This window comes from Cupriavidus sp. UBA2010, assembly GCF_002335265.1.
GTDB classification, from domain to species: domain Bacteria; phylum Pseudomonadota; class Gammaproteobacteria; order Burkholderiales; family Burkholderiaceae; genus Cupriavidus; species Cupriavidus metallidurans.
In genome coordinates this window covers 111072-153318 of sequence record NZ_DDCI01000005.1, presented here as the reverse complement: position 1 = coordinate 153318, position 42247 = coordinate 111072, and the positions used below count along the sequence as shown (strand labels likewise).

Annotated in this window: 48 protein-coding genes; 38 read left to right on the top strand and 10 right to left on the bottom strand. The window is 65.9% G+C overall.

Annotated features, from left to right (window positions below; all coding sequences use genetic code 11):
- The 14 genes from B2246_RS02240 to B2246_RS02175 form a co-directional block, all read left to right on the top strand.
- The coding region (locus B2246_RS02240; protein ID WP_286962355.1) for a DUF3577 domain-containing protein at positions 1 to 678 on the top strand (678 nt) is incomplete at its 5' end.
- 56 nt (positions 679 to 734) lie between these two features.
- Positions 735 to 1424 (top strand): DUF3275 family protein, encoded by a 690-nt coding sequence (locus tag B2246_RS02235; protein ID WP_020207131.1) that lies wholly within the window; start codon positions 735 to 737, stop codon positions 1422 to 1424.
- Positions 1425 to 1518: 94 nt separating this feature from the next.
- Positions 1519 to 1860 (top strand): hypothetical protein, encoded by a 342-nt coding sequence (locus tag B2246_RS02230; RefSeq protein ID WP_020207130.1) that lies wholly within the window; start codon positions 1519 to 1521, stop codon positions 1858 to 1860.
- Between the two features lie 104 nt (positions 1861 to 1964).
- Positions 1965 to 2372: a hypothetical protein gene (locus B2246_RS02225; RefSeq protein ID WP_020207129.1), complete on the top strand. Its 408-nt coding sequence runs from the start codon at positions 1965 to 1967 to the stop codon at positions 2370 to 2372.
- A 16-nt stretch (positions 2373 to 2388) separates the two neighbouring features.
- Positions 2389 to 2649 carry a hypothetical protein gene (locus B2246_RS02220; RefSeq protein WP_041106326.1) on the top strand — a complete coding sequence of 87 codons (261 nt, stop codon included), beginning with the start codon at positions 2389 to 2391 and terminating at the stop codon, positions 2647 to 2649.
- Between the two features lie 76 nt (positions 2650 to 2725).
- Positions 2726 to 3376, top strand: coding sequence for a hypothetical protein (locus B2246_RS02215; RefSeq protein ID WP_041106327.1), 651 nt, complete (start codon positions 2726 to 2728; stop codon positions 3374 to 3376).
- Between the two features lie 40 nt (positions 3377 to 3416).
- The gene (locus tag B2246_RS02210; protein WP_277914973.1) at positions 3417 to 4550 is read left to right on the top strand and encodes a DUF6094 domain-containing protein; all 1134 of its coding nucleotides are present in this window, start codon (positions 3417 to 3419) and stop codon (positions 4548 to 4550) included.
- A gap of 51 nt (positions 4551 to 4601) precedes the next feature.
- Positions 4602 to 4922, top strand: a complete 321-nt coding sequence (locus B2246_RS02205) for a hypothetical protein (RefSeq protein ID WP_020207192.1) — start codon at positions 4602 to 4604, stop codon at positions 4920 to 4922.
- A gap of 89 nt (positions 4923 to 5011) precedes the next feature.
- Complete coding sequence (locus B2246_RS02200; RefSeq protein WP_020207191.1) at positions 5012 to 5332, top strand: hypothetical protein; 321 nt, start codon at positions 5012 to 5014, stop codon at positions 5330 to 5332.
- A 99-nt stretch (positions 5333 to 5431) separates the two neighbouring features.
- On the top strand, positions 5432 to 7711 hold the full coding sequence (locus B2246_RS02195; protein ID WP_041106332.1) for a helicase-related protein: 2280 nt from the start codon (positions 5432 to 5434) through the stop codon (positions 7709 to 7711).
- A 112-nt stretch (positions 7712 to 7823) separates the two neighbouring features.
- Positions 7824 to 8252, top strand: coding sequence for a hypothetical protein (locus B2246_RS02190; protein ID WP_020206722.1), 429 nt, complete (start codon positions 7824 to 7826; stop codon positions 8250 to 8252).
- A 306-nt stretch (positions 8253 to 8558) separates the two neighbouring features.
- Complete coding sequence (locus B2246_RS02185) at positions 8559 to 10778, top strand: c-type cytochrome (protein WP_079388664.1); 2220 nt, start codon at positions 8559 to 8561, stop codon at positions 10776 to 10778.
- A gap of 214 nt (positions 10779 to 10992) precedes the next feature.
- Positions 10993 to 11610: a TetR/AcrR family transcriptional regulator gene (locus B2246_RS02180; protein ID WP_286964016.1), complete on the top strand. Its 618-nt coding sequence runs from the start codon at positions 10993 to 10995 to the stop codon at positions 11608 to 11610.
- Between the two features lie 83 nt (positions 11611 to 11693).
- The gene (locus tag B2246_RS02175; RefSeq protein WP_020424017.1) at positions 11694 to 12599 is read left to right on the top strand and encodes a DMT family transporter; all 906 of its coding nucleotides are present in this window, start codon (positions 11694 to 11696) and stop codon (positions 12597 to 12599) included.
- A gap of 13 nt (positions 12600 to 12612) precedes the next feature.
- Here the strand turns inward: B2246_RS02175 and B2246_RS02170 are convergent, their stop codons facing one another.
- The 6 genes from B2246_RS02170 to B2246_RS02145 all read right to left on the bottom strand — a co-directional run bounded on the left by B2246_RS02170 (position 12613) and on the right by B2246_RS02145 (position 16493).
- A complete protein-coding gene (locus tag B2246_RS02170) occupies positions 12613 to 13497 on the bottom strand; it encodes a DMT family transporter (RefSeq protein WP_199861596.1) in 885 nt (294 codons plus the stop codon).
- A 39-nt stretch (positions 13498 to 13536) separates the two neighbouring features.
- On the bottom strand, positions 13537 to 14220 hold the full coding sequence (locus B2246_RS02165) for a DsbA family oxidoreductase (RefSeq protein ID WP_020206717.1): 684 nt from the start codon (positions 14218 to 14220) through the stop codon (positions 13537 to 13539).
- A 96-nt stretch (positions 14221 to 14316) separates the two neighbouring features.
- The gene (locus B2246_RS02160) at positions 14317 to 14874 is read right to left on the bottom strand and encodes an OsmC family protein (RefSeq protein WP_020206716.1); all 558 of its coding nucleotides are present in this window, start codon (positions 14872 to 14874) and stop codon (positions 14317 to 14319) included.
- Between the two features lie 290 nt (positions 14875 to 15164).
- Positions 15165 to 15986, bottom strand: coding sequence for a TlpA family protein disulfide reductase (locus B2246_RS02155; protein ID WP_029044396.1), 822 nt, complete (start codon positions 15984 to 15986; stop codon positions 15165 to 15167).
- A gap of 2 nt (positions 15987 to 15988) precedes the next feature.
- Complete coding sequence (locus tag B2246_RS02150; RefSeq protein WP_139047971.1) at positions 15989 to 16318, bottom strand: hypothetical protein; 330 nt, start codon at positions 16316 to 16318, stop codon at positions 15989 to 15991.
- A 37-nt stretch (positions 16319 to 16355) separates the two neighbouring features.
- The gene (locus B2246_RS02145) at positions 16356 to 16493 is read right to left on the bottom strand and encodes a hypothetical protein (RefSeq protein WP_155888385.1); all 138 of its coding nucleotides are present in this window, start codon (positions 16491 to 16493) and stop codon (positions 16356 to 16358) included.
- A gap of 179 nt (positions 16494 to 16672) precedes the next feature.
- On the opposite strand from B2246_RS02145, the gene B2246_RS02140 reads away from it, so the two are divergent.
- The 23 genes from B2246_RS02140 to B2246_RS02030 all read left to right on the top strand — a co-directional run bounded on the left by B2246_RS02140 (position 16673) and on the right by B2246_RS02030 (position 36849).
- On the top strand, positions 16673 to 17251 hold the full coding sequence (locus B2246_RS02140; RefSeq protein WP_029044395.1) for a PilL N-terminal domain-containing protein: 579 nt from the start codon (positions 16673 to 16675) through the stop codon (positions 17249 to 17251).
- A complete protein-coding gene (locus B2246_RS02135; protein WP_029044394.1) occupies positions 17248 to 17892 on the top strand; it encodes a hypothetical protein in 645 nt (214 codons plus the stop codon). The genes B2246_RS02140 and B2246_RS02135 overlap by 4 nt, the downstream gene beginning before the upstream one ends.
- A 14-nt stretch (positions 17893 to 17906) precedes the next feature.
- A complete protein-coding gene (locus B2246_RS02130; protein WP_020206710.1) occupies positions 17907 to 18629 on the top strand; it encodes a TIGR03759 family integrating conjugative element protein in 723 nt (240 codons plus the stop codon).
- A complete protein-coding gene (locus B2246_RS02125; RefSeq protein ID WP_029044393.1) occupies positions 18611 to 19201 on the top strand; it encodes a transglycosylase SLT domain-containing protein in 591 nt (196 codons plus the stop codon). Before B2246_RS02130 ends, B2246_RS02125 begins: the two co-directional genes overlap by 19 nt.
- Positions 19198 to 19746 (top strand): integrating conjugative element protein, encoded by a 549-nt coding sequence (locus B2246_RS02120; protein ID WP_041106336.1) that lies wholly within the window; start codon positions 19198 to 19200, stop codon positions 19744 to 19746. Before B2246_RS02125 ends, B2246_RS02120 begins: the two co-directional genes overlap by 4 nt.
- Positions 19747 to 19750: 4 nt before the next feature.
- The gene (gene traD / locus B2246_RS02115; RefSeq protein WP_029044392.1) at positions 19751 to 21940 is read left to right on the top strand and encodes a type IV conjugative transfer system coupling protein TraD; all 2190 of its coding nucleotides are present in this window, start codon (positions 19751 to 19753) and stop codon (positions 21938 to 21940) included.
- A complete protein-coding gene (locus tag B2246_RS02110; protein WP_041106338.1) occupies positions 21937 to 22686 on the top strand; it encodes a TIGR03747 family integrating conjugative element membrane protein in 750 nt (249 codons plus the stop codon). The genes traD and B2246_RS02110 overlap by 4 nt, the downstream gene beginning before the upstream one ends.
- 98 nt (positions 22687 to 22784) lie before the next feature.
- Positions 22785 to 23168 carry an RAQPRD family integrative conjugative element protein gene (locus B2246_RS02105; RefSeq protein ID WP_041106340.1) on the top strand — a complete coding sequence of 128 codons (384 nt, stop codon included), beginning with the start codon at positions 22785 to 22787 and terminating at the stop codon, positions 23166 to 23168.
- Positions 23165 to 23398: a TIGR03758 family integrating conjugative element protein gene (locus B2246_RS02100; RefSeq protein WP_003821106.1), complete on the top strand. Its 234-nt coding sequence runs from the start codon at positions 23165 to 23167 to the stop codon at positions 23396 to 23398. The genes B2246_RS02105 and B2246_RS02100 overlap by 4 nt, the downstream gene beginning before the upstream one ends.
- A gap of 16 nt (positions 23399 to 23414) precedes the next feature.
- Entirely contained in the window at positions 23415 to 23774 is a 360-nt protein-coding gene (locus B2246_RS02095) for a TIGR03745 family integrating conjugative element membrane protein (RefSeq protein ID WP_021195311.1), read from the top strand.
- 11 nt (positions 23775 to 23785) lie between these two features.
- Positions 23786 to 24196 carry a TIGR03750 family conjugal transfer protein gene (locus B2246_RS02090; RefSeq protein WP_021195312.1) on the top strand — a complete coding sequence of 137 codons (411 nt, stop codon included), beginning with the start codon at positions 23786 to 23788 and terminating at the stop codon, positions 24194 to 24196.
- Positions 24193 to 24885, top strand: coding sequence for a PFL_4703 family integrating conjugative element protein (locus B2246_RS02085; RefSeq protein ID WP_020207103.1), 693 nt, complete (start codon positions 24193 to 24195; stop codon positions 24883 to 24885). The genes B2246_RS02090 and B2246_RS02085 overlap by 4 nt, the downstream gene beginning before the upstream one ends.
- Entirely contained in the window at positions 24882 to 25796 is a 915-nt protein-coding gene (locus B2246_RS02080; protein ID WP_020207102.1) for a TIGR03749 family integrating conjugative element protein, read from the top strand. Before B2246_RS02085 ends, B2246_RS02080 begins: the two co-directional genes overlap by 4 nt.
- Positions 25786 to 27204, top strand: coding sequence for a TIGR03752 family integrating conjugative element protein (locus B2246_RS02075; protein WP_021195313.1), 1419 nt, complete (start codon positions 25786 to 25788; stop codon positions 27202 to 27204). Before B2246_RS02080 ends, B2246_RS02075 begins: the two co-directional genes overlap by 11 nt.
- Positions 27185 to 27634 carry a TIGR03751 family conjugal transfer lipoprotein gene (locus B2246_RS02070; protein ID WP_031329484.1) on the top strand — a complete coding sequence of 150 codons (450 nt, stop codon included), beginning with the start codon at positions 27185 to 27187 and terminating at the stop codon, positions 27632 to 27634. Before B2246_RS02075 ends, B2246_RS02070 begins: the two co-directional genes overlap by 20 nt.
- Entirely contained in the window at positions 27634 to 30522 is a 2889-nt protein-coding gene (locus tag B2246_RS02065; protein WP_021195315.1) for a conjugative transfer ATPase, read from the top strand. Before B2246_RS02070 ends, B2246_RS02065 begins: the two co-directional genes overlap by 1 nt.
- Positions 30523 to 30535: 13 nt before the next feature.
- Positions 30536 to 31300, top strand: a complete 765-nt coding sequence (locus B2246_RS02060; RefSeq protein WP_021195316.1) for a DsbA family protein — start codon at positions 30536 to 30538, stop codon at positions 31298 to 31300.
- A gap of 175 nt (positions 31301 to 31475) precedes the next feature.
- Positions 31476 to 31970: a JAB domain-containing protein gene (locus B2246_RS02055; protein ID WP_020204513.1), complete on the top strand. Its 495-nt coding sequence runs from the start codon at positions 31476 to 31478 to the stop codon at positions 31968 to 31970.
- 163 nt (positions 31971 to 32133) lie between these two features.
- Positions 32134 to 32580 carry a TIGR03757 family integrating conjugative element protein gene (locus tag B2246_RS02050; RefSeq protein ID WP_029043922.1) on the top strand — a complete coding sequence of 149 codons (447 nt, stop codon included), beginning with the start codon at positions 32134 to 32136 and terminating at the stop codon, positions 32578 to 32580.
- Positions 32577 to 33527 (top strand): TIGR03756 family integrating conjugative element protein, encoded by a 951-nt coding sequence (locus B2246_RS02045; protein WP_020204511.1) that lies wholly within the window; start codon positions 32577 to 32579, stop codon positions 33525 to 33527. Before B2246_RS02050 ends, B2246_RS02045 begins: the two co-directional genes overlap by 4 nt.
- Positions 33528 to 33536: 9 nt before the next feature.
- Complete coding sequence (locus tag B2246_RS02040) at positions 33537 to 34931, top strand: integrating conjugative element protein (protein ID WP_029043921.1); 1395 nt, start codon at positions 33537 to 33539, stop codon at positions 34929 to 34931.
- Positions 34928 to 35287 carry a hypothetical protein gene (locus B2246_RS02035; RefSeq protein WP_020204509.1) on the top strand — a complete coding sequence of 120 codons (360 nt, stop codon included), beginning with the start codon at positions 34928 to 34930 and terminating at the stop codon, positions 35285 to 35287. The genes B2246_RS02040 and B2246_RS02035 overlap by 4 nt, the downstream gene beginning before the upstream one ends.
- 14 nt (positions 35288 to 35301) lie before the next feature.
- Positions 35302 to 36849, top strand: a complete 1548-nt coding sequence (locus B2246_RS02030; protein ID WP_286881748.1) for a conjugal transfer protein TraG N-terminal domain-containing protein — start codon at positions 35302 to 35304, stop codon at positions 36847 to 36849.
- Positions 36850 to 36864: 15 nt separating this feature from the next.
- On the opposite strand, the gene B2246_RS02025 is transcribed toward B2246_RS02030, so the two are convergent.
- The 3 genes from B2246_RS02025 to B2246_RS02015 all read right to left on the bottom strand — a co-directional run bounded on the left by B2246_RS02025 (position 36865) and on the right by B2246_RS02015 (position 38569).
- The gene (locus B2246_RS02025; RefSeq protein WP_020204507.1) at positions 36865 to 37224 is read right to left on the bottom strand and encodes a DUF3742 family protein; all 360 of its coding nucleotides are present in this window, start codon (positions 37222 to 37224) and stop codon (positions 36865 to 36867) included.
- Positions 37225 to 37297: 73 nt separating this feature from the next.
- Positions 37298 to 37930, bottom strand: a complete 633-nt coding sequence (locus B2246_RS02020) for an RES family NAD+ phosphorylase (protein ID WP_020204506.1) — start codon at positions 37928 to 37930, stop codon at positions 37298 to 37300.
- A gap of 12 nt (positions 37931 to 37942) precedes the next feature.
- Complete coding sequence (locus B2246_RS02015) at positions 37943 to 38569, bottom strand: hypothetical protein (RefSeq protein ID WP_029043920.1); 627 nt, start codon at positions 38567 to 38569, stop codon at positions 37943 to 37945.
- A gap of 315 nt (positions 38570 to 38884) precedes the next feature.
- Between B2246_RS02015 and mobH the strand changes: the two genes are divergently transcribed.
- Positions 38885 to 40807, top strand: a complete 1923-nt coding sequence (gene mobH / locus B2246_RS02010) for a MobH family relaxase (RefSeq protein WP_043366971.1) — start codon at positions 38885 to 38887, stop codon at positions 40805 to 40807.
- A 46-nt stretch (positions 40808 to 40853) separates the two neighbouring features.
- Here mobH and B2246_RS02005 read toward each other — a convergent pair whose 3' ends face one another.
- Positions 40854 to 41996 (bottom strand): AraC family transcriptional regulator, encoded by a 1143-nt coding sequence (locus B2246_RS02005; RefSeq protein ID WP_254604651.1) that lies wholly within the window; start codon positions 41994 to 41996, stop codon positions 40854 to 40856.
- Between the last annotated feature and the right edge of the window lie 251 nt (positions 41997 to 42247).

Sequence of the window (42247 nt, the reverse complement as noted above, 5' to 3'; positions counted from 1 at the left end):
CAGCGCCCGCTGGTGCGCTTTCGCGTCGGTGACTTGTGGGGCGATGCGTACATCCGCGACAAGGGCGAGCAAAAAGGTCAGGCCGCCGCGTCCCTCAAGGCGCGACTGCTCAAGACCGAGCTGGCCGAACTGGCTTCGATCGAGCAGCACGAGCTGATCACCCGCGGCATCGGCTATCTCAATCGTGTGAAGGACGTCACCCCAAAGGCTGGCGACTCGTTCCTCTCTTGCACCGTCGCGGCACTGGCCGGGCCTGTCGATGAACCGGAGTATCGGTACTTCGACACCATCGTCGCCACCCCGGAAGCCGAGCACCTGGTTCGCCGGTGCGTTCAGGCCATCGAGGGTGACCGCAAGGTCCTGATCGCCTTCCGTCTGAACGACATGAAGATCGATCCGTACATCCGCACCAAGGGCGAGCACGCCGGGGAACCGGCCGCAAGCCTGGAATCGACGCTGGTCCACATCGGTCTGATCAAGATCGACGGCACCCAGGTCTATCCGACGAGCCAGGCGCAAGCCGAGGCGCCGCCGGCCAAAGACGCATCCGCGCCCGAAGCCGACGACGCCATCGACACGGCCACCGACCCCGCTGCCGACCAGCCTGCCGAGCCCGCCGAGCGCGAGCCCGAGGCGCAAGTCGAGGAGCAGGAGCCGGCATTGGCTGCTTCGTTCTGATCCGGCATGGCCCCTCACGGGGCCTTGCTTTTTCCCATTCGTCAAGGAGAACCATCATGGCAGCCACATCGGCATCCGAGAAATCGGTTGCGCCCATCGTCGTCCCCGGCCAGCTCACGCTGCGCACCATCCGCGGCAGGAACGGCCCGTTCACCGTCGGCCGCCTCGCCACGCACCTCGGTACGTTCGAGGTCAAAGACCCGGAACTGGAGCAGTACCCCGAAGGCAAGTACGACGGGGAATTCATCATCAGGTACATCTTCCCGAAGTCCTACCCGGTCGGCGGTGGCATGCGGTTCGAGATCCGGGCCAGCCTCGACGGCATGACGCTCAACGGCATCGACAAACTGAGCCGCGACGAAGCACGCAGCTTCGCCACCCAGGACGTCGATCCGCTCGACGAAGAGCAAGGGACGCAGCCTGCGGCAACGCCGGCCAAACCCGCCAAAGCGTCCAGGCCTGCCAAGCCCGCGCCCATGCAATCGTCCGCGGACCCGCTGGTCGATACCACGCCCTTCGGCGTGGATGCGCCGCCACCTGCTGCGGCCGCTGCCCCCGGCAGCACCGAAGACGGTGACTCCGCGCTGTTCGGCCTGCTGTGGCCGCTGGGCGAATCCGTGAAACTAGATTCGACCATCGACCGCCGCGCTTTGCGTGCGCAGATCGCCCGCCTGGGTGAACTGGGCTACGCGCTGGACTTCAAGACGCAGGAGTGGAGCCGCGAGGCCGAGCTGCAACCTGCGTGATCGCAGACACCGCATCCGCGGTGTTCTCCATCCACCCGCCGGGGCTCCTTCGCCATGCGGGGGAGGCCTCGGCTTTCTTCTGGAGGTCTCCATCATGTCCACCATCGCTTGCGATACACCCCGTTCCGCGCTGGACGAAACCGCGTGGCGCGCCGTGTGCAAGACGGCCGCCGAGCATGCCCAGCGTGGTTGCGGCCTGTCCTGGGATCACTGGGTCACGCTTTTCAGTTCGGAGATCGACGCGCAAGCCAGTCGGTTGCCGCATGACCAGCGCACTCACGCGCTGGAAATCGCCACCCAGGAATGGGACTACGCAACGCCTGCCGAACGGCAGGAAACCCAGGACTGGAATGCGGAGCACGGCTATTGCTCGCACGGGATCGAGTTCGGCTACTGCCCGGCCGGTTGTGATCGCGACGATGACGACTGGGACTGAGGACAAGGCATAGGCTCCTTCGCCGCACCTGCGACATTCCATCACCCGCTGGGGGTTCTTCCCCACGGGGAGGCCTCCGGCCCCACTTCTTCAGGAGGCCTCTCATGGGCTGGTATTTCTCTCACCAATCGCGATCCGAATTGATCGCGGAACTGATCGAACCGCGGGAAACCGAGCGCGTCAGCACAAAGGTCATCGCCCATGCGATGCGCGGCAACGTGCTGTGGTCCGTGGTCGAAATGACCGCCAAGGTCGAAGGTGTGCATCGTGATCTGGCGCCGGGCCAGTCCCTGCGCTTCATCCGCTGCGATCTGCTTGAACGCAGCGGCGGCCAGTGGGGCTACAAGCCGCTGGAAGAGTCCATGCACCCGTACTACTACTCGTGCCCGCTGTCCTATCTGGACCTCGCACCGGAGCAGTCCGCCGACTGGCGTGCAGGCGTTCGCGCTTACCACGCACGACGGCGCACACCCACGGCTGTCACGGCTCCCGCCGCGACACTGATGGTCTGAGCCAGGAGGAACCGACATGGACCCGATCCTGGCTGCGCTCTCCGCCTCGCTGTTGAAGCTCGTTGAAGGCAGTTTGTCCAACGACGAAGTTTCTTCCGACGAGGAAATGCTGGCGTACTTCATTGACAACGGCCTCACCGAGGAGCAGGCACGGCAGGCGCTGACCTACCGCGACCAGTACCTCAACAACATCTACCTGGACGGCTTCACGCCGATCACCGCGGTGGACGAGGCGCTTCACTTCAACCCGCACACCCGGCAGTTCGAGCCGGACTGAGCGGCTTTCTTCCACCCCCTGGGGCAGTACTTGCCCCAGCGGGCGGTGCTGTTCCCGTTCATCCGAGGACACCACCATGCCCGCACACACTTCTTCCACCACGCTGCACCGCATCGACGAATGCCCCGACGTGATGGCCGACGCTTGCGTCGGCGACGACCAGGGCAACCTGATCTTCCTGTCGATCTGGGCGCGCGACACCGCCGTCCAGCAGTTCCTCGCTCGCCTGACCCTCGGGCGCGACGAGCAGGGACTGGACCAGTTCCACGTCATCACCGGCCAGGGCGGCAGCGTCCCGGTGTTCATCGGCAATGTCGATCGCCTGGAAAAGCGCATGACCCGCGCTTACCGGCGAACGCTGTTCGGTTCGCTGTCCAACGTGTGGCTGTTCGACCGGCGCTGCGTCAAGCCCGACAAGGCCAACGCCAGCGCTTTGGCACTGCTGCCGCGCGACAGCGCCCACCGGCTTGACCGCCTGTGGATGCTGGTGCGGGACACCTGCCCGTTGCCGCTGCTCGACCACTGGCGCGAGACCGTGCTGGAACTGCTGCAAAGCCGCGAAATGCTGGCCCGCCTTCCGTTCGCCCTCGGGCCGCTGGAAGGCCATCGGCTCGCCATCGACGTGCCGGCGCTGACCCTGGCGCTGGGCTCCCTGATCCGCAGTGACGCGCTCACCGCCTATCCGTATCCGGCCAAGATCTGGACGCCGGAAGTGGTAGCGGCCTGACCCACCCACGGAGGCACGCCTTGGCGTACCTCCGTCTTTCATCCCCGCCAACCAGGAGACTTCCATGGCCCTCATGTTCCCGCGGCTCGCCCGCAATTTCGTAAAGAACGGGTACTTCCCCACGGATGAACCCACGCTCGAAAGAGCCCTCAATGCACTGATGCCCAGCGACGGGCCGATGTGCATCCTCGATCCCTGCGCCGGCGAAGGCGTGGCGATCGCCGAAGCCGCCCATGCCCTCGGGCGCGAGCAGGCCAAGGCGTTCGCCGTCGAGTTCGACCCGGAGCGGGCACGTCATGCCCGTGGCCTGGTCGATCACTGCCTGCACGCGGACCTGATGGACACGATGGTCTCCAAGCAATCCTTCGGGTTGCTCTGGCTCAACCCGCCGTATGGCGACCTGTCCAAGGACGTCAACGGCAACATCGGCTACCAAGGCCAGGGCCGTGCCCGCCTCGAAAAGCTGTTCTATCAGCGTTCGCTGTCGCTGTTGCAGTACGGCGGCGTGCTGGTCTTCATCGTCCCCGGCTACGTGCTCGACGCGGAGTTGGTCGGTTGGCTGACACGCCACTACACGGACCTGCGCATCTACCGAGCGGTGGAAACGCAGTTCAAGCAGGTGGTGATCTTCGGCCGAAGGGTGCGACAGCGTGAACAGGCTCCCGATGGCGTCAAGGCCGTGCGCAATCTGCTGCTGCAGGTTGGGCTTGGCGAAGTCGAAGCCGAGGAGCTACCGAGCGATTGGCCGTTCCTGCCGTACATCGTCCCCGCCAGTCCGGCCGAGCCGGAGCATTTCTTCCGCGTGACGATGGAGCCCGAGCAGTTCGCCGACGAGGTTGGCAGGCTGCAAGGCCTCTGGCCGTCGCTGGACACGCACCTGGGGGCCGCGCAGCAGTCGCTGCGTCCACCGGCGCGGGCTTTGTCCCACTGGCATCTCGCCCTGGCTCTGGCCGCGGGCGCGATCTCGGGGGTTGTGCGCTCCAAGACCGGGCGCGTGCTCGTCGTCAAAGGTGACACCCACAAGGACAAGACGCTCCAGCGTGAATTCACCGAACGCGAAGACGGCTCGATCGCCGAGACCCGCATCCTCACCGACAAGTTTGTGCCCGTCATCCGCGCGTGGGACATGACGCCTGGCTCCGCGACACGGGGCGAGGTGTTGACCATCCGCTGACTCACCGGACGCGCTGCCGTCCTGCTATTCCCACATCGAAGGAGAAACACCATGTTCGCAAACCCGTTCAAGCGGCCCGCGCCGCAGAAGCAACCGTTGTTCGCACCGGGTACGCTGAAGTTGAGCGAGAAGGTGCATTGGTTGGCACGCAAAGGCCTGATCGACCCCTTGGCCTATGTCCAGCGCCACGTGCGCGGTGACTGGGGCGAGATCGACGAGGCCACCCGCCAAGCCAACAACGTCGCAATCCAACAGGACAACCTGATGATCTCGCAGTTCAGGATCACGCCGGACCTGGCACTGATCGTCAAGACCAGCGAGGACCATGAAACCACGGTGGTCCAGCTATCCGAAGAGCACGACATGCTCTGAAGACGCTGCATCGCCATCTTCATCTACCCACCCACCGGGGCCGTCTCCCCGCTGGGGTGCCGCGGCCCCTTCATCCAGAAGGAAACGTCATGGCATCCAGCGTGTCTTGCGCTCTCGCATCTGCCTCAACGTCTGCCCCCGAGCTTTTCTCTACAGGGGAGATCGTCCTAACACCCGGGGTCAAGGCCCTGGTCCGTCGCCGCTACATCGATGCTGGCACCTGTCTCAACCGCCATAGGCGCGGAGATTGGGGCGATGTCGATGAAGCCGAGCGGCACATCAACGAGAACTATGGGCTGCAAGGCCGAGAAAAACTGTTCTCGCGTTACCCGATTGCGAACGGCGTCTGGTTGGAAGTCTGGACCATGTACGACCGCAGCATGACGGTTCTTCTGCTGCCTTACGAGTAATCGCATCCAGCGGCCGCGCGCCGCATCTTCTTCCCACCACGGGGCATGCCATCGCCCCGCTGGGGGTGGTGCATGCCCCATTTTCTTTGGAGCATCACCATGTCCCTCGATCTCGAAACCACCACCGCCGAAGCCACGTCCGTACAGGGCGAACTGCTCGACGCGGAATCTTCCCCTCTGACCCTGAGCCTTCAGGATTTCGTCGGCGAGTTCGGCGACGAACTGCTCGACGCCCTCAACAGCGCCAACCCGCCGGTCTATACCGGCCAGCCGCAGGCGCACCGGCAACTCGTCGTCGCCAGCCTCAAGCGCAAGCTGTTCCCGGCCCAGGCCGAAGTCGTCCATGCCGCCGCCGAGCTGCTGATCGACCGTGGCGAACGCGCCGCGATCGTCAACGGCGAAATGGGTTGCGGCAAGACGACCGTCGGCATTGCCACGGCCGCCGTGCTCAACGCCGAAGGGTATCGCCGCACCCTGGTGCTTTCGCCACCGCACCTTGTTTACAAGTGGCGGCGCGAGATCCAGGAGACGGTAGCGGGCGCCAAAGTGTGGGTGCTCAACGGGCCGGATACGCTCGTCAAGCTCATCAAGCTGCGTGAGCAGTTGGGTGTCCAGCCCACGGGTCAGGAGTTCTTCGTCCTGGGCCGCGTGAGGATGCGGATGGGCTTTCACTGGAAGCCTGTCTTCACCCAGCGGCGCACCCGTCACGGCGACGTGGCGGCCTGCCCGGACTGCGGCACGGTCATCACCGACCTCGACGGCGAGCCGGTCAACCCTGCCGCGCTCGAAGCCGAGGAATACCGCAGGAAGTGCAGCCACTGCGCCGCGCCCCTGTGGACGCTGATTCGTCCGCGAAGCATGGCCGGTAGCGACCAGTCCTCGGCCGTCCTCAAAGCCTTGAAGCGCATCCCCACCATCGGGGAAGTCACCGCGCAGAAGCTGATGCAGAAGTTCGGCGACGGCTTCCTGGCCTCGATGCTCGGCGACAACATCCATGAGTTCATCAACCTCATGGACGGCAACGGCGAGCTGGTGTTTTCCGACCGTCAGGCCACGCGCATGGAGCGTGCGATGGCCAATATGGAGTTCGGCTTCGGCGAGGGCGGCTATCAGCCGTCCGAGTTCATCAAGAGGTACCTGCCGCAAGGCACGTTCGATCTGCTCATCGCTGATGAAGCGCATGAGTACAAGAACGGCGGTTCCGCACAGGGTCAGGCCATGGGTGTGCTGGCAGCGAAGGCTCGCAGAACCTTGCTGCTGACTGGCACGTTGATGGGCGGCTACGGCGACGATCTGTTCTACCTGCTGTTCCGAGCACTGCCTGGACGGATGATCGAAGACGGCTACCGCCCGACCACGAGCGGCAGCATGACCTCCGCCGCCATGGCCTTCATGCGCGACCACGGCGTACTGCGCGATATCTATTCCGAGAGCACCGGCACGGCGCACAAGACGGCCAGGGGCACCAAGGTATCGGTGCGCACGGTCAAGGCTCCCGGCTTCGGGCCGAAAGGAGTCTTGCGGTGCATTCTGCCGTTCACGATCTTCCTCAAACTCAAGGACATCGGCGGCAATGTGCTGCCGCCGTATGACGAGGAGTTTCGTGAAGTCCAGATGGACGTGGCGCAAGCCGCGGCCTACCGCGACCTGGCGGGTCGGCTGACCGCGGAGCTGAAACAGGCTCTGGCGCGACGCGATACGACGCTGCTGGGTGTGGTGCTCAACGTGCTGCTCGCCTGGCCGGATTGCTGCTTCCGATCGGAAACCGTGGTGCATCCGCGCACGCGCAACACCTTGGCGTTTGTCCCGGCTCAGTTCAACGAGTTCGAGATCAGCCCCAAGGAGCGTGAGCTGATCGACATCTGCAAAGAGGAGAGGGCCCAGGGCCGCAAGGTCCTGGCCTATACGGTCTATACCGGCACGCGCGACACCACGTCGCGCCTGAAGGTGTTGCTGGAGCAGGAAGGCTTCAAGGTGGCGGTGCTGCGCGCGAGCGTGGACGCCAGCCGCCGCGAGGACTGGATCGCCGAACAACTGGACCGTGGCATCGACGTGCTCATCACCAATCCCGAGCTGGTCAAGACGGGATTGGACTTGCTGGAGTTTCCGACGATCGTGTTCATGCAGTCGGGCTACAACGTGTACTCGCTCCAGCAGGCGGCACGCCGCTCCTGGCGCATCGGGCAGAAGTTGCCGGTGCGCGTGATCTACCTCGGCTACGCCGGTTCCTCGCAGATGACCTGCCTGGAACTGATGGCCAAGAAGATCATGGTCTCGCAGTCCACCTCGGGCGACGTGCCCGAATCGGGGCTGGATGTGCTCAACCAGGACGGTGATTCCGTCGAGGTCGCCCTGGCCCGGCAACTGGTCGCCGCCTGATCCCCACGCCAACGCCGGCCTAGCGCCGCCGGCTTTCTGTTGTTCCTACCTCGTAGCCATGCCCGCGTTCTTCGCGGGTATGGCTACGCATTTTCATTTCAAGGAGATTTCCATGAACACCAACACCCCTCCGATCGAACCCGCCGACGGCGGCGAGATCGAGATGCAAGTCGCTGTCGCCTGCGTCGATGCCTCCGGCACCCCCGACATGCCGGTCTTCAAGGTCAGGACCACCCAGGAGGAATACGACCAGGGTGCCCACTACTACAAAGCCAAGGATCTGGCCGAAGAAGCCCGGTACGAAGGGCCGTTCGTCTGCTTCGACGCTGCCGAATATGGCCCCATCCTGTCGGCCGCCCGCGAACTGGGTCTTGTCCCGCAAGCCGTCGTGGTCGATATGACCGACGGCCAGATCCACTCCATCCGCTGCGACACCGGCGAGATCAAGGTCGTCTGCTACGACACCAGCGACACCGACGAGTACTCGGCGGCGATGGCGGACCGGCCGCTCAGCGGGAACGGCCAGCTCGTGCGCTGCTAGGCGCATGCTCAGTTGGCGGATCGATGCTGGTCTGAAGCGGACTCGGGAATGATGTGGCGCGTACAACTCTATTGATGGTCCTGACTGGGAATCTCTTCGGGGCTTTGCATTGCGAACGGGACTGTTTGGACAGTCCCGTTCGCAAGCAAAGTCGGACTTCTTAATTTTCACTTAATCGTAGAACAATATAATCCAGTGGGAATATTTTTTTCATATAAATCAAATGCTTAGTGATTGATTTCAATCAATTAGACAAATCCCAACAAGGCGGAAAATCTACTGTGCGAACGTCAATGGATTTTCACAATGCCTACGATCCTTCATCCTAAGCCCGAGCCCCCCTCCCGCGCCACGCAGCGACTGTTTCGAGCGCTTCTAGCCCGCCGTTCGCAGCTTGCGGTCACGTTTGCGGCATGCGTCTCCCTGGTATGGCTGGCTGCTTTGGCGCAGGACACGCCTGCCACGGCGCATGCACAGATTCCCCAGATCATCGACGATCTGCCCGCCGACTATGCAGCCGACCTCACGCCGCAGCAGCGCGAGCAGGTCGATCTCGGCCGCTATGTCGCGCGTCTGGGCGACTGCGTAGCCTGCCACACCGGGGACAAGTCCAAGCCCATGGCAGGCGGCCTCGCGCTGGAGACGCCGTTCGGCAAGCTCTACTCCACCAACATCACACCGGACAAGACCACGGGCATCGGCGGCTACAGCTTCGAGCAGTTCGAGCGCGCCATGCGCAAGGGTGTGGCGGCCGACGGCCACAACCTGTACCCCGCCATGCCGTATCCGTCCTACGCCAAGATGACGGCGGAGGACATGAAGGCGCTCTATGCCTACCTGATGCAAGGCGTCAAACCCATCGAGCAGGCCAACCGGCCTTCCGACATGGGTTTCCCGTTCAACCAGCGCTGGGGCCTGTCGCTGTGGAACTGGATGTTCCTGGACGATGAACCCTTCAAGCCCCTGGAAGACAAGGGGCAGGTGTGGAACCGCGGCGCCTATCTGGTTCAGGGCTTGGGCCATTGCGGCGCCTGTCATACGCCGCGCGGCATCGCCTTCCAGGAAAAGACCATGACCAGCGAGGGCGGCAATGACCATCTGTTCCTGGCTGGAGAAACCGTGGAAGGCTGGCGCGCACTGAGCCTGCGCAACCTCTGGACGCCGGAGGAAACCGCCGAGATGCTAAAGACCGGGCGCAATCGGCACGGCACCGTCTCGGGCAACATGGTCGACGTGGTGCAGCACTCCACGCAGTACATGACCGATGCCGACCTGCTGGCCATCGGCACCTATCTGAAATCGCTGCCGCCCGGCAAGGATGACCTGCCCATGCAGGTCGTCCAAGGCCCCGGGCCAGTCATCACCCCGCGCCAAAGCGGGGGGGCGGCCAAGCCCGGTGACATGCCCATCGACATCTTCACCTCGCGCGGCGGGCTGGGCTACCTGCAGTTCTGTGCCGACTGCCATCGCTCCAATGGTGACGGTGTGCCCAACGCGTTCCCGTCTCTGGCGGGCAACAACACCCTGCAGTCGCAGGACCCGTCCACGCTGATCCATATCATGCTCACCGGCTGGCGGGCTCCCGTCACGCAAAGCCATGCTCGACCTTTGACAATGCCCTCATTCGCGCAACTGAGCGATCAGGAAATCGCCGAGATCCTGAACTTCACGCGCCGCGCCTGGGGCCGCGTCGATGCGCGCGACATCAAGGTCAGTGACGTGACCAGCGCCCGCAGGCAACTCGATGCCAAGGCCGACAGCCATCGTCCCTTCGAGACCCCGCGCCTGGCTGAGATGCTCAAGGAAAAGAACGGCGAGCAACTGGTGCTGGGCGCGCGCTTGAACATCGACACGGCGCGCATGCTGCCCAACAACGTGGGCAACAAGCTCAACTGCGCCAGTTGTCACCTGAACGCAGGTACCGTGGCCGATGGTTCTCCCTATGTCGGTGTCTCTGCCTTCTTCCCCAGCTACGCTCCGCGCGCGGGCCGTGTCATCACCCTGGAGGACCGCATCAACGGCTGCTTCCTGCGCTCGATGAACGGCAAGCCGTTGCCCATCACCAGCGACGAGATGAAAGCCATGGTCGCCTACTTCGACTGGATGAAACGCGAGACCAAGCCCGAAGACAAGGTGGAAGGGCGCGGCGTGGGCAAGATCGACCAGCGGCTCATTCCCAACACCGAGAACGGCAAGCGGATCTATGCGGCCCAGTGTGCACTGTGCCACGGAGACAACGGCGAAGGCGTCAAGAACGCCAAGGGGGAGATGGTGTATCCGCCGCTGTGGGGCGACGAGTCCTTCAATATCGGCGCCGGTATGGCCCGCACCTACACGGCGGCCGCCTTCGTCAAACGCAACATGCCCATTGCTTTCGGCACGCACTTCCCCTTGGGCCAAGGCGGGCTGAGCGATCAGGAGGCGGTCGACGTGGCCGAATACTTCAGCCATATGCCACGCCCGGACTTCCCGGCCAAGGTCAAGGACTGGCCCCAGGACAAGAAGCCCGCGGATGCCCGCTATTGACCGAATCGTTCGATGCTCGCCGATTGATCGCCGGCGTGGCGTCCCCGCGCCGGGGACATCACGGTCGTGATCAGACCCCCTCGGCCCTCGGCCGCCCGCCCATGGAAGGCTGCCAAGGTCGCAGTCCAGAGGGCGTCTCGGCCCGGTTGGGCGTCGGCTCGTGGTAATCTACCTTCTAGTAGAGAGCAACTGCGAGTGGAGTGCGTCACCGGCCATGAACCAAACCATGCCTTCGAGTACTCGGGCATCCCTGATGCAAACAGCCGAGTCTCTTTTGTGCACCCGGGGCTATGCCGGCTTCAGCTACGCCGACTTGGCGGAGGCAGTCGGCATCCGCAAGGCCAGCATCCACCACCACTTCCCCGCCAAGGAAGACCTGGGGGTGGCTGTGGTGGAGGCCTATGTGGAGCGCGTCGCACGGGGCCTTGAGGGCATCGAGCACGAGTGCCCCACCGTCGATGACCGCCTGGCCGCTTTTTCGCAATGGTTCACGCAGAGCATGGGGCGTCGCCAGTTGCCCTTGTGCGGCGCGCTGGCCGCCGAAATGACCGTGTTGCCCGAGCGCCTTCAGACGTTGACCCGGCAATTCTTCCGCCTCCAGCTCCAGTGGCTGCAAAAAGTGCTCGACGAAGGCAAGGCGGCCGGGCAGTTGCCACAGGACGCAGACACCGCGGCCCGTGCCCGCCAGGTCCTGGGCTTGCTGGAAGGCGTCAGCTTCATCGATTGGGCCTTGAACGAGAACCCGCCATCGCTTGCCAGCGATGTCCTGTACCGGATTGCCGGGGTGGTCCGGTCACAGGCTGCTGCGCAGCGCAAGCACGATGTTTCTTGATTTGACCTTCTCTGCCGGCCTCCCCAGGCGGGCCGTTCGCGCATGCGCGATCGAACGCCCACAGCCCGCCGAATGAGCGCCGGATGACGATGCCTGGCACCCACGACCCCACCGCTGCGGCGAGGCGGCGACTCCAGGGGACGGCCTATCTGCTGGTCACCGCTGTCGGCTGGGCCGTCAATTGGCCCGCCATGAAGCTCCTCCTGCAAGCCTGGCCGCCGATGTTCTCTCGCGGCCTTGCGGGGGTGGCCGCCGCGATCGGGCTGGCGGTGCTGGCCGCCATGCAGGGCCATCGCCTGATGCCGCCGCGCAAGGTGATGCCGCGCCTGGCGCTGGCCGCCTTCACCAACGTCTTTGCCTGGATGGGCTTCTCGACGCTGGCGTTGAACTGGGTGAACGTGGCCGAAGGCGTGCTGCTGGTCTACACGATGCCGATCTGGGTCACTTTGCTGGTCTGGCCCTTGCGGGGTGTGCGCCCCACGGCGAGCGGCTTTGCCGCTCTGCTGCTGGGTCTGGCCGGTGTCATGGTGTTGCTGGGTGCCCAGGGTTTCTCCGTCACTGGCGGGCAGGCGCTGGGCATCGGCTTCGCGCTGGCTGCCGCAGTGCTGTTCGCCCTGGGCACGATCCTCAACGGCGCGCCGCTTCCCTTGCAGCCCCTCGTCTCGACGGCGTGGCAGGTGGGGCTGGGCTGCCTGCCCATGCTGGTATTCGGTATCGTGTTCGAGCATCCCCGGCTGGATGCTTTGAACCCTTGGCAGTTCGCCAGCCTGATCTACATGGCCCTCATCCCCATGGCGATCTGCTATCTGACCTGGTTCGCGGCGCTGCAGCGCCTGCCGGCATCGGTGGCGGCAACCGGCATGCTGCTGGTGCCCTTGCTGGGGGTCCTGTCCGCCGCCGTCATGCTGGGCGAGCCCATCGGCGCCAGGGAAGTCATCTCGATGCTGCTGACGCTCAGTGGCGTGGCGCTGGTGCTGAGACGGCCCTGATCGCGCCGCGCCTTCAGCGCTGCGGCTGCGCCTGGCGAAGCGAACTCGATCGGGTGGTGATCACGACGCCGAGCAGCACCACGGCACCGGCCAGCCAGCTGCGCAGAGCGAGATGTTCGCCCAGGACCAGCATGCCCAGCAAGGCGCTGAGCACGGGCACGGACAGTTGCAGCGAGCCGGCGGCGATCGCCGTCATACGTACGCGCACCCAGTACCAGATGGCGTAGCCCAGCGCAGAAGCCAATGCGCCGGAGAGCGCGGCGTAGCCTAGTCCAGCCCCATCCGCCCGGAGGCCGCCTGGCGAGGCGAACAGCAGGACACCCGCCAGCGGCACGGCCCAGATGAAGCTGCTGGCGGTGCTTCCCACGGGTGCGTTGCTGCCGCGCCCCAGAAGGGAGAACCCACCCCAGGCGATACCGGCGAGCGCCATCAGCAGCGCGGGCAGCAGCGGCGGAGCCGATGCGCCGGGCGCAAGAAAGGCGATCAGGCCGCCGGTGGCCAGCAGCAGCCCCAGCACGTTCGTGCGCTCGCCCCGCGCCACGCCGTAGAGGATCATGGTCAGTTGTGCGCAGGCGAACAGCACCAGGGCGCCCGCCCCGGTGTCGATGCCGCGATAGGCGAACGAGAAGGCTGCGGCATACACGAACAGCAGCACCGCGGACGCCCAGGACGCCTTGAACCCCGGACGCCGGCCATGCGGACCTGCCAGGACCAGCAACCACAACACGCCGGCGCCGCAGGCCAGCCGCACAAAGGTGAACGTGGCCGGGTCGATGATGGTGGTCTGAAACGCCAGCCTGGCCAGCAGGGAGTTGGCGGCGAACGCCAGCATGGCGCAGACCGCCAGCGCGACCGCGAGTGGGCCCTGGCCGGCCGGTTGCCCAGTTTCCTGGGGCATGTGGGGATCGCCCATACTGGCTTCAAACGCCTCTTGTCTTCAGATCTGGCAGGCATCGGGACCGCAAGCGGCGCCGTCCGCCGCCGCGGCCACCGGCTCGGGGGATGAGGCGCCCGCCTGCGTCAGCGCCGCCACGAACGTTTCGGTCGGTTGCGCGCCTGACAGGTACAGTTTGTCGTTGAAGACAAACAGCGGCACGCCATTGGCGATGGCATTGGCCTGCATCTCGTCGTGCTCGACCTCGCGCACGCGCTCGAAGTCCAGGTCGGCCCATTCCGCGTCGGACAGACCGGCTTGCGCCGCGATGGCCCGCAGCTCGTCGCGGTTGAAGATGTCTTTGCCATCGGTGATGCTGGCTTTGGAGAGAGCTTCGATCAGACGTTGGCGCGACGCCTGTGTGGGCAGGCTCTTGACCAGCGCGTGGGCGTCCGCGGTATCGCCGAAGCGCATGGTGCCGAAGTTGTAGGCCAGGCCCTCCCTGGCGCCGTGGGCGGTGACCGCCGCCATCATCTGGCGTGCTCCGCTTTCGCTGCCGAACTTCATCCTGAGCGCCGAGGCGAAGTCCATGGGTGCCATGCCCCGCGCGATCCGGTATGCGCGGCTGCTCACTTCCACCTGGATCTGCCCGGCCAGTTGCTCCACGGCCTGGTCGAAGCGGCGCTTGGCGATCCAGCACCAGGGGCAAACGAAGTCGGACCAGATGTCCACTTTGACGATTTTCATTGAGCACTCTTTCGTTGAGGACTGTCAGGCACGAGCGAAAGGACTGGCGGGTTCAACCTCGCAGTCCCGTCGCAAGCGATGTGATCGCCATGGACCTTATGGTTTCTCCACGAGGACTAGCTCGGGCACCATGCGCACGGCCTTGGCGAAGTTCGAGAAGTTCGGCGAGGTATCGATGACGGCGCGGTGGATCTCCTCCATCTGCTCGGGCGTGCCATCGGCGTCGATGCGCACGATGTACTTGACCTCGTCGTAGCCGGGGTTGACGTTCGCATCCAGCCCCAGGAAGCCACGTAGATCCAGTTCGCCGACCGTCTGGATCTCCAGCGACCGCACCGTCACACCCTTGGCGGCGGCATTGGCGACGTAGCCCACGGTCATGCACGCATTGAGGGCCGCCATGAGCAGCTCCTGCGGGTTGGGCGAGGTATTGGTGCCCAGCAGTTCGGCGGGTTCGTCGGCCGTGATGGTGAAGTCGCGCGCATGGGTCTTACCGCACAGGTCGTAGGACTTGACGGTCGTGGCGGAACGGGTCTGGCCGTCCCAGCGCGTGTTGACCTCGAACCTGGCAATTGCGTTGTCGGGGTTCTGGCGGATGCCTTCGGCGAACTGCCGGAAGCCGTCGACGTCGATGCCGTTGAGAGAGGTGGTCATGGGATCTCCTTGGGTGGGAAATTGAGGCCGGAAGCCCTGCGAAAACGGATACCGCCCCGTAATCTACCATCTAGCAGGTAGTTTTGCACAGCGGCGTTTTATCCAGGCCCTTTCAGATGGTGGATATCGGGGGCGCTCGCGCATTGCCGCACGCACCGCAGCTCCAGTTCCGATCACCTCGTCGGCAACCCCCAGTTCGCATTCCTGGCTGACCTCATGCTTCCAGCTCACGCCGCGATCCGGCGGAGAAATCCGCCCGAGCGCACGCGCACGCAGGCACAGCAAGCGTTTCAGCGCTCAATCCCGATTCCAGCCAGGCCTTGCGCCAGGGTTTCGTGGGAAAGCTCGCCGATGTACCGCGAGATCAGGCGACCCTGAGCGTCGAAGAAGAGCGTCGTGGGCAATGCCGCCTGCCCGCCGACACTGGCGGTAGCCTGGCCCTTCGGGTCGAGCAGCACATGGTGCAGCGTAAGCTTCATCCCGACGAGAAAGCTCTGCACCCTCTCGGCGGCCTCGCCCTGGTTCAAAAAGACGAAGTATGCGTGCGGGTAGTCCGCCTGTGCCTGTTGCAGCAACGGCATCTCGCGCCGGCATGGCGGGCACCAGGTGGCCCATAGGTTGACGACCATTGGCTTTCCCGCGAAGGATTGCAGTTCGACGCTCGTGCCCTCCAGGGTAAGTGCCGCCCCCGCGGGGATGCGGATGTCGCTGTGCATGTTCCACTGAAGGCTCACGGAGCCGATCACCCATGCGACGGTAGCAACGCCCAGGCCGGCCAGCAGCGGCTTGCGCGACTGCGAATGCCTGTCGCGATCCAGCGTCGTGGCGTAGAACCAGCCCGCAATCACACCGATCTGGCCGTTCCACCCACCGTCGCGGATGTCGAGGATATCCAGCGGCGCCTGCAGGTAGGCATCGCGGTACGAGTAAACGAAGGCCAGCCGGGAGACCACGATCGTGACCAACAACACCCGCCAGGCCAATGCCGCCACCTCAACACCTTGGCGTCGGCCCCAGGACACACCAACGACCATGCCGAGCGCCGCGGCCGCCACCGCCATCAGCAAGGACCACGGAAGCGCGATCGGGCCAACGTACAGCGCCGTCCCCATGGTCATGCTCCGGTGAAGGGTGATTCGCCGACCGGCATAGGGACCTCTGCGATCAGGCCTCCTCCCTGCCGGGATGCCAGCAGCAGCCTGCCGCCGTACAACAGTCCCATGCCGTCGCGATCGCGCAGGCCGATATCGAGCACACCGTGCCCTTGCGACCTGACAACGATCCCCGCGCCACTTCGTTCGTTATCCTCAACCAACAGCATGCACATCTGAGCTTCGTCTAGCCTGAACCTGGCGGCCATGCTAGGGGAGAAGTTCGCTGCATGCCGGTTGTGACGCCCGATCCTGCGGGATTTTAGTTTCGCTTCATCGGTTGGAATCAGCATCCCGGGCCAGTTTGGTCACCGACATGCTGAGGGTCGGCTACGGCTGGCGGTACAGCGCCTTGCGCAGCACCTCGGGGCTCGTGTGGGGCAGCTCGGGGCGCAGGTCTGTGCCACGCACATTCAGCGTGCCCATGCCTTCGCATCCGTTCAGAACCTCCGAGAGGTGTCGGGGCATGGTTTCGCCGCAAATCTGCGATCGCAACAACGGCTGCACTTCCTGTACTACCTGGACGATACGCGGACGGCATCCGGCCCACCTCCCTAAAAAACGGGCAACCCCCAGTTCGCATTCCTGGCTGACCGCGCAACCGCGCGCCGCCAAGGTATCGGCATCACCACAGAAGAGCCGATGCCATGCCCGCAATTCCTGTATCCCGGCACCTGGCCGGCGCCGGTCTCCTGGCCGCAGTGCTGGCCAGCGGCTGCGCGACTACTCCGGTGCCGCAAGCGCCCGAAGCCGTCGAAGAGGTTTCGCACGCGCCCAGGCCGGCAATGCCCGAGTTCGTGCCCGTCGCGCGTTATGGCCGCTACACCCTCGTAGAACTGGCGCCGATGGCGGCGCAGCGCGACCTGCTGCTGCAGACCATCGATGTCGCCATGCCCGAGGACGCCCGCGCCACGGTGGGCGACGGGCTGCGGCATGTGCTCAAGCGCAGCGGCTACGGCCTTTGCCAGACCATCCATGCCGTGATCGAGCTGTACGCGTTGCCGCTGCCGGCGGCACATCTGCATCTAGGCCCCATGACCTTACGCGATGCGCTGCTCACCCTGGCCGGCCCGGCCTGGGAGCTGCACGCGGATGACCGGGCGCGGCAGGTCTGCTTCGAGCGGCCTGGCCGCGACGCAGGCGGCGAGCCGATTTCCGAGTCGCCCACTGCGGAAACGGTGCAGACGGTCCCGCTGGCGCCTTCGGTTTCAGGAGGCCAGCCATGAACACGCCGCAATCTCCCCGGCGTCCAACTGCCGCAGTGGTGATGCAGAGCCTGGTGTGGCTATGGCTGATCTGCCTCAGCGTGCTGGTGGTCCTGGGCCACCAGACGATGAGCAACCCGGCGGAGCAGGAGAGACTCGATGCCCGCCTGCAACGCCTTGAAGCGCAGACGACCGGACTGGCCGAGACCACTCAGGACCTGCAGCAGCGGCCCGCGGCCGCCACCGCCGCAGGCCTGCAGGACACCCGCCATGCCCTGGAGGCGCGCATCGCCCAGGTCGAGCAGGGGCTGAGCGGCCATGCTGCGGCAGACGACCTCCAGGCGCTGCGCGCGGACGTCGAGCAGATCAAGGCGCGCCAGACGGCGACGCGAACCGCTGCATCGGCCCGGCCGCGTCCACAGAACCAACCCACTGCGGCCAGGCCCGAACCACCGCCGCTGCCGTTCCACGTCGCTGGCGCTGAACTGCGGGCCGGTCAGCGCAGCGTGTCCGTCGCACCGAATGACGGGGACTTCGCGCCCGACCAGCTTCAGGTGCTGCTGCCGGGCGATTCGGTCGGCCCATGGCGCTTGCAGGCGGTCGAAGGCAACACCGCGGTGTTTCAGGCCGGCGACCAGACCCGCCGCGTGGCAATTCCCTGACAGGAGCCGGCACCATGAAGCCATCGATCATCGTTTCCGCGCTCCTGCTGGCGACGCATTTGCCCGCCTCGGCGCAGCAGCCCGCTACGGTGCCCGCCCGCAACGCGCAGAGCCAGGAGCGGCCAACGGTCGCCCGCTCCCTGGACGATCGGGCGGCCAGCGAATGGGGTCTGCAACCGCAGGAATGGGCGCGCTACCGCGAGCTGATGGACGGGCGACTGGGCATCCAGTCGCCCAACCTGGACCCGCTGTCCGCCCTGGGCATCGAGGCGCGCACCGACGAAGAACGGCGGCGCTACGCGGAGCTGCAGGTGCAGGTCGAGGCGCGCCGCGTCGAGAAGCTGCTCGCCTACCAGCGCGCCTACGACGAGGCCTGGCAGCGCCTGAACCCTGGCATGCAGCGCGTGAACCTGCCCGACGACAAGCCAAGCGCCGTCGCCACGGGCGGCAGCGGGCGCATGGCCGTGTTCGTCAAGGACGGTTGCGCGGCTTGCGGGCAGCTCGTGCAGCGCCTGCAATCCTCAGGCACCGCGTTCGATGTGTACATGGTCGGCAGCCGCCAGGATGACGCGCGCATCCGCGACTGGGCCAAGCGCGCGCAGATTGACCCGGCGCGCGTGCGCGCCGGCAGCATCACGCTGAACCACGACGGCGGCCGCTGGCTGTCGCTGGGCCTGCCCGGCGATCTGCCCGCCGCCGTGCGCGAAGTGAACGGCCAATGGCAGCGCCAGCCGTAGCCATGCCCCTGCGCGCACTGGTGCTCGCTGCCGGCCTGTATGCCGGTGCCGCCCTGGCCCAGGAGGTTCCGCCACCGGCATACCAGCTTGCCGCCCAGCGCGCAGGCATCCCCTCGACCGTGCTCTACGCCGTGGCCTTGCAGGAGAGCGGCATCCGGCGCAACGGGCGCCTGGTGCCGTGGCCGTGGTCCCTCAACGTCGCCGGCCAGTCGCGCCGCTTCGCCACGCGCGCCGACGCCTGCGCTGGCCTGCAGCAGGCGATGCGCGCCACGCCGCACACGCGCATTGACGCGGGCCTGGGCCAGATCAACCTCGGCTACCACAAGCACCGCTTTACCGGCGCGTGCGACTTGCTGGACCCGTATCGCAACCTGGCCGTTGCCGCCGAGATCCTGAAGGAGCAACACACCCCCGGCGAGGAATGGCTGCTGGCGATCGGCCGCTACCACCGCCCCGCAGGCGGCGAGCCCGCCGCCCGCTATCGGCGCAGCGTGTCGCGCCACCTCGCGCGTGTGCAGGGCCCGCGCTCAACCGCCGCGGTACTCGCCGCGCGCCAGGAGACCTCCCCATGACGACAACCCATCGGACCAACATCACGTTGACGAGCCTTCTCGTACTGCTGGCAGGCCTGCCGCTGGCCTCGCGTGCCGGCGAGCCGCTGATCGTGGTCGAAGACCGCGGCGGCACGTCGGCATTGCCGTACTACGAAGCCCTGAACCTCCAGCCGCGCGCCAACGCGCCGGCCCGCCCACCCATCCCGACGCCCCGGGTTCCCGCCACGCCAGCGGACGAAGCCGCGATGCTGCCGGTGCGCAGCAGCAAGCTCACGCCCGGCACCGTCGCGCGGCGCGTGATCGAAGCGCCCGGCCTGCGGCCGTTCGCGGTCATCGGCGACGACGAGGCTTCCCGGGTCTGGTTGCAGCGCCGCGCCGCCGCTTTGCGTGAACGCAGCGCGGTCGGCTTGGTGGTCAACGTCGAGACCGCGCAGGGCCTGGCACGGCTGCGCGCTCTGGTGCCTGGCGTACCGCTCGCGCCCGTGGCCGGCGACGACCTGGCCGATCGCCTGGGCCTGCGGCACTACCCGGCGCTGATCACGGCCACCGGCATCGAGCAATGAAGCCATGTCAGGCAAACAGCCGGTCGAGGTTCTGCTACGCCCAGCGGTGGAGCTATACACCGTCGCGGCGTGTGCAGGCGCCGCGTTTCTGTGCCTGGTGGCCCCATGGTCGCTCGCGCTGAGCCCGGCCATGGGCATCGGCAGCGCCTTGGCGTTCGGCGCCTACGGCGCGATCCGCTACCGCGATGCCCGCATCATCCTGCGCTACCGGCGCAACATCCGCCGTCTGCCGCGGTACGTGATGACCAGCAAGGACGTGCCGGTCAGCCAGCAGCGCCTATTCGTGGGGCGCGGCTTTCTCTGGGAGCAGAAGCACACGCATCGGCTGATGCAGACGTACCGGCCCGAGTTCCGCCGCTACGTCGAGCATACGCCGGCCTACCGGCTGACCAGGCGCCTGGAGGAACGGCTGGAGTTCGCGCCGTTGCCGCTCTCGCGCCTGCCGAAGCTCACCGGCTGGGACGTGCCTTTCAACCCCGTGCGCCCGTTGCCGCCTGTGGGAGGCCTGCCAAGGCTGCACGGCATCGAACCCGACGAAGTGGACGTCAGCCTGCCGCTGGGCGAGCGCGTCGGGCACTCGCTGGTGCTGGGCACCACGCGGGTGGGCAAGACGCGTCTGGCCGAGTTGTTCGTTACCCAGGACATCCGGCGTAAGAACGCCGCGGGCGAGCATGAGGTCGTCATCGTCATCGATCCCAAGGGGGATGCCGATCTCTTGAAGCGGATGTACGTCGAAGCCCAGCGCGCTGGCCGCGAAGGCGAGTTCTACATCTTCCACTTGGGCTGGCCGGAAATCAGCGCCCGCTACAACGCCGTGGGCCGCTTCGGTCGGATCTCGGAAGTGGCGACACGCATCGCGGGGCAGCTCTCCGGCGAAGGCAACAGCGCGGCGTTCCGCGAGTTCGCATGGCGCTTCGTGAACATCATCGCTCGCGCCCTGGTGGAACTGGGGCAGCGCCCGGACTACATGCTGATCCAGCGCCACGTCATCAACATCGACGCGCTGTTCATCGAGTACGCCCAGCACTACTTTGCCAAGACGGAGCCCAAGGCCTGGGAGGTGATCGTCCAGATCGAGGCCAAGCTCAACGAGAAGAACATACCCAGGAACATGATCGGGCGCGAGAAGCGCGTCGTGGCGCTGGAGCAGTACCTGAGCCAGGCCCGCAACTACGACCCGGTACTCGACGGACTGCGCTCAGCGGTCCGCTACGACAAGACCTACTTCGACAAGATCGTCGCCAGCCTCCTGCCTCTGCTGGAAAAGCTCACCAGCGGCAAGATCGCCCAGCTCCTGGCGCCGAACTACTCCGACCTGGCCGACCCACGGCCGATCTTCGACTGGATGCAGGTGATCAGGAAGCGCGCCGTCGTCTATGTCGGCCTGGATGCGCTGTCTGATGCCGAGGTCGCCGCAGCGGTCGGCAACTCGATGTTCAGCGATCTCGTCTCGGTCGCCGGCCACATCTACAAGCACGGAATCGACGACGGCCTGCCGGGCGCATCGGCTGGTGCTCGCGTGCCGATCAATGTCCATGCGGACGAATTCAATGAACTCATGGGTGACGAATTCGTGCCGCTGATCAACAAAGGCGGCGGTGCCGGGCTGCAGGTCACGGCGTACACGCAGACCCTCTCGGACATCGAGGCCCGCATCGGCAACCGTGCGAAGGCCGGCCAGGTGATCGGCAACTTCAACAACCTGTTCATGCTGCGCGTGCGCGAGACGGCCACCGCCGAACTGCTGACGAGGCAGTTGCCGAATGTCGAGGTCTATACCACCACCATCGTCTCCGGCGCGACCGACAGCTCGGACATCCGTGGCGCGACGGATTTCACATCGAACACTCAGGACCGCATCAGCATGTCCAGCGTGCCGATGATCGAGCCGTCGCACGTCGTCGGCCTGCCCAAGGGCCAGTGCTTCGCGCTGCTGCAGGGCGGTCAGCTTTGGAAGGTGCGCATGCCGCTGCCGGCGCCGGACCCGGATGAGGTGATGCCGGCGGACTTGCAGCAACTGGCCGGGTACATGCGCCAGAGCTACAGCGAGGCCACTCAGTGGTGGGAGTTCACCAGTTCCCCGAACCTGCAGGATGCAGCCTTGCCCGATGACCTGCTGGATGATGCTGCTCCGGTCGAGCCTGGCGCGGTATCCACCGATACCGACCAGCGCACCGACGAGGCCGCGCCATGAAGGACGCCGCCTCGACCGCGCAACGGGAGCAGAACCAGCGCCAAGGCCTGATCGTCGGCACCATCACCTTGCCGTTCCGGCTGCTCGGCGTACTGATCGGCTCGCTGCTGTTCTCCATCCTGGTCGAGTGCGTCGGCATGCACCTGTTCTGGAAGGATCAGGGCTGGCGCCACTCCCAGCAGATGTTGCAGTACGAGCTGGGACACCTCTCCAACCACTTTACGCGCAGTGTGGTCGTACAGGAGCCGGGGCGCACGGCGCACGAGCTGGTGGATACCGGCTACGAATGGGTGTTCGTGCGCTCGGGGTTGCTGGAGCGCATGAGCCGGACCGCCGAGCGCGCCCGTGCGCCCAGCCACGAGCAGACGCACAACTTCCGCTACTACATCAGCCAGGCCTATGTCTGGGCCGAGAGCTACCTGGTCGCCGCGGCCTTCACGACGCTGACTTTCCTTGTGCGCCTGCTGGTCCTGGTGCTCACGCTGCCGCTGATCCTCACTGCGGCATTCGTCGGCCTGATCGACGGCCTGGTGCGACGGGATGTGCGCCGGTTCGGCGCGGGCCGCGAATCCGGCTTCATCTACCACCGCGCGAAGGCCAGCCTGATGCCCCTGGCCGTGCTGCCCTGGGTCACCTACCTGGCGCTGCCGATCTCGGTGCATCCGCTGGTGATCCTGCTGCCCAGCGCAGCCTTGCTGGGACTGGCCGTGAGCCTGACCGCGGGCAGCTTCAAAAAGTACCTCTAGACCATCAATCCGGTCGTGCGCGGGTTCCTATTGTTTGCGGCCTAAAACAGCCCTGATCTCCACGATCAACCCATTGCTGATCACACAGGAATGGCGCGATGGTGGCTTCGATCTGGCTGCGCGCCGCGCATCGCGGCGTGCCCACTTTTCTCGTGATGGCCCTCGTGCTGGGCCAGTCCCCGATGGCGTTGGCCGAGTCCCCGGCGCAGCGCCAGGAGTTGGTCGCCGCGCTGCGCCAGCTCGACGCGCTGGAACGCACCGTCGCGGACAGCGCCGCGCATACCCCCATCACGCCGGGCGAGCGCTACCACTTCGACTACCCGCGGCTGCTGGCTGACTTGGCGCGCGTGCGCGCCGGCATCCAGTTCCACCTGACGCCATCACGCGCTCAGCCGCGCGACCCCTCCGAACTGGCCGGCGACTACCGCACCGAGCGGGCCGCTTCGCCATCGCCGAAGACGACTGCGGAGGGCGAGCAATGAACGGCGCCCAGGTCTCGGCATTTCAAGCCAACAGCGGCATCGCGCCTTCGGCGATGGCGACCGTCCTGGTCGGCGCCGTGTTCGCGGTCCTGCTCGTGTGGGGCGTCTGGGCCATCCGAACGGCCTACGTGGGGTGGTCCGAGAGCCGCCTCAACCAGCGCCAGTTCCTCGGCGTCTGCATCCGCTTCGTCGCGATGTACCTCGTCCTGAGTTTCTTCCTCCTGTCCTGACCTGAAAGGCCCGACCATGCACAACCGCATCCTCACCTCCCGCTTTGCTCAGCGCGCCGCCGTGGCCCTGGGCGCCGCCGCTCTGCCGGCGCTGTCGTTCGCACAAGGTCTGCCGCAGTTGGAGAACCCGACGCGCGGCACCGGCAACGGCATCATGGAGACCATCCGCAACTACGGCTACGACATCATCATGCTCGTGGCCCTGCTGGTGGTGGCATCGATGTTCATCGGCGTCTGCTACCACGCCTACGGCACTTACGCGGAAATCCACACTGGCCGCAAGACGTGGGGCCAGTTCGGCCTCACGGTCGCCATCGGCGCCGTCCTGCTCGTGATCGGCATCTGGCTGCTCACCGAAGCCACCGGCATCCTGTAAGCGAGGCCGCTATGTCCGAGCAGCAGCACGTCCGCGCGGACGGGACGGTCACGTTCCTTCCGAACCGGCTCAATCGCCATCCCGTGGTTGTGCGGGGCCTCACCGCCGACGAACTGTGGATCTGCTGCGGCCTGTCCGGTGCCGCCGGCCTGCTGGTCGGCACGCCGCTGTCCTGGGTGTTCCGCACGATCGCGCTGGCACCGACGTTCGTCGTCCTGGGCGTGGCGCTGGGCGTGTTCATCGGCGGCGGCATCCTGCGCCGCCTCAAGCGCGGGCGCCCCGACACCTGGCTGTATCGGCAATTGCAATGGCGCATCGCCACGCGCCATCCGCTGATGGCGGGCTGGGTCGGTGGCCATGTGCTGATCTCGCGCTCCGGCTTCTGGACCACCCGGCGGTCTGCTTCAAGGAGCGCACGATGAGCCGCTTCAAGAACGAGATCACCCACCTGCAGGCGCACATCAGGACGCTTCGCCTGGGTGCCGGTGCCCTGGTCATCGTCGCCCTGGTCATGGGTGGCGGCTGGTGGAGCGCGCCGCGCGACCTGACCATCCACGTCCCGCCTGACCTGCGCTCGGGCAGCACCCGCAAGTGGTGGGAGGTGCCGCCCGAATCGGTCTATGCGTTCACGTTCTACGTGTTCCAGACCCTCAACCGATGGCCGACCAATGGCGAAGAGGACTACCCGCGCAACCTTCACACGCTCTCGCCGTACCTCACCCCGTCCTGCCAGGCCTTCCTGCGCGCGGACTACGACTACCGCCGCAGCACGGGCGAGCTGCGCCAGCGCGTGCGCGGCATCTACGAAATCCCTGGCCGCGGCTACGGCGACGACCCTACGGCGCGCGTGCGCACGATCTCCGATCGCGACTGGGTGGTGACGCTGGACATCACCGCGGACGAGTACTACGGCGCGGAACAAGTCAAGCGCGCCCTGGTGCGCTACCCCGTGAAAGTCACCAAGGTGGACATCGACCCCGCGCGCAACCCCTTCGGCCTGGCACTCGACTGCTACGACGGCACGCCCCAGCGCATCAACGCCCCGGAACCGACGCGCTCGGCGCCAAGTGGCCTGTCTCCGCAAGCTCCTCAAGGAGGAACCACCCCATGAAGCACCCTGTACTCGCGCTGCTGGGGCTGCTGGCCGTGGCCGCGGCACCCGTTGCCCAGGCGGTGGAAATCCTGCGCTGGGAACGCATGCCGCTGGCGGTGCCGCTGAAGGTCGGCCAGGAGCGCATCGTGTTCATCGACCGGAACGTGCGTGTGGGCGTGCCCGCGGGCCTCGGCGAACGCCTGCGCGTACAGAGTGCGGGCGGCGCGGTGTACCTGCGCGCCAACGAGCCGATTGAGCCCACGCGGCTGCAATTGCAGGACGCCGACACCGGCGCGCTGATTTTGCTGGACATCGCGGCCGAGTCGCCCAAGGACGGGGAAGCCGAACTGGAGCCAGTGCGCATCGTCGAGGGCAACAGTACCCCCCCGCGCTATGGCGAGCAGCTTGACGGTGCGGAGCCTCCCGCGCGTGGCCAAGACCAGCCGGGTGTGCGGCCGGTGCGGCGCGAAACCCCGGTTCCGGTTGTCCTGACACGCTTCGCCGCGCAGAACCTTTACGCGCCGCTGCGCACCGTGGAGCCACTGCCGGGCGTCATGCGCGTCAATCTGCGGCGCGACATGGACCTCGGCACGTTGATGCCGACATTGCCCGCTCGCGCGGTGGCGCTCGCGTCGTGGCGTCTGGAAGACCAATGGGTGACGGCCGTGCGCCTCACCAACACCAGCTCCGGCTGGGTCAACCTTGATCCGCGTGTGCTGCAAGGCGACTTCCTCACCGCGACCTTCCAGCACGAGGCGCTGGGTCCGCGCGGAACGCCCGAGGACACGACCGTCCTGTACCTGGTGACGCGCGGGCGCGGCCTGGCGCAGTCGCTGCTGCCGGCCATTCATCGTTTCGATCCAGCCGTGCATCTGCCGCAACCAGAAGCCGAAGCCACCGAAAGCAAGGAGGCCGACCATGCGCAGTAACGGCCTGCTCAAGTGGCTGATGATCCCGGTCGCGCTGCTGGTGCTGTTCGTCGGCATCCGGCTGTTCTCGGGCGGCAGCACGTCGGCGCCACCCGCTGGCGATGCCAGCGCCCGGCTCACGCCCGAAGAAATGAAAGCACTGGGCATCGAGGGCGATACCCCGCGCGACACCGTGGCGACCCTGGTGGCGCAGGTGAAGCAGTTGCGCACCGAGCTTCAGACGGCGCTCTCGGACAACAAGTCCCAGCGTGAGGAGAACCAGCGGCTGCGTCAGCGCGAGAACTCGATCGACCAGCGCATCAACTCTGCGCTGGAGTCCGAACGCTCCAACCTGCGGCGCGACCAGCAGCAGGCGGCCAGCGAGCGCCAGCAGACCGAGGGGCTGCTCGCCGATCTGCAGCGGCGCCTGGACAGCATTGGCGGGCGTGGCGGCAGCCATGCCGATCTGCCCGTGGGCCTGGGGCTGCAGGGGGGGGACGAGGTCGGGATGGAAGGCGGCATGCGCTGGGTTGAACCGGATGACGCGAAGCCTGCCGAGGGACGCAACGGGGGCCGCGGCACGGCTGGCGGCATGAGCTTCCCGACGAGCTTCGGCCCCGCGCAACGCACGCTGGAAACCACGGCTGAGATCGTGGCGAACGCGGACGCGCGCGCCGCCGGGGTCAAAGCCGCGAAGCCCGTCTATACCGTCCCCACGAACTCCACGCTCATGGGCTCGGTCGCGATGACCGCGCTGATCGGGCGTGTGCCGATCGACGGCACGGTCAACGATCCGTATCCGTTCAAAGTGCTGGTCGGGCCGGACAACCTGACCGCCAATGGCATCGAGGTTCCCGACGTGGCCGGCGCCGTGTTCAGCGGCACCGCATCGGGCGACTGGACGCTTTCGTGCGTGCGCGGCCAGGTGCGCAGCATCACGTTCGTCTTCAACGACGGCACGATCCGCACGATTCCCGAAGACCGCGAAGGAAACCAGCAGAACAACCAGCAGCGCGATGGCTTGGGCTGGATCAGCGATCCCTACGGCATTCCCTGCGTCAGCGGCGAGCGGCGCAGCAACGCCCAGCAATACCTCGGCTCGCAAGCCCTGATCACCGCGGCCGGTGCCGGCGTGGCCTCGCTCATCGAGAGCGACAGCGGGCGCATGTCCTATGTCGGCTCGGACGGCTCCATCGGCACCGTGGGTATCAGCGGCCAGGAAGCGGTCGGCCAAATTCTCGCGGGCGGCGTGCGGGACATGTCGGCTTGGGTCAACAAGCTCTACGGCCAAGCGTTCGCCGCCGTCTATGTCCAGCCCGGCGCGAAGGTCGCCGTTCACCTCGAAAAGCCGCTCGCCATCGACTTCGATCCCGAAGGCCGCAAGGTCGATCACCGCGCAGGAGAAAGCCATGCACTCGAACTTGAATAGCTTGGCCCGTGGCCTGGCGCTGGTCCTCGCCGTCGCGGCGCTCGGCGGCTGCGCCACCAGCAAGGAAAAGCTGCTGACCCACGGTGACCGCACGATGATGGACATCTGGCAGCAGGAGGCCGGCGACGGCGGTGGCGCAGCCGGACGGAATGCCGGCCGCCAACTGCTCGATGCGCGCCAGAGCCTGCGTCGGCCGCTGACCGACGCCGACATGCAGGCCGCGCCTGCCGAGCAGATGCGCTATACGCGCACCGCGCGCAACGAGGTCCATCACCAGTTCCAGCGCCTGCCCAATCCCGATCTCGTCATGTACGTGTATCCGCACCTGGCGGGCACGGACCCGGTGCCGGTTCCGGGCTACACCACGGTCTTCCCCCTGTACCAGCGCATCCAGTACGCCATGCCAGGCGAGCGCGTGGAGGCCTACTGATGCGGTGGAAACTTCCCTGGCCGAAGCTGGCGGGCGCCGGCATCAGCGGCCCGGCCGGCGATGAGCAGCCGGACGGCTGGCAGCGCCACGTCGAAGCCTTGCAGCAGGCCGGCATCCCCGAACCCGGCGCCCCGGTGCAGGGCCGCAGGCCGGCGACCGTGGCCGAGGAGCAGGCGCTGTACGGCGTCGCCCCGTCCTTCGTGGAACTGCTGCCCTGGGTGGAATTCTTGCCCGAGTCGAAGGCCATGCTGTTGGAGGACGGTCAATCCGTAGCCGCCTTCTTCGAGCTGGTGCCGCTGGGCACCGAGGGCCGGGAGCCTGGCTGGCTCGCGCATGCCCGCGACGCCCTGGAAAACGCGCTCCAGGACAGCTTCGATGAACTGGACGAGAACCCCTGGGTGCTCCAGCTATACGCACAGGACGAACCGAGCTTTGACCAATACATGCAGACCCTGTGCGACTACGTGCAGCCACGCGCCCGCGGCACGGCATTCACCGAGTTCTACCTGCGCTTCTTCCGTCACCACCTGCGCGCGGTAGCCAAGCCGGGCGGCCTGTTCGAGGACACGGTGGTTACCCGTCTGCGCTGGCGCGGGCAGACGCGGCGCGTGCGCATGGTGGTCTATCGCCGTGCCACCGGGCAGGCAAGCCGCCGCGGCCAGACGCCCGAACAGATGCTGAACATCGTCTGCGACCGCCTGTGCGGCGGGCTGGCGAACGCCGGCATCCAGGCACGGCGCATGGTCGCGGCGGACGTTCACGACTGGCTGCTGCGGTGGTTCAATCCGCGCCCCGCGATGCTCGGGCCCAGTACAGAGGACCGGGAGCGCTTCTACGCACTGGCGCGCTACCCCGACGAGACCGAGGCCGGCGAGATCGAGTTGGCGAGTGGGCAGGATTTCAGCCAGCGGCTGTTCTTCGGCCAGCCACGCTCTGACGTGGAGCACGGCACCTGGTACTTCGACGGCATGCCGCACCGTGTGCTGATCACCGACCGGCTGCGCATGCCGCCCGGCACGGGACACCTGACCGGCGAGACCCGCAAGGGCGATGCGATCAACACGCTGTTCGACCAGATGCCGGAAGACACCTTGCTTTGTCTCACGATGGTCGCCACGCCCCAGGACGTCCTTGAATCGGATCTGAACCACCTGGCGAAGAAGGCCGTGGGCGAGACGCTGGCGTCGGAGCAGACGCTCAAGGACGTGAACGAGGCCCGCTCCCTGATCGGCAGCGCGCACAAGCTCTACCGGGGCACGCTGGCGTTCTACCTGCGCGGGCGCGACGAGGCGGAACTGGACCGGCGCGGCCTGGACCTCACGAACGTGATGCTCAACGCCGGCTTGCAACCAGTGCGAGAGGACGACGAGGTGGCGCCGCTCAACAGCTACCTGCGCTGGCTGCCGTGCTGCTACAACCCCGGCAAGGATCGGCGCCGGTGGTACACGCAACTGATGTTCGCCCAGCACGCGGCGAACCTGTCGCCGGTATGGGGCCGTGCCCAGGGTACGGGGCATCCCGGCATCACGATGTTCAACCGTGGCGGCGGACCGATCACCTTCGATCCGCTCAACAGGTTGGACAGGCAGATGAATGCCCACCTGTTCCTGTTCGGCCCGACGGGCTCGGGCAAGAGCGCCACGCTCAACAACCTGCTGAACCAGGTCACGGCCATTTATCGGCCGCGCCTCTTTATCGTGGAAGCCGGCAACAGCTTCGGCTTGTTCAGCGACTTCGCCAGGCGCCTGGGCCTGACCGTGAACCGGGTCAAGCTGGCCCCGGGCTCGGGCGTGACCCTGGCGCCATTCGCTGACGCACGCCGGCTGATCGAGACGCCCAGCGACGTGCAGACACTCGATGCCGACGCGCTGGACGAAGACTTGCCACCGGATGCCTCGGCCATGGAGGCGGACGAGCAGCGCGACGTCTTGGGCGAACTGGAGATCACGGCGCGCCTGATGATCACGGGCGGTGAGGACAAGGAAGAAGCGCGGATGACGCGGGCCGATCGCTCGCTGATCCGCCAGTGCATTCTCGACGCCGCCGAGCACTGCCACGGTGGAGGTGGTAGCGAGAAGCGCACCGTGCTCACGCGCGACGTGCGCAACGCGCTACGCACGCGCGGCCAGGCCCCGACGCTGCCCGAGATGCGGCGCGTGCGGCTGCTGGAGATGGCGGACGCGATGGACATGTTCTGCCAAGGCACGGACGGCGAGATGTTCGACCGCGACGGCACGCCGTGGCCCGAGGCCGACATCACCCTGGTGGATCTCGCGACCTATGCGCGCGAAGGCTACAACGCGCAGCTCTCCATCGCCTACATCAGCCTGATCAGCACGGTGAACAACATCGCCGAGCGCGACCAGTACCTGGGCCGTCCGATCATCAACGTGACCGACGAAGGTCACATCATCACCAAGAACCCGCTGCTTGCACCCTACGTAGTAAAAATCACAAAAATGTGGCGCAAGCTAGGGGCCTGGTACTGGTTGGCTACACAAAATATCGACGACCTGCCGCGCGCCGCGGAGCCCATGCTCAACATGATTGAGTGGTGGTTGTGCCTGTCGATGCCGCCGGACGAAGTGGAAAAGATCGCTCGGTTCCGCGAACTCTCGCCCGCGCAGAAGGCATTGATGCTCTCGGCGCGCAAAGAGGCAGGCAAGTTCACCGAGGGTGTCATCCTCTCCAAAAGCATGGAGGTGTTGTTCCGCGCCGTGCCGCCGAGCCTTTACCTCGCGCTCGCGCAGACCGAGCCCGAGGAGAAGGCCGAGCGCTACCAGCTCATGCAGCAATACGGTTGCACCGAGCTGGAAGCCGCCTTCAAGGTGGCCGAGAAGATCGACCAGGCACGCGGCATCGAGTCGCCCGCCTTGGAACTTTCGTAAGCCGGAGAACGCCATGGAACAGAAACGTCCTTCCATTCCGATGCAGGTCCAGGCGTTCCGCCGTCGGCGCTGGCGGCCCCGCTGGCCCTGGGCGTTGGCCGCCGCGCTGCTTTCGCTGATGCTGATCTGGATCGTGTCCCGCTTGCCTGGCGAGTCCACGCCTCAGACTTCAGCGCCGGCCAGCGAGACGCAGGTGGCTGGGCCTCCGTGGCAGATGGGCAACCCGGCAGGCCGTTTCACGCTGACGCTCTACGCGGACCTCGAATGCCCGTTCTGCCGGTCCTATCTCCCAGTAATCAAGCGTTGGGTGGCCGGCAATGCGGACGTGGCCTTGCAATGGCATCACCTGCCGTTGGCCGCGCATGAGCCGGCCGCGTCCGCGGAAGCGCGCCTGGCGGAATGCGCGGGCGAAGCCAACGGCCATGCCGCCTTCTGGCAGGTCGTCGAGTGGGTCTATGCCCATACACGCAGCGACGGCCAGGGCGTGCCCGAGGACCTGCGCTACCCCGACCTTACGCCAGCCATCGAGCAGTGCATCGCGAGCGAGCGGCCCGACGCGGCGATTCGCACCCAAACTGCGGAAGCCACGAACAGCGGCGTGACCGCCACGCCGTCGCTGCGGCTGCACGATCGCGAAACCGGCAAGGCGATTCTGCTGCAGGGTCCGATCGAGGGCGATGCCTTGCTGTCGGCCATGGACATGCTCGCGGCCGGCGATCCCGCCGCCACACCCACATCGGAAATGCCTGCCGACGTCGTCGGCGACATGCCCAGGTAGCCCCGGTCTTCAAGGCTACGGCGCAGTCCGCTGCGCTGACCGCACCCCGTTCGCCTCGCATCCTGGTCGCGAACGATCACCGCTGCCGCGGTGATGGATGCAGTTTTTTCGTTCCCCAGGAGGGCTTGCCCTCCCAGGGCGCGCGCCCTCCGATCTCACCGTCTGGAGGTTCGCCATGTCTTTCGTCGTCAATGACTCCTGCCTGGATTCGCTTTCCGCCATCGCTGCCCAACACGAGGACTGGATCATCCAGCACGCCATCGTGCTGCTGGAGAGACGGATCTTCAAAGCTGGACCGTGCCTCAGCCGACCGGCCGCCGTGCGGGAGTACCTGCGCCTGAAACTGGTCGCCGAGCCCAATGAGATATTCGCCGCTGTGTTCCTGGACAGCATGCACCAGGTGCTGGCCTACGAGCCGTTGTTCAGGGGCACGATCAACTCGACTTCGGTCTATCCGCGTGTCGTCGTGCAGCGTGTGCTGGAGTTGAATGCCGCCGCGGTGGTCTTCGCCCACCAGCATCCCTCGGGTGTCTCCGAGCCGTCCAGCGCGGATCGCATGCTGACCCAGCAACTGCAAGCTGCGCTGGCACTCATCGATGTGCGGGTACTGGACCACATCATCGTCGGCCAGGGCGCCCCGTTCTCCTTTGCGGAGTCCGGCCTGCTGTAAGGGTTGCACTGCTTCGTTGATCAGCGCGGAGGCTTCGGCCTCCGATTTTTCTTCGCGGCGACACAAGCAGGTATGCGGGGAGGCCGCAATGCGCATTGTTTGTTGGGGCCGCATGGGGTTCGGCGTTTGACTATGGCCCTGATCAACTTCCGGGGTGCAAGACATGCCAGGAGCTTTTACCCGGTTCGCACCAGGCTGGCGAACCCTTGGCCTGGCCGTGGCGCTGCCGGCGTCTCTGGCGGTGTTCAGCCCGGCCACCTTCGCTGCCGACGTGGTGGTCGTCACCGACAGTCGCCACCCGGTCAAGACCATGGGCGGCGAACGGCTGATCGAGTTGGACCAGGCATCCCGACTCGAAGCTGAGCTTTCCGCGGATCTGCCAGCCGATTCCGAGCGGGCGGTAGCCGTCGTCCGGCAACGGCTGAACCATGGGGGCACCGACCTTCAGCGCCGCATCGGCACCGCCTACCAAGGCATCACCGACGCATGGAGCCTGGGCGTCGCCACCATCCCGGCCGTCGTGGTGGATCAACGCTATGTGGTCTATGGCGAGCCTGACATGGCCCGGGCCGTGTCCCGCATCGAGCAGCACCGGAGGACGCAGCCGTGACCCATCGCCCATTCGACCTGCTGCGCCGCCTGCGCGTCGCCGTGGCCTCGCTGCTGCTGGTCAGTGCCACGGGCAGCTACGCCCTGAACACCGCCACCATCGTGTCCTCCGTCATGTCGCCGGACTGCCTGGAGTACCGGGTGGTGGGCATCTGCTACTGGCTGTATTGCACCTGGACGGGCTGCACGGTGCGCACATCCACCAAGGTCCGGCACTACGTGCCCGATGCGGTCGTCTCCAGTTACAGCAACACCGGAGAGAACCCCTGGGTCGAAGTGCGGGCGATGAGCATGCCGAACGCCTCGGCCCAGGCGGGCGGCGACGGCACCACCAACGAAGACCACGAAAACAACCTCGCCAAATTCAAAAACAGTGACGTCATCGGACACCCCGGCGGCGAGGTGTTCAACCAGTTCGCCTCGTCCTCCGGCTACTTCTGCCAAGGCGCGGGCACGGCCTTCATGCCGTATCTGCTCAGCACCCTGGATACGCTGGCCTGGCGCTACAACGTGCCCGAGTCCGTCTATCCCGAGGCCCTGATTCCGGGAATGCGTGAGGTGGGCGCTCGTACCACCGTGAACCTCTGGGGCAATGTGTACCCCCGCGGTGGTTTCCTGCACCAGACCGACGACCACAAATCCGGGGCCGTGGTCGCCCAGCGTGCGGGCGATGTCGTCACGCGCCGCGGGCAGTTGCACGTGTACCAGCCGCTGCTCGCCAGCGCGCGCGATGGCTACTGGCCAGCCGGCGCGCTGGTCGAAGGCGATGCCTCCACCGGGAAGTGGCAAGAACTGACGCCTCGGCTGTCGAACACCTGCGTGGTTTTCCCCCACAGCGGCACGCTGACCCAGGCCCAGCAAGGCGATTACGCCTGGGCGCTGTGGCGGCCCTATGCCTGCTGCGAACGCCGTGGCCAGGTGTTTCTGGGCAGCGTCGATTTCCTCTGAGGTGCCACGATGAAGCGTCCTGAACCGATGAACCTCTCCACCAGGGCGTGCCGCCTGTTGCGCCCGACACCGCTGGCTGGCGCGCTCGCCCTGGTCTGCAGCCTGGCGTGGGCGCAGGTTGGATACCAGAACAGCGGCCCCGTCATCGGCGATGACGTCATGTACTCGATCGGTGGCGGCAGCGCCGTGTCCATGGGCCGCGCGGCCGGCATGCGCTCCATCGGCGTCGGTGTGGGCTGGAACAGCAACCTGATCTGCGGCGACATGAGCATCCAGACCACGCTGCGCAATCAGCTCAATGGGATCACGAATGGATTCCAGCAGATCATGAGCAACGTGATCCAGAGCGCGACCAGCGCGGTCGCATCGCTGCCTGCGCTGATCATCCAGCGGGCCGATCCGGGCTTGTATAACCTGTTGACCAACGGCGTGCTGCAGGCAAGGCTGGATTTCGACCGCTCGAAGCTGACGTGTCGCGCCATGGCCGAGAAGATGGCTGAGACGGCGGGCGGGCAGCTTGGCTGGAGTCAGATGGCCGAAGGCATGGCACTGCGCGATGCCGTGAGCAGCAACGATGCCGTGTCGGCCGTCGAGCAGGCCGAGACGCGCCGCGGCAACGACGGCGTGCCATGGGTGGGTGGCAGCAATGCCGGTGGCGCAGGCCAGTCCGCCATCCGGGTGGTCGGCGACGTCACCCGCGCGGGCTACAACCTGGTCAACGGTCGTGGCGTGACGGACACGTCCTCCATCGCGTCCGCCAGTTGTGCGAGCCTGTCCTGCCAGACCTGGACGTCGCCGCAGCAGGCGACCGAATGGGCCACGCGGGTCCTCGGAGAGCAGGTGCAGCGCACCTGCGACTCCTGCACCAAGACCGAGACGGTGCCCGGCGTCGGGCTGACGCCGCTGATCCAGGAAGAGTACGAGGCGAAGCTGGAGGTCCTTCAGGAGCTGGTTTCCGGCACGCGCAATACCACCTTTGAGAACCTGCGCGAGGCCGGCAGTACGTCGCTGCCAATCACGCGCGGCGTGATCGAGGCGCTGCGCGACGAGCCGGACCAGGACCTTCTGGCGCGGCGCCTCGCGTCGGAGGTGGCGCTGTCGTCGGTGCTGGAAAAAGCGCTGCTGCTCCAGCGCACGCTGCTCACGGGCAAGAAGGAGCCCAACGTCGCAGCCAACGAACTCGCGGTCGAAGCCGTGAACCACGAGAGCGACACGCTCGACCAGGAGATCCGCAACCTGAAGACGGAGCTGGAGCTGCGCCGCGAGCTGGCAAACAACTCACCGATGGCCATCATCCAGCGGCACGGCACGCGCGCGGCAGGCTCGCGCGGCATCTACGAGGGTGATCCGGTACCCGACCGCCTCGACCAGTTGCAGAAGGGCAATCCAGGAGCCAGGCCATGAGCGCGGCGCGCATGACTTGGCCCCCCTTGCGCTGGCTGTTCAGCCGGCGCGCGGCGAAGGCGCTGCTGTGGACGGTGCTGATCGTTGCCGCCGCGGTCGCGGCCAACATCGCCGGCATCTACCTGGTCGGCAGCGTTGCCGGATGGGAGCGGTGGCTCGCCGCCGCTGCGGGTTACTTCTTCGTGTGGCGGCTGTGTCTGTACGGGGCGACGGTGTACGGGTGGATCTGGATGCGCCGCCGGCTGCTGGAACGTGAGGACGACGCCCAGGCGCGGCGCCGCCTGGTGCGCACCGAGATCGCGGGCGTCATCGCCATCGTGGCGCTGGAAGCCAGCCTGCTGATGCAGGCGGGTTGAGGGGAGATGGCGCCATGACCCTGTTCACGACCGACTACCTAGAGTACTACCTGACGCTGGTGTCCTGGATCGTCAACAACGGCATCTGGGCCGTGCTGGTATCCAGCGGCGTCTTCGCGCTGCCTTTCGTGGCGATCATCGTGCAGGAGTGGTTGAAGGCCCGTGCAGAAGGCGCCGACGAGGGCAATAAAGGCGTGCTGAGCGCCGCCCGCATCGAGAACCGGGTCTTCGTCGCCATCGTGGTGGTGATGTTCGCGGGCATCCCGTTCATCGACGTGGACCTGAACACCATCCAGTACGACAGCTCGCGCTCGGCGCAATGTCAGGTCAGTGTGCCGCAGCCCTCGAATACCGGCTGGTCGCAATCTTTCAGCACGCTCAACAACCAGTCGGCGAAGGTGCCGGTGTGGTGGGCGTTCATCCACGCGCTCTCGCGCGCCGTCACCGGCGCTTCGGTGGCGGCAATCCCGTGCGGCACGGACCTGCGGCAGATGCGCATGGAGATCGACGCCACGCGCATCGACGACCCGGTACTGGCTCAGGAAGTGGCGGATTTCTCGCGGGATTGCTATGGGGCTGCACGGGCGAAATTATTCATGCAGCGCCCTCAGCTCGATGAGCAGCAGATGCACGACGTGACCTGGATCGGCTCGCGCTTCTTCACGGACACGAACGGCTATTACGACACGTATCGTTCCAGCACGCCGCGCGATGACTGGCCTTACGACAGCAACCGAGATGCAGGGCTCGCGCAGGTAGCAAGCGGCGGCGGCTACCCGACCTGCAGGCAATGGTGGGCCGACGGCAGCAATGGCCTGCGGGCGCGGCTTCTGGGCCAGGTGGACCCGAGCCTGCTCAATCGCTTGGCGGGCTGGGCTGGCTTCCTGAGCCGGGCCGACGTGGACGATTCGGTGATCCGCGCGATCGCGTCACCGCGGCAGCAGAAGCTGAACCAAGGCAGCGTCTATACGGACTACGGTGGCCAGATCGAAATGACCGACCCGAACATCATCACCCGGGCGGCAGCCGACGTAGGACTGGCGGTGGGCTCGTTGGGCTACTTCCCCTCCATGGATGCAATGCGCCAGGCCCTTCCGATGGTGCTGGCGCTCTTGAAGATGGCGCTGGTTATCTGCATTCCGGTGGTGCTCATGGTTAGCACCTACAACCTGAAAACACTCGTGACGGTCAGCGTGGTGCAGTTTGCGCTGTTCTTCGTGGATTTCTGGTTTCAACTCGCGCGCTGGATCGACAGCACCATTCTGGACGCGCTCTACGGATGGGGCTGGGGATGGAACCGGCCGCATACGAATTTCGATCTGGTCATGGGCCTCAACAATGCCTTCGGAGACATGCTGTTGAATTTCGTCATGGCGACGATGTTCATCGTGCTGCCCTTGTTCTGGGTAACCGCCTTGGGATGGGCGGGCTACGCCGTGGGGGGCATGTTGCAAGGGCTTGCTGCCGGTACGGCAGGCGCCAAAGCGGCCGGCGGCAAGGCCGCCGACATGGCCTTTGGCGGCGCTATGAAGTGGGCATCGACACCTAGCAAGAAGAAATAGTGCCATGCTTCTTCGCTAGGTCTCATCAGATGGATCATGTGGATCTATCCGATACTCATCGTGGGTATAGAGGCCAAAACCGGCGTGGCCGTGCCGCCACTCTGGTTCGGGCGGCTCCCATTCGACGGTATCGTGCCCCTGGGCCACAAACACCAGCGCGACCAGCAGCAAGGCCAGCCAGAAAGCAACGTAGAGCAGCAGCCCCAGGACAGCCAGTTTGCCGGCCCACAGCAGCGCAGCAGCGCCGGCCAACGGCACACCCTTGGACACCAACCAGTTTGACGCCCGACGTTCGCTGCGCGCGTAGGCGCGCCACCCGCGGCCAAGGGCGCGGCCGAGGCGTTCTGCAGTGCTGATGCGGGTCGTGATGCTCATGGTCGTCTCCTGCTACTGAGGGATGCCTATTCGAGTTTGGTCCATTTCATTCTGCTGCGGGCTTCAAAGTGCTTCATGACGCTTCGTCATCCGGTTCCACCGGGCCGGGGTCAGGCTCCACGCCGACGCGATACGTGGCAACGAAGTGCGGCCAGTCCACATGGTCCACCAGGTCGATGTCATCGACAACGCCAACCTTTGCTGCCGCACGCTCGAACAGGGCGATGCTCTTGGCGGGATAGTTGTTGCGCGACGGATAGAGCACCCCATCGAACAGCGGCTGGCCATCGCCGCTGAACATCGCATGCACCTGGGCAGACACCTGCTGCGTGTGCGTGTAGTCGCGGCTGGCCAACTGCTCTAGGTTCAGGCCGAAGTAGCCCGCCATGACGCCCGACGCCGTGAGGTCGGCCAGGAGCACGTCGTCCATCACGCCCACCGCGCGCACCATCCGGGCCTGGACTTCTTTCAGCGCGATCGAGCGTTGCGTGTCCGCAAGCCACTGATGCTTGTGAAACACCGACTCCATCAGCGCCGTGGGCAGGTCGCGCCCCAAATAGAGCACGCCATAGGCCCGTGCCGGATCATCGTAGCGATTGGTGCTACCGCGGCCATAGTACAGCCTGCTGCCTCGATAGACGACACGGCTCACATGCTGGAGCAGTTCGCCGGCATCGATCAGGAACGAAGGCAGCTCGCGGCTCACGGCGGTCTTGCCTCAATGCACCTGAACGCCCAGCACGTTGAACACGGCCTCGGCCACGTCGTCGATCGTGCCATGCGTCACCGCATCCACCGGCGAGCGACCGCCCAAGCCTTCGAGCGGTTCGGTCAGCGCTCGGTAGATCGTCCAGGGGTCGATGCCCTCGACCTCCTGAAGCACGGTTTGGGTCAACTGCTGCTTCACCGGGTCGAGCTGCCAGTCGGGCAGCTTCTGGCCGCGCGGTCCCACGTTCAGCGCCAGCAGCCGACGGGCGAGGATGTCCTTGTAGATCTGCTGGCGCGACTTGTCCGCCAGCTTGGCGAACTCCGCGGGCGGCAGGTTGTGCGGCTGGTTGAAGGCCTCCAGCAGCACGGCGCGGCCACGCTGGACGTCGGTTTCAGTCGGTGCCCAACTCGTGTCGGCACGCAGCGCGGCCGCTTTGCGCTCCAGGGCATGCTCCACCGTTTCGCCTGCGAGGTTAGCGGGCAGTTTCACCGCTTCCACGCGCTCGTGAACGAACGCCTGCAACTCGGCCGCGAATGCCGTGGCGTCCCGGATTTCAACGGTATCCGCGAAACGGCGCACGTCCTCCACGGTGACGCGCGGAAGACGATCGGCAATGAATTCAATGGCGGTGGGCATGGTCATCTCCCAAGCAGGTTTGAGACAAGATTCACTCTAGTCGCGTTTGTCGCGTTTGTCAACTTGGACGCCTAGGGGCAACCTACCTGGCGGAAGCAGCATCTCCGCAGCATAGGCCGAGGCCATCACCTGGTCGCCGTCCAATCCATTCGAGCAGATTCCACATTGGCGCTGGAGCCGCAACCCAGGCCCCGCTATACCGAAACGGTTAAAGGCCAAAGGGCCGAAACGGCAAGGGAATGGGGTGCAAGGGGAAAGGCCCTACCTCGAAAAGGCGAAAAGGCCTCCCGGTCGGCCCGTCATCAGGACATCGACATGCTCTCCCTGTTCCAGCGAAAACGGCCCCCGGTCGCTGCCGCGCCCACGCCACCACCCGCCACCGTCCTCCCGAAAGGGCTGCTGCGGCCCGAGTCTGCCGCATCGATGCTGGCCACCCCGCGCCGGCAGAAACTGCTGGAGCACATCTGGCAGCGCACCTCGCTCTCACGCAGGCAATTCGCCACCCTGTACCGCGCGCCCCTGGAACGCTACGCCGAGTTGGTCCAGGCCTTCCCGGCCTCCGAGGCGCATCACCATGCCTATCCGGGCGGCATGCTGGACCACGGCCTCGAAATCGTTGCTTATGCGCTCAAGCTGCGCCAGTCCCATCTGCTGCCCATCGGCGCCAGTCCCGAGGACCAGGCCGCACAGTCCGAGGCCTGGACCGCCGCCGTTGCCTATGCCGCGCTGCTCCATGACATCGGCAAGATCGCCGTCGATCTGCACGTCGAGCTTGCCGACGGCAGCACTTGGCACCCGTGGCATGGCCCGTTGCACCAGCCGTACCGCTTCCGCTACCGCGACGACCGCGAATACCGCCTGCACAGTGCCGCGACAAGTTTGCTCTACCGCCAACTGCTCGACCGTGATGCCCTGGACTGGCTCAGTGGCTATCCCGACCTGTGGGCACCGCTACTCTATGTCCTGGCCGGCCAGTACGAGCACGCGGGTGTGCTGGGCGAACTTGTCGTGCAGGCCGACCGCGCCTCGGTGGCCCAGGAACTGGGCGGTGACCCGGCGCGCGCCATGGCCGCACCGAAGCACGCGCTGCAACGCAAACTGCTCGACGGATTGCGTTACCTGCTCAAGGAAGAGTTGAAGCTGAACCAGCCCGAGGCCTCAGACGGCTGGCTCACCGAGGATGCCTTGTGGCTGGTGAGCAAGACGGTCTCGGACAAGCTGCGTGCGCACCTGCTGTCCCAGGGCATCGACGGCATCCCGGCCAACAACACCGCCGTCTTCAATGTGCTGCAGGACCACGGCATATTGCAGCCGTCATACGACGGCAAGGCAGTCTGGCGCGCAACCGTGACCAGCGCCACCGGCTGGTCCCACTCGTTCACCCTGTTGCGCCTCGCACCCGCGCTGATCTGGGAGCCGGGGCAGCGGCCGGTACCATTTACCGGCACAGTGGCGATCGACGCAGCGTCCACGGGTAAGGAGGCCGATGTTTCCGCCACCCGCACGACGGAGGGGCCGCAGTCCAACTCGGACGGCCCGTCGGTTCCGCCATGGGAAAGCGGTGGCCCCCTCTCGGCGCCTCCATTGAAGGCCCAGGTCGTGCCCGACGTCATGGAGGACATGCTGTCGATGGTGGGTATGGGAGGCTCGCCCGAGACCCGGCAGGATGCGGAAGCGCTCCCCAAAGAGACGTCTACCGTGCGCCCCGAAGCACCAAGCTTGGCCGCGCCTTCGCCTTCGCCTTCGCCTTCGCCTTCGCCTTCGTCACCGGCGCCAGTGCCAGTGCCAGTGCCAGTGCCAACATCCTCGGCAGCGCCGCCATCAGGCGAGCACTTCATGGCGTGGCTGAAACAGGGCATCGCTTCCCGCCGGCTCATCATCAACGACGCAAAGGCGCTGGTGCACTCCGTGGACGACACCGCGTACCTGGTCAGTCCCGGCGTGTTCCAGCGTTACGCTCAAGAGCATCCGCAGTTGGCAGCCATTGCTCGCCAGGAAAAACTGGAGCCGTGGCAGTGGGTACAAAAACGCTTCGAGAAGCTGGCCGTGCACCGTAAGCAGGCCAGCGGCCTGAACATCTGGACTTGCCACGTCACAGGGCCGCGCAAATCGCGGCAGTTGCACGGCTACCTGCTAACGCAGCCCGGTGCGTTGTTCGAGCGAGTGCCGCCCAACAACCCCTACTTGTGCCTCGCCAACGAGGAGGCCGGGCGTGAGGCCTCGCTGGCTGCGAAATGAGGATATCCAGTGGCGAGGTCCGGATGCCCGCTTTTCGGTGCACAGGTCAGAGCGTAACCACTTGGGAAATGCCTTGCTGCGCCGCTCGGTATCGTCCGGGGGTCATACCTGTCCAGTGGCGGAACGCGCGATGGAAGACGGCGGGGGCACTGAAGCCCAAAGCATCGGATATCTCCTCCAGTGAGCCGTCGTTGCGCACAAGGTGGAGAATGGCCAGATCCCTGCGCAACTCATCCTTGATGCCCTGGAACGACAGCCCTTCCTGCTGCAGCTTGCGTATCAGTGTCCGCGAGGACATGTGCAGCCGGCTGGAAACATCATCCAGCGTCCGTCCGAGATCCATATGCAGCAACTCGCGCACCTTCAGCCGCAGGGCGTGCTCGTGGTAGGAGGTGAAAATCCAGTCGCGCGGCGCCTGCTCCAGGAAGCTGCGCGCGTCGGACGCGCTGCGTTCCGGCTGGACCTTTCCGAGTTCGGCGTGAAAGGTGACCTGAGAGTAAGGTTCGCAGAAATCGATCGGGGCCGGGAACAGGATCGAGTAGTCGGCAGCAAAGGACGGGCGTGGAAAAGCGAAGCCCACAGTGCGCACCGAGACCTCTCGGCCGGCGAGCCATGACACGATGCCGTGCGTCAGCTTCAGCATCAGTGCGTGCCCGAATCGGTTCACCCCCGTGTTGGAAGACCGCGGGACAAGGTCCAAGCGCAAGGAGGCGTCTGCCTTCGTGAGACTCAGCCTGTAGTCGTCCAGCAGCAGGTTCCAGACCTGCGTGAAGCGATACAGCGCTACCTCGATGCTTGGCGCGTCCATGACCGCTCGGACGATGTACTTCAAAGCGCCGGTCCGTATGGGCCGGCTCCACAGCCCCATCATTTCATCGCCGGTGGCGGCGGCGCTTCGCCGGTACAGCCCGACCAGTTGATCGTGCGTGAGACGCGAGCCGGGGTGGTTGATAAATGCCTTCACGATGCCGGCCTGCTGCAGGCAGCGATCCAGGGCCTGGTCCGAGCACAGCGAGCGCAGGCTGCGCAGCAGATCCTCCACCAGGTCGCATGAGACCGTGGCCGCCGCGACAGCCTTTGGGCTCGCAGGAAGCCCTCTTGGCGGCCGGACGAGATTGTCAGTTTTTGCAAACTTCACGACGCTATTGGCAATTGAGCCCAGCATCCCTGGTGGGTAATCTACGGGCATGGAAAAGATAAACGCCCCTTAATAGTATCGACTGTGAGGCTTGACCGCGACTCCAGGGGTCTATCCGCCATTTCGCGCCCAGGCCAAGCTCAATGCCCATGAATGGCGACATTGGCATGGAGCCTCGGCCTTGAACGGCATGGCCCGCTTCGGCGCGGGCCATGCCGTCACAGCGGCGGCCGATGCCCGCCGGACCGAGCACGTCGACCTGCCCGCCACAGCCCACCATGTTCATGACCCAGTGCCAGGAA

Coding starts and splice junctions, on each gene's coding strand:
- B2246_RS02085 (WP_020207103.1), top strand. CDS start 24,193: ATGAGCCGCTTCAAGAACGAGATCACCCACCTGCAGGCGCACATCAGG.
- B2246_RS02160 (WP_020206716.1), bottom strand. CDS start 14,874: ATGACCACCTCTCTCAACGGCATCGACGTCGACGGCTTCCGGCAGTTC.
- traD (WP_029044392.1), top strand. CDS start 19,751: ATGTCAGGCAAACAGCCGGTCGAGGTTCTGCTACGCCCAGCGGTGGAG.
- B2246_RS02175 (WP_020424017.1), top strand. CDS start 11,694: ATGACGATGCCTGGCACCCACGACCCCACCGCTGCGGCGAGGCGGCGA.
- B2246_RS02230 (WP_020207130.1), top strand. CDS start 1,519: ATGTCCACCATCGCTTGCGATACACCCCGTTCCGCGCTGGACGAAACC.
- B2246_RS02165 (WP_020206717.1), bottom strand. CDS start 14,220: ATGAAAATCGTCAAAGTGGACATCTGGTCCGACTTCGTTTGCCCCTGG.
- B2246_RS02040 (WP_029043921.1), top strand. CDS start 33,537: ATGAAGCGTCCTGAACCGATGAACCTCTCCACCAGGGCGTGCCGCCTG.
- B2246_RS02065 (WP_021195315.1), top strand. CDS start 27,634: ATGCGGTGGAAACTTCCCTGGCCGAAGCTGGCGGGCGCCGGCATCAGC.
- B2246_RS02125 (WP_029044393.1), top strand. CDS start 18,611: ATGGCAGCGCCAGCCGTAGCCATGCCCCTGCGCGCACTGGTGCTCGCT.
- B2246_RS02100 (WP_003821106.1), top strand. CDS start 23,165: ATGAACGGCGCCCAGGTCTCGGCATTTCAAGCCAACAGCGGCATCGCG.
- B2246_RS02150 (WP_139047971.1), bottom strand. CDS start 16,318: ATGCTGATTCCAACCGATGAAGCGAAACTAAAATCCCGCAGGATCGGG.
- B2246_RS02070 (WP_031329484.1), top strand. CDS start 27,185: ATGCACTCGAACTTGAATAGCTTGGCCCGTGGCCTGGCGCTGGTCCTC.
- B2246_RS02195 (WP_041106332.1), top strand. CDS start 5,432: ATGTCCCTCGATCTCGAAACCACCACCGCCGAAGCCACGTCCGTACAG.
- B2246_RS02215 (WP_041106327.1), top strand. CDS start 2,726: ATGCCCGCACACACTTCTTCCACCACGCTGCACCGCATCGACGAATGC.
- B2246_RS02050 (WP_029043922.1), top strand. CDS start 32,134: ATGCCAGGAGCTTTTACCCGGTTCGCACCAGGCTGGCGAACCCTTGGC.
- B2246_RS02025 (WP_020204507.1), bottom strand. CDS start 37,224: ATGAGCATCACGACCCGCATCAGCACTGCAGAACGCCTCGGCCGCGCC.
- B2246_RS02130 (WP_020206710.1), top strand. CDS start 17,907: ATGAAGCCATCGATCATCGTTTCCGCGCTCCTGCTGGCGACGCATTTG.
- B2246_RS02225 (WP_020207129.1), top strand. CDS start 1,965: ATGGGCTGGTATTTCTCTCACCAATCGCGATCCGAATTGATCGCGGAA.
- B2246_RS02060 (WP_021195316.1), top strand. CDS start 30,536: ATGGAACAGAAACGTCCTTCCATTCCGATGCAGGTCCAGGCGTTCCGC.
- B2246_RS02035 (WP_020204509.1), top strand. CDS start 34,928: ATGAGCGCGGCGCGCATGACTTGGCCCCCCTTGCGCTGGCTGTTCAGC.
- B2246_RS02190 (WP_020206722.1), top strand. CDS start 7,824: ATGAACACCAACACCCCTCCGATCGAACCCGCCGACGGCGGCGAGATC.
- B2246_RS02090 (WP_021195312.1), top strand. CDS start 23,786: ATGTCCGAGCAGCAGCACGTCCGCGCGGACGGGACGGTCACGTTCCTT.
- B2246_RS02135 (WP_029044394.1), top strand. CDS start 17,248: ATGAACACGCCGCAATCTCCCCGGCGTCCAACTGCCGCAGTGGTGATG.
- B2246_RS02180 (WP_286964016.1), top strand. CDS start 10,993: ATGAACCAAACCATGCCTTCGAGTACTCGGGCATCCCTGATGCAAACA.
- B2246_RS02155 (WP_029044396.1), bottom strand. CDS start 15,986: ATGGGGACGGCGCTGTACGTTGGCCCGATCGCGCTTCCGTGGTCCTTG.
- mobH (WP_043366971.1), top strand. CDS start 38,885: ATGCTCTCCCTGTTCCAGCGAAAACGGCCCCCGGTCGCTGCCGCGCCC.
- B2246_RS02105 (WP_041106340.1), top strand. CDS start 22,785: ATGGTGGCTTCGATCTGGCTGCGCGCCGCGCATCGCGGCGTGCCCACT.
- B2246_RS02080 (WP_020207102.1), top strand. CDS start 24,882: ATGAAGCACCCTGTACTCGCGCTGCTGGGGCTGCTGGCCGTGGCCGCG.
- B2246_RS02205 (WP_020207192.1), top strand. CDS start 4,602: ATGTTCGCAAACCCGTTCAAGCGGCCCGCGCCGCAGAAGCAACCGTTG.
- B2246_RS02200 (WP_020207191.1), top strand. CDS start 5,012: ATGGCATCCAGCGTGTCTTGCGCTCTCGCATCTGCCTCAACGTCTGCC.
- B2246_RS02220 (WP_041106326.1), top strand. CDS start 2,389: ATGGACCCGATCCTGGCTGCGCTCTCCGCCTCGCTGTTGAAGCTCGTT.
- B2246_RS02055 (WP_020204513.1), top strand. CDS start 31,476: ATGTCTTTCGTCGTCAATGACTCCTGCCTGGATTCGCTTTCCGCCATC.
- B2246_RS02120 (WP_041106336.1), top strand. CDS start 19,198: ATGACGACAACCCATCGGACCAACATCACGTTGACGAGCCTTCTCGTA.
- B2246_RS02110 (WP_041106338.1), top strand. CDS start 21,937: ATGAAGGACGCCGCCTCGACCGCGCAACGGGAGCAGAACCAGCGCCAA.
- B2246_RS02015 (WP_029043920.1), bottom strand. CDS start 38,569: ATGCCCACCGCCATTGAATTCATTGCCGATCGTCTTCCGCGCGTCACC.
- B2246_RS02140 (WP_029044395.1), top strand. CDS start 16,673: ATGCCCGCAATTCCTGTATCCCGGCACCTGGCCGGCGCCGGTCTCCTG.
- B2246_RS02075 (WP_021195313.1), top strand. CDS start 25,786: ATGCGCAGTAACGGCCTGCTCAAGTGGCTGATGATCCCGGTCGCGCTG.
- B2246_RS02095 (WP_021195311.1), top strand. CDS start 23,415: ATGCACAACCGCATCCTCACCTCCCGCTTTGCTCAGCGCGCCGCCGTG.
- B2246_RS02235 (WP_020207131.1), top strand. CDS start 735: ATGGCAGCCACATCGGCATCCGAGAAATCGGTTGCGCCCATCGTCGTC.
- B2246_RS02005 (WP_254604651.1), bottom strand. CDS start 41,996: ATGCCCGTAGATTACCCACCAGGGATGCTGGGCTCAATTGCCAATAGC.
- B2246_RS02030 (WP_286881748.1), top strand. CDS start 35,302: ATGACCCTGTTCACGACCGACTACCTAGAGTACTACCTGACGCTGGTG.
- B2246_RS02185 (WP_079388664.1), top strand. CDS start 8,559: ATGCCTACGATCCTTCATCCTAAGCCCGAGCCCCCCTCCCGCGCCACG.
- B2246_RS02145 (WP_155888385.1), bottom strand. CDS start 16,493: ATGCCCCGACACCTCTCGGAGGTTCTGAACGGATGCGAAGGCATGGGC.
- B2246_RS02170 (WP_199861596.1), bottom strand. CDS start 13,497: ATGCCCCAGGAAACTGGGCAACCGGCCGGCCAGGGCCCACTCGCGGTC.